Genomic DNA, 47640 nt, shown 5'->3' with positions numbered 1-47640 from the left:
CCGACGGACGGTCGTCGCGACGGAAGCCGCCACGGTCACCGCCACGGTCGTCACGGTCGCGGAAGGACGGACGGTCGTTGTCCCGGCGGAAGCCGCCCGACGGACGGTCGTCGCGACGGAAGCCGCCACGGTCGCCACCACGGTCGTCACGGTCGCGGAAGGACGGACGGTCGTTGTCCCGGCGGAAGCCGCCCGACGGACGGTCGTCGCGACGGAAGCCGCCACGGTCACCGCCACGGTCGTCACGGTCGCGGAAGGACGGACGGTCGTTGTCCCGGCGGAAGCCGCCACGGTCGCCGCCACGGTCACGGCGCTCGTAGTTGCCGCGCTCGTCGCGGGCCGGGCGCTCCTCGCGGCGCTGCTCCTCGCGGGCGACGCGCTCGGCCTCGACGGCAGCGGCGGCCACCTCGGCCTCGGCGGCCTCGGCGACGGCGGCGACGGCGGTCTCCGGGTCCTCGCCGCGCTCGCGGGCGGCCTGCGCGACGAGGCGGTCGGCCTCCTCGCGGAGCTCGACGGCGCGGCGCTGGAGGCGCTCCAGCTGGCGGGTCAGGTCGACGACCTCGCGCTCGGCCTGCTTGGCCGAGTTGTTCGCGGAGTCGGCCTGGACCTCGGTCAGCGAACGGGCGCCGGTGATCTCGGCGACCTCGGGGTCGAAGGCGCCGGCGCCGCCGACGATGTGGCGCGAGGCGTCGACGCCCGCGTCCTCCATCAGGCGGAAGATCTGGCGGCGCTGGTGCGGCAGGGCCAGGGAGACCACGACGCCGGAGCGGCCGGCGCGGGCGGTACGGCCCGAGCGGTGCAGGTAGTCCTTGTGGTCGCCGGCCGGGTCCACGTTGAGGACCAGGTCGATGCCGTCGACGTGGATGCCGCGGGCGGCGACGTCGGTGGCGACGAGGACGTTGACGTAACCGTCCTTGAAGTCGGCGAGCGTACGGGTACGGGCGCCCTGGGTCATGCCGCCGTGCAGCGCGTCGGCCTTCACACCGGACTCGCGCAGCTGCTCGGCGACGCGGTCGGCACCGAGCTGGGTGCGGACGAAGATGATGGTGCGGCCCTTGCGGGCGGCGATCGCGGCGGTGACCGGGGCCTTGTCCTTCGGCTTCACGACGAGGACGTGGTGGGTCATGGTCGTGACGGCGCCGGCGGACGGGTCGACCTCGTGGGTGACCGGGTCCACCAGGTAGCGCTTGACCAGGCTGTCGATCTCGTTCTCCAGCGTGGCGGAGAAGAGGAGGCGCTGGCCGCCGACCGGGACCTGGTCGAGGAGCTCGGTGACCTCGGGCAGGAAGCCCAGGTCGGCCATCTGGTCGGCCTCGTCGAGGACGGCGACCTGGACCTGCTCCAGGGAGCAGGCGCCGCGGTTGATGATGTCGCGCAGGCGGCCCGGGGTGGCGACGAGGATGTCGACGCCGCGCTCCAGGGCGTAGATCTGGTTGCCCATCGACGTACCGCCGCAGACGACCTTCATGCGGAGGCCGAGCACGTCGCCGTACGGCTGGAGGGCGTCCGCGACCTGCATCGCGAGCTCACGGGTCGGGGTGAGGATGACGCCGCGGGGCTTCTTCTTCTCGGTCTCGCCGCCGGACAGGGTGGCGAGCAGCGGGAGGCCGAAGGAGAGGGTCTTGCCGGAGCCGGTGCGGCCGCGGCCCAGGATGTCCTTGCCGGCCAGGGCGTCCGGGATGGTCGCGGCCTGGATCGGGAAGGGGGTGGTCACGCCGTTCTGCGCGAGCTTGCGGACGACGCCCTCGGGCAGGCCCAGGTCACCGAAGGTGATCTCGGGGGCCGCGTCGGCGTCGGCGTCGTCGGCCAGGTCGGAGTCGTCGAGGGCCTCGGTGGCCTCGTCGGTGATCTCCGCGTCGTCGGCCAGCTCGACGATCTCGGTGATCTCCGCGATCTCGGCGATCTCGGTGATCTCGTCGTTCTCGGGCATGACGGTGTGGTCAGAACTGGAAATGGACATGCGAAATGCGAAACCTTCCGGAGTCTCGGCACGCGCCCGTCAACTCCGTGTTTCGCCTTAAGACCGCCTCAATGCGGTCAGCCACGGCAAGGGGAGAGGTACGCGCCAGTCACGGCGCTCTTCGATGGTGGCGCCGGGCAAATGGGATCAAACGATCTACCACCATACGCACCCTCCCCCACCGCTGGCAAGCCGATCGGAGTGACCTCCGTCTCACGCCGGGCTGACCTGCGGCGATGCCGCCGGTTCGGTGGCCGCCCCGGCCGCACGCATCCCGCCCAGCTGCGTCGAGGGTCCCTCGGTCGGCGGATCGCTCGGGTTCGACGTCGGCTCGGGAGTGGGCTCGGGCGTCGGCTCCGGGGTCGGCTCCGGCGTGGGGGTCGGCTCCGGCGTGGGCTCCGGCGTGGGGGTGCCCCCGCTCCCGCCCGGAGCGCCTCCGGCCTCGCCGCCGGTCCCGCCCGTGCCCCCGCCGTCCGTGCCGCCCCCGCCGGGGCCTCCGCTCCCGCCGGGACCGCCCGCCTCCCCGCCGCCCGCGCCCCCGGCCGCGCCGCCCGTCCCGTCCTGCCCGCCGGCGGCCGTGCCGCCCGCGGGAGGCGTCCTGGACGGCGGCGAACCGCCGGGCTCGCCCGGCGCCGGGTGCTTCACGTCCCCGGAGGGCGAGGCGGAGACGGAGGGCGAACCGCTCGGCACCGGGGACTTCCCGCCCCCGCCCGCCGCGTCGGGGCCGCCCGCGTGCCCGCCGCGGCCGCCGCCGTACGCCCCGCCGCCCCCGTCCGGCTCACCGGTACCGCCCCCGTCCGGCTCGGCCGAGGCCCCCGGCTTGCCCCCGCTCGTTCCGGGCGCCGGCCGGGCGCTCTCGTCGCCGACACTCATACAGCCGCTCAGACCGGCGCACGCGGCGACCGCGAGGGCGGCGGCGGCCCATCGAACGCGGGTGGGGAAAGGGCGCACGGAGGCACCTCCAGGACACAGAAGGCGGGGAAAGGAACGCGTCCCCCTGCCCAACTCCCCAGCCGTCACAAGGGACACGGCACGGCGACACCCTTGTTCGACCCCATCGACCGGCCGCGCCCCTCCCCGGCCGGCTCCGACCGGACCGGACCGGACCGGCCCCGACCGGAGCAGCCGAACAGGCGGACCCCGCCCGAACCCCTACCGGCCCCCGGGCGGCCGGATCCGGCTCAGCCGTAGCCCAGCGCGTGCAGCCGCTCGTCGTCGATGCCGAAGTGGTGGGCGATCTCGTGGACCACGGTGATCTCGGTCTCGGCCACGACGTCCTCGCGGGACTCGCACATCCGCAGCGTCGGCCCCCGGTAGATCGTGATCCGGTCGGGCAGCACGCCGGCGTACCACTCCCCCCGCTCGGTCAGCGGCGTCCCCTCGTAGAGCCCGAGCAGCTCCGGGTCGTCCGGAGAGGGCTCGTCCTCCACGAACACCGCCACGTTGTCCATCAGCCGCGTCAGCTCCGGCGGGATCCGGTCCAGGGCCTCGGCGACAAGCTCCTCGAACTCCTCGCGCGTCATCTCCAGCACGGGCCCATTCTCCCCTCCCCGGAAACCGTTTTGGCGATACCGCCCGCCATCCCATATGCTTCTCACGTCCCCGAGGCGCTGAGAAGCGCCCAGGTGGGGCCGTTAGCCCTCATCGTCTAGTGGCCCAGGACGCCGCCCTTTCAAGGCGGTAGCACGGGTTCGAATCCCGTTGGGGGCACGCACAACCGTGTGCGAGACTAGTGCTCGCACACAAGCAAGGCTCTGTGGAGCAGTTGGTTAGCTCGCCACCCTGTCAAGGTGGAGGTCGCGGGTTCAAGTCCCGTCAGAGTCGCCGAAGCTGGAAACAGCTTCGTGGCTGGGTAGCTCAGTTGGTACGAGCGATCGCCTGAAAAGCGATAGGTCGCCGGTTCGACCCCGGCCCCAGCCACAGCGAGAAGGGCCCCGTTCGTGAGAACGGGGCCCTTCCTCTATTCCGGCTGCTCCGCCCGCCGCGTACGGCTCCGGCCCCGCAGCGCGAGCACCAGACCCACCACCGCCACGACGCCGGTGAGCAGCGCCCAGTCCGGCACCGCCCGGCCCCAGTCGGCGACCCGCCGCTCCACGGCGAAGGAGTCGTCCACCGAGAGCAGCCCCGGCAGCGCCGTCGTCCCGTCGAAGACCAGGAACAGCGTGCCCAGGGCCACGAAGAAGAGGCCCGACGCCAGCGAGGTCGAGTGGACCTCGAAACGGCCGATACGGAGCGGCCGGCCGCGCAGCCAGCGCCGCCGCCCCAGGTCGTACCGCTCCCACAGCAGCGCCAGCGCGAACAGCGGCACCGCCATCCCGAGCGCGTACACCGCGAGCAGCAGGCCGCCGTACGCCGGGCTGCCGCTCAGCGCCGCCACCGTCAGGACGCTGCCGAGGATCGGGCCCGCGCAGAAGCCCGCCAGGCCGTACACGAGGCCCAGGGCGTAGACCGAGACCGCCGAGGTCGGGCGGATCCGGCCGCTCGCCTCCGACATCCGGCGCGAGGCGAAGCCCAGGCCCAGGATCTGGAGGACGCCGAGCCCGATGATCAGCCAGCCGCCGGCGGCCACCAGGAGGTCCCGGTGGCCGTAGAAGAAGCGGCCCGCGAGCGAGCCCGCCGCGCCCAGCGGTACGAGGGTGGTGGCGAGGCCCGCGTAGAGGATCGCGGTCCGCGCCACCAGCTTCGCCCGGTTCTCGATCGAGTACGCGAAGAAGGCCGGCAGCAGCAGGGCGCTGCAGGGGCTGAGGAGGGCGAGGAGGCCGCCGAGGAAGGCCGCGAAGTAGCCGATCCCGGAGGTCACTGCCCGGCCGCCTTCGCCGCCTTCGCCGCCTTCGCCGCCTTCGCCGCCTCGATGGCCTCCGTGAAGGTCTCCAGGGGCTGGGCGCCCGCGATCGGCCGCCCGTTGACCAGGAAGGAGGGGGTGGAGGAGGCGCCGAGCTCGTACCCCTGCTCCTGGTCCTTCCTTACGGCCTCCCGGGCCGCCTCGCTGCCGGTGTCCTTCGCGAACCTGGCCGGGTCCGGGACGCCGGCCTCCTTCGCGAGCGCCGCCAGCCGCTCCGTGCCGAAGCCCTTCTCCTTGGCCCCTTCCGCGTACGCCGCCTTGTGGAACTGCCAGAAGCGGTCCTGCTGCCCGGCGGCCCAGGAGGCGCGGGCCACCGCCTCGGACTCCTCGCCGAAGATCGGGAAGTTGCGCCACTCGATGCGCAGGGTGCCGTTCTCGACGTACTTCTCGATCAGGGCCGGCTCGGTGTCCCGGGCGAACTTCCCGCAGTAGCCGCACTTGAAGTCGGCGTACTCGATCAGCACGACCGGCGCGTCGGCGCGGCCCAGGGCGAGCTTGTCGGACGCGTCCCGGCGGGCGTACTTCTCCAGCTCCGCGTACACCCCGGCCTGCGGGTCGGCGGACACCTCGGCGACGGCCGAGGAGCCGGAGGTGCCGGGGGACGAGGGCTTGGTGGCGGTGAACGAGACGACGCCGAGCAGCGCGGCGGCGACCGCCACCCCGGCGACGATCAGGACCGGCTTGGTCTTGGAGGCGGCCTTGGAGGAGGACGTGGAAACGGGCTTGGACATGCGGAAGCGCTCCTGAAGGAGGAAGGGGAAGCGGAACAGACGGCGGAGGCGGCCGTCTCCTACACCCTCAGGACGGACAGCTCCACCGGCGTCGGCACCCGCGCGGGCGGCTCCCGGCCCGACGGCGCGGCTGGCGCGCGCGGGTCGGGCTGCCGGACCGCGCACGGCCCCCGGTCGGCGCCCAGGGCCGGCAGCAGCTCGGCGAAGCCGGACGCCCTCGGCGGTACGACGGGACCGGCGTCGCCCAGGTCGGCCGGATGCCCCGGGTCGCACCCCGGCACGGCCGCGCCCACGACGGCCGGCGCCGCGCTCGGAGCCGTACCGCCGCCCCCGGCCGAGGCCCCGCGGACCAGCAGGCCGAGCACCACGGCCGCCAGCACCATCAGCGCCGCCGACGCGCGGGTGGTGCGGAACATGCGAAACCTCTCCGGTCCGGGTCAGATGCCCGGAATACTACGCACCGCCGGCCGCCCCCCTTCGTAAATCGGTTCGCCGCTTCTCGGCCGCAGGTGCGATCCTGGATTCCGTATGTCTACTTCCTTCGCCGCCCTCCAGTCCGTCCTGGCCGAGGTCTCGCTGCGGGACTCCCACCGGCTCGGCCGCCGTCTCGAAGGCGCCCGCCGCATCCGCAAGCCCGAGGCCCGCGAGGCCGTCCTGGACGAGATCGCCGCAGAGGCGGCCAAGGCCAAGGAGCGCGTCGACGGGCGCGCCTCGCGCGTGCCCGCCGTCACCTACCCCGAACAGCTCCCGGTCTCGCAGAAGAAGGACGAGATCCTGGAGGCGATACGCGACCACCAGGTCGTGATCGTCGCCGGTGAGACCGGCTCCGGAAAGACCACCCAGATCCCGAAGATCTGTCTGGAGCTGGGCCGGGGCGTCCGGGGCATGATCGGGCACACCCAGCCCCGCCGTCTCGCCGCCCGCACGGTCGCCGAGCGCGTCGCCGAGGAGCTGAGGACCCCGCTCGGCGAGGCCGTCGGCTGGAAGGTCCGGTTCACCGACCAGGTGAACCCCGACGCGACCTTCGTGAAGCTGATGACCGACGGCATCCTGCTCGCCGAGATCCAGACGGACCGCGAGCTGCGCGCCTACGACACGATCATCATCGACGAGGCCCACGAGCGGTCCCTCAACATCGACTTCCTGCTCGGCTACCTGGCCCAGCTGCTGCCCAAGCGCCCCGACCTCAAGGTCGTGATCACCTCCGCGACCATCGACCCGGAGCGCTTCTCCCGCCACTTCGGCGACGCGCCGATCGTCGAGGTCTCCGGCCGGACGTATCCGGTCGAGGTCCGCTACCGGCCGCTCCTGGAGGAGGACTCCGACGAGTCCGACCGGGACCAGATCACCGCGATCTGCGACGCCGTCGACGAGCTCCGGAAGGAGGGGCCGGGCGACATCCTGGTCTTCCTCTCCGGCGAGCGGGAGATCCGCGACACGGCGGACGCCCTCACCAGGAAGAAGCTCTTCGACACCGAGATCCTGCCCCTGTACGCCCGGCTCTCCCACGCCGAGCAGCACCGCGTCTTCCAGGCGCACGCCGGCCGCCGGATCGTCCTCGCCACGAACGTCGCCGAGACCTCGCTGACCGTCCCCGGCATCAAGTACGTGATCGACCCGGGCACCGCCCGCATCTCGCGCTACTCCCACCGCACCAAGGTCCAGCGCCTCCCGATCGAGGCGGTCTCGCAGGCCAGCGCCAACCAGCGCAAGGGCCGCTGCGGCCGTACGAGCGACGGCATCTGCATCCGGCTGTACTCCGAGGACGACTTCCTCACCCGGCCGGAGTTCACGGACGCCGAGATCCTCCGCACCAACCTGGCCTCCGTCATCCTCCAGATGACCGCCGCCGGGCTCGGCGAGATCGAGAAGTTCCCCTTCATCGACCCGCCGGACCACCGCAACATCCGGGACGGCGTCCAGCTCCTCCAGGAGCTCGGCGCTTTCGAGGCGGACGAGAAGTCCCCCCGGGAGGGGAAGAAGGGGCAGCGGCTCACCCAGCTCGGCCGGAAGCTCTCCCAGCTCCCCGTCGACCCCCGGCTCGCCCGCATGGTCCTGGAGGCCGACAAGAACGGCTGCGCCCGCGAGGTCATGGTGATCGCCGCCGCGCTCTCCATCCAGGACCCGCGCGAGCGGCCCTCGGAGAAGCAGGCCCAGGCCGACCAGCAGCACGCCCGCTTCAAGGACGAGACCAGCGACTTCCTCGCCTTCCTCAACCTGTGGCGGTACGTCCGCGAGCAGCAGAAGGAGCGCGGATCGTCGTCCTTCCGCCGGATGTGCAAGCAGGAGTACCTGAACTTCCTGCGCATCCGCGAGTGGCAGGACATCTACGCCCAGCTGCGCACGGTCGCCAAGCAGATGGGGATACACCTCACCGAGCCGCAGGACGACGAGACCTTCCCCGAGCAGGCCATCCACGTCTCCCTCCTCTCCGGCCTCCTCTCCCACATCGGTCTCAAGGACGTGAAGGAGTCCAAGGAGGGCCGGGACCAGAAGCGGGAGGGCACCCGGAACGAGTACCTGGGCGCCCGCAACGCCAAGTTCGCGATCTTCCCCGGCTCCGCGCTCTTCAAGAAGCCCCCGCGGCTGGTCATGTCCGCCGAGCTGGTGGAGACCTCGCGGCTCTGGGCGCGGGTGAACGCCCGGATCGAGCCCGAGTGGATCGAGCCGCTCGCCCAGCACCTGGTGAAGAAGACGTACAGCGAGCCGCACTGGGAGAAGGACCAGGCGGCCGTGATGGCGTACGAGAAGGTGACGCTGTACGGCGTCCCGATCGTCGCCGACCGCAAGGTCAACTACGGCCGGATCGACCCCGAGGTCTCCCGCGAACTGTTCATCCGCAACGCCCTGGTGGAGGGCGACTGGCGCACCCACCACAAGTTCTTCGCCGACAACCGCAAGCTGCTCACCGAGGTCGAGGAGCTCGAACACCGGGCGCGGCGCCGGGACATCCTCGTCGACGACGAGACGCTCTTCGACTTCTACGACAAGCGGGTCCCCGAACACGTCGTGTCCGGCGCCCACTTCGACTCGTGGTGGAAGCACAAGCGCCACGAGGAGCCGGAGTTCCTCGACTTCGAGCGCGAGATGCTCATCAACGAGAAGGCCGGGGCCGTCACCAAGGACGACTATCCGGACTCGTGGCGGCAGGGCGCGCTGAAGTTCCGGGTGACGTACCAGTTCGAGCCGGGCGCGGACGCGGACGGCGTGACCGTCCACGTGCCGCTCCAGGTCCTCAACCAGGTGACGGACGAGGGCTTCGACTGGCAGATCCCGGGTCTGCGGGAAGAGGTCGTGACGGAGCTGATCCGTTCCCTCCCCAAGCCGATCCGCCGCCACTACGTGCCCGCGCCGAACTTCGCCGGCCGCTTCCTGGACGCGGTCGTGCCCGTGCAGGAGCCGCTGACGACGGCGCTCGCGCGCGAGCTCCAGCGGATGGTCGGCGTCCCCCTCGCCCCCGAGGACTTCGACTGGGGCAAGGTCCCCGAGCACCTCAAGATCACTTTCCGGATCGTCGACGAGCGGCGCCGGAAGCTCGCCGAGGACAAGGACCTGGAGACGCTGCGCCTGAAGCTGCGCCCCAAGGCCCGTCAGGCGCTCTCCAAGGCCGCCCAGGCGGCCACGGCGGGCCCGGACGGCTCCGGGCCGTCCCTGGAGCGCACGGGCCTGAAGGACTGGACGATCGGCGGCCTCGTGCGGGTCTTCGAGACCAAGCGGGGCGGGCAGCCGGTCAAGGCGTACCCGGCGCTGGTCGACGAGGGCGACAGCGTCGCCGTGCGGCTCTTCGACTCGGAGGCCGAGCAGGACCGGGCGATGTGGCGGGGCACCCGGAAGCTGATCATGCTGAACATCCCGGTGAACCCGGCGAAGTTCGCCTCCGACAAGCTCACCAACCAGCAGAAGCTGGCCCTGTCGGCGAACCCGCACGGCTCGATCCAGGCGCTGTTCGACGACTGCGCCACCGCCGCGGCCGACAAGCTGATCGCGGACCACGGCGGCCCAGCGTGGGACGAGGAGTCCTTCCGGAAGCTGTACGACAAGGTCCGCGCCGACCTGGTGGAGCTGACGGTCCGCACGGTGGGCCAGGTCCAGCAGGTCCTGGCGGCCTGGCAGGCGTGCGAGCGGCGCCTGAAGGCCACCACGAGCCCCGCGCTGCTGCCGAACCTCCAGGACGTGCGCGGGCAGCTGGACTGGCTCATGCCGGCCGGTTTCGTCACGCGCACGGGCCTGAAGCGGCTGCCGGACCTGATGCGTTACCTGGTGGCCGTGGACCGGCGGCTGCAGCAGATGCCGACCGGGGTCCAGCGGGACACCACCCGGATGGAGAAGGTCCACGAGATGCTCGACGAGTACGCGTGGCTCCTGGAGCAGCTGCCGAAGGGCCGGCCGGTGCCGGCCGAGGTCACGGACATCCGCTGGATGATCGAGGAGCTGCGGGTGAGCTACTTCGCGCACGCCCTCGGCACGGCCCACCCGGTGTCGGACAAGCGGATCGTGAAGGCCATCGACGCGGCGGTGCCGGGCCCGGCCCGGTAGCGGGGCGCCCACCGCCACCGAGTTCGACCGGACCGCTGACCTGCTGTACAGTTCTTCTCGCAGCCAAGAAAGACCGGCTGCGAGGGCTCTGTGGAGCAGTTGGTTAGCTCGCCACCCTGTCAAGGTGGAGGTCGCGGGTTCAAGTCCCGTCAGAGTCGCTTTGGAAGAAGGCCCGCATCGTCTCGATGCGGGCCTTCTTCGTCATGCTTGAACTCCACTCGAACGGGGGACGAAAGTCCCACCGGCCGGTGACCAACGGCGGGTTGGGGGCGCTTCCCGAGGTGGGAGGCTGTTCTATGGCAAGCCTTCGAGGGTGTGACGGGAGTCACTGAAAGTCGTTCAGAAACCCCCTCTTTTACGCGCTCCCTACAATGACTCAATTTAATATGTGCAATTGCACCCATGTTCGACGAGTGGGCCGGCGTGCACGGCGGAGGAGTCCGGGCGCAAAAAGACGATCGCGCCGGACCCGGCGGAGTCCAGCGCGATCGATGACAGTGGCCTGTTGGGGCAGGAACCGTCGGCAGAGCTGTGGGATGGGCGACCGGATTGGGGGACCCGGACCTGCCCGGTGTTACGGGGTGCTGCGTGTGCTGCGGCTGTCGCCGAGGCCTCAGGCCTCGCTGCGCTGCTGCGGAATGCCCGCCAGCAGAGCGCGGACCTCGGCCTCGCGGTAACGACGGTGCCCACCCAGGGTGCGGATGGACGTGAGCTTGCCGGCCTTGGCCCAGCGAGTCACCGTCTTCGGGTCCACGCGGAACATCGTGGCGACCTCGGCAGGGGTCAGCAGCGGCTCGGCATCAGGGGTGCGAGCGGTCATGAGCGGCCTCCTCGGGAGAACCGAACCTTCTCGGTTCTTTCCTCTAAATTCTGCACCTTGACCCGCCTTGCCCGAAATGGCAGAAGCGGGTCGAGTCGGTTATAGGACGAACGGCTTGTCCTCGGCACTACAACTACACCATCCGTCCAGCCACGTCGGCCAAACCGATGGAATTGCCCTCGCAGGTGTTCATCAGCGGCGGAAGTCGACTGACCATGCCATAACGGACAGTCACGCCACTGTGACGATCAGTCACAGAGCGATCAGGAGTCCTCAGACCCCCCATAGAGTGCAATGCTGAGCGTTCCGCCCAAAGTTGGGCGGAAGGAACCCTCCCCGGACTCCTTGTCCTATTTTGGCACGAGGGTAGGTGATCGACGCAAGGGTGCGTTTAGTGCTGTCCGTCACGCTTGAGCCAAAGGCCCGGTTCAGGACCAACGTCCCGTGGGATTCGGACAGATCGATCCAGCCAGGTGCCTGAAGATCATTTACCCCCCTGGGACATGTCTTGTCCATGCACACCTGACGAAGATGCCCGACCTATGTCAATTCGTGTCCCGCCGGGCCTTCAGTTCGCGTGACGCAGGTCCCTGACGGCCCGCCAGCGCTCCGCGAGGCGCGCGTACACCTCGCCCGCCACGTCGTCGTCCCCCGCCCGCAGCGCCGCGAGGCCCTCGGCCACGTCCGCCGCCGAGCGGTCCGCCGCCAGCCGCTCCTCCGCCACCGCGTGCACGAGCCCGCCGTAGTCCAGCTCCACCAGCGCACGCGGATGGAACTCCTCCAGCCAGCGGCCCACGTCGACCAGGCCCTGCGCCAGCGTCCCCTCGTCCACCGAGTCCCGCAGCGCGCGCAGCGCCCGCGCGAGCCGCCGCCGCGCCTGCGCCATCGTCGTCCGGTAGCGCAGCACCGGCGCCCGCCCCGCCGCCCGGTCCCCCGGCTCGTAACACCGCTCCTCGTCCCCGAAGAGCGCGAACCAGCGCAGCGGCACCTGCCACACCGCCGTCCTGATCCACGGCCGCGCGTCCGGGTTCCGCTCCAGCCACCGCTCGTGGTCGGCCTCCACCTGGGCCCGCACCACCGGCGGCAGCATCGCGTCCAGGACCGACGCCGGGATCCCGCCCTGCGCCACCAGGTCCCGCAGCGCCAGCCAGCCCCGCAGCCGGGTCCGCCACGGGCAGACCACCACCACCCCGTCCAGGTGCGCCACGAAGGCCTCGCCGCTCTCGTGCACCGGGACCGGCACCGGCGGCACCGGCACCAGGTCCGCCAGCGAGCGCCGCAGCTCGTCCTGGGCCCCCGGGGTGCGCGGCCGGCGGGCGTACCGCGACCAGTGGGTCCGCTCCGGCTCGGGGAACGCGGCCAGCGGCTCGTACACCCTCAGATACGAGGCGTACGGGACGAGCAACGTGGAGTCGACCGACATGTCCCGATCCTTCCACGCGGGTACTCCGCGAGGGGGTGATCCGGCCCACTCCGCCCTTCCTACGCCCAGGTAGGACTTAATCTCGTGGCGCAATGTGTCCTCCCCCACCCGCAGGGGGGACCTTCCGCCGCTTCGTACTTGGGAGTCACCACCGTGACCGCTGTATCCGACGGCGTCCTGCACACCCTGTTCCACTCGGAGCAGGGCGGACACGAGCAAGTCGTGCTCTGCCAGGACCGCGCCACCGGCCTGAAGGCCGTCATCGCCCTGCACAACACCGCGCTGGGCCCCGCCCTCGGCGGCACCCGCTTCTACCCGTACGCGACCGAGGCCGAGGCCGTCGCCGACGCCCTCAACCTCGCGCGCGGCATGTCGTACAAGAACGCCATGGCCGGGCTCGACCACGGCGGCGGCAAGGCCGTGATCATCGGCGACCCCGAGCAGATCAAGACCGAGGAGCTGCTCCTCGCCTACGGCCGCTTCGTCGCCTCCCTCGGCGGGCGCTACGTCACGGCCTGCGACGTCGGCACCTACGTCGCCGACATGGACGTCGTGGCCCGGACCAACCAGTGGACCACCGGCCGCTCCCCCGAGAACGGCGGCGCCGGCGACTCCTCGGTCCTGACCGCCTTCGGCGTCTTCCAGGGCATGCGCGCCTCCGCCCAGCACCTGTGGGGCGACCCGACCCTGCGCGGCCGGAAGGTCGGCGTCGCCGGCGTCGGCAAGGTCGGCCACTACCTCGTCGAGCACCTGCTCTCCGACGGGGCCGAGGTCGTCATCACCGACGTCCGCGAGGAGTCGGTGCGCCGGATCACCGACAAGTTCCCGCAGGTCCAGGTCGTCGCCGACACCGACGCCCTGATCCGCGTCGAGGGGCTGGACGTCTACGCGCCGTGCGCCCTGGGCGGCGCGCTCAGCGAGGAGACGGTGCCCTTCCTCACCGCGAGCGTGGTCTGCGGCGCGGCCAACAACCAGCTCGCCCACCCGGGCATCGAGAAGGACCTCGTGGAGCGCGGGATCCTCTACGCACCCGACTACGTGGTGAACGCCGGCGGAGTGATCCAGGTCGCCGACGAGCTGCACGGCTTCGACTTCGACCGCTGCAAGGCGAAGGCCACGAAGATCTTCGACACCACCCTGGAGATCTTCACACGTGCGAAGGCGGACGGTATTCCGCCGGCCGCGGCCGCCGACCGCATCGCCGAGCAGCGGATGGCCGAGGCCCGGCGCGGCTGAGCCGTCCGGTGTACGGGGAGTGATCGGCCCGCCGTCCGGGAGACTTCGCTCACGCCGGTCGGCGGGTCGGCCCCCCAGAAGAGGTTAAAATCGCGATTGACCAGCGAGGTAAGGGCACCTCGATGGTTCTGTACCGGGGTATGTGATGCGCGCGGCGTACCGTAGACCCGAGGAAACAGGTACCGTTGAAGCCCTACGGACCGGTCTCTCCATCGAGAGCCCGTTTCGCATCATGAACGCGTGTCAAGACTCTGGGGCCAGCGAGCCCCGTCACCGAGGGGGTCGAGCCATGGGGCGCGGCCGGGCAAAGGCCAAGCAGACCAAGGTCGCCCGCCAGCTGAAGTACAGCAGCGGCGGGACTGACCTGTCGCGTCTGGCCAATGAGCTGGGCGCTTCGACTTCGAGCCAGCCGCCGAATGGCGAGCCGTTCGAGGACGACGACGAGGAAGACGACCCGTACGCGCAGTACGCGGATCTCTACAACACGGACGACGAGGACGAGGACGACGAGTCCGGTCCGCAGTCGCCGCACCGTCGCGCTTGACCTTCTGAACGCCGAAAAACTCGGTCCAGGGCACCCCGGACCGAGTTTTCGTGCTGCTCGGGCACGGTGAGCGGCCCGGAGGCGTCAGGACACGAGAAGGGGCACCCCGCCCGGCGGGGTGCCCCTTCTCGTGTCTCTCCGGAGACCGTGTCGCGATTACTTCGCGTAGTCGCCGACCAGCTCCGCGCCGGAGTCCTTGGCGCCGCGCTCGGTGATCTCGCCGGCGACCCAGGCGTCGAGCCCGCGGTCGGCCAGCGTGGTGAGGGCGGCGTCGACCGACTCGGCGGGGACGACGGCCATCATGCCGACGCCCATGTTGAGGGTCTTCTCCAGCTCCAGGCGCTCGACCTGCCCGGCGGTGCCGACGAGGTCGAAGATCGCGCCCGGGGTCCAGGTGGAGCGGTCCACGGTGGCGTGCAGCCCGTCCGGGATGACCCGGGCGAGGTTGGCCGCGAGGCCGCCGCCGGTGATGTGGCTGAAGGCGTGCACCTCGGTGGTCCGGGTGAGCGCCAGGCAGTCGAGCGAGTAGATCCGCGTGGGCTCCAGGAGCTCCTCGCCGAGGGTGCGGCCGAGCTCGTCGACCCGCTGGTCGAGGGACATGCCGGCGCGGTCGAAGACCACGTGGCGGACGAGCGAGTACCCGTTGGAGTGAAGACCGGAGGAGGCCATGGCGATGACCGCGTCCCCCGTACGGATGCGATCGGCGCCGAGCAGGCGGTCGTGCTCGACGACACCGGTGCCCGCGCCCGCGACGTCGAAGTCGTCCGGGCCGAGGAGGCCCGGGTGCTCCGCCGTCTCGCCGCCGACCAGGGCGCAGCCGGCGAGGACGCAGCCCTCGGCGATGCCCTTGACGATGGCGGCGACCCGCTCCGGGTGGACCTTGCCCACGCAGATGTAGTCGGTCATGAAGAGCGGCTCGGCGCCGCAGACGACGATGTCGTCCATGACCATGGCGACCAGGTCGTGGCCGATGGTGTCGTACACGCCCATCTGGCGGGCGATGTCGACCTTCGTGCCGACGCCGTCCGTCGCCGAGGCGAGCAGCGGGCGCTCGTAGCGCTTGAGGGCGGAGGCGTCGAAGAGGCCGGCGAAGCCGCCGAGGCCGCCGAGGACCTCGGGGCGCTGCGTCTTCTTCACCCACTCCTTCATGAGCTCGACGGCGCGGTCGCCGGCCTCGATGTCGACGCCCGCAGAGGCGTAGCTGGCACCAGTGGTCTGAGACATGGGTTCAGAGCTTTCGTGTCGTGTACTGCGTCACTGCGGGGGTGCAGCGGGGTCTTACGGGCGGCGCAGGGCGTCGGCGGCCGCGGTGGCGGCGGGGCCGGCGGCCAGCTCCGTCTCCAGGAGCTGCTTGCCGAGCAGCTCGGGGTCGGGCAGCTCCATCGGGTACTCGCCGTCGAAGCAGGCCCGGCAGAGGTTCGGCTTGGCGATGGTGGTCGCCTCGACCATCCCCTCCAGGGAGATGTACGAGAGCGAGTCCGCGCCCAGCGACTTGCCGATCTCCTCGATCGACATGCCGTTGGCGATCAGCTCCGCGCGGGTGGCGAAGTCGATGCCGAAGAAGCAGGGCCACTTCACCGGCGGCGAGGAGATCCGGATGTGGATCTCGGCGGCGCCGGCCTCGCGGAGCATCCGGACCAGGGCGCGCTGGGTGTTGCCGCGGACGATCGAGTCGTCGACGACGACCAGCCGCTTCCCCTTGATGACTTCCTTGAGGGGGTTGAGCTTCAGCCGGATGCCGAGCTGGCGGATGGTCTGCGAGGGCTGGATGAAGGTGCGCCCGACGTAGGCGTTCTTGACCAGGCCGGCGCCGAAGGGGATGCCGGAGGCCTCCGCGTAGCCGATGGCGGCGGGGGTGCCGGATTCGGGCGTCGCTATGACCAGGTCGGCCTCGACGGGGGCCTCCTTGGCGAGGCGGCGGCCCATCTCGACGCGGGAGAGGTACACGTTCCGGCCGGCGATGTCCGTGTCGGGACGGGCCAGGTACACGTACTCGAAGACGCAGCCCTTCGGCTTCGCTTCTGCGAAGCGGGAGGTGCGGATGCCGTTCTCGTCGATCGCGATCAGCTCGCCCGGCTCGACCTCGCGGACGAAGCTGGCGCCGCAGATGTCGAGGGCGGCGGACTCCGAGGCGACGACCCAGCCGCGCTCCAGACGGCCGAGGACCAGCGGGCGGATGCCCTGCGGGTCACGGGCCGCGTAGAGCGTGTGCTCGTCCATGAAGACGAGGGAGAAGGCGCCCCGGACCTCGGGGAGGACCTTCGCGGCGGCCTGCTCGATGGTGAGCGGCGTGCCGTCCTCGTCCGCCTGGCCCGCGAGGAGCGCGGTCACCAGGTCGGTGTCGTTGGTGGCGGCGACCTGGGTGGCGCGGCCGTCCTTCTTGGGAAGGTCGGCGACCATCTCGGCCAGCTGCGCCGTGTTCACCAGGTTGCCGTTGTGGCCGAGCGCCAGCGAGCCGTGGGCGGTGGCCCGGAAGGTCGGCTGGGCGTTCTCCCACACGGAGGCCCCGGTGGTCGAGTAGCGGGCGTGACCGACCGCGATATGACCCTGGAGGGAACCGAGAGAGGTCTCGTCGAAGACCTGGGAGACAAGTCCCATGTCCTTGAAGACGAGGATCTGGGAGCCGTTGCTGACCGCGATTCCCGCGGATTCCTGACCCCGATGCTGGAGGGCGTAGAGCCCGAAGTACGTGAGCTTTGCGACCTCTTCACCCGGAGCCCAGACACCGAAGACGCCACAAGCGTCCTGGGGGCCTTTCTCACCGGGGAGCAGATCGTGATTGAGTCGACCGTCTCCGCGTGGCACATCTTCGAGTCTAGGGGACCTCGACCACTGGTCCGAATTGGGGAACGGAGCGTGAGCGGCGCTCGTACGATCGCACCAAAAGATCGTCGCGTACTTGGAGGGGCCTACAAGGCAGACGCCGGAAGGCCTCCGGGCTTCCGGGCCCCGGCCGGACGCCCGCCCGCACCGCCTCCCGAAGGGTCTCCCGGTGTGACGCAGAACGCAGTCTCCAGGGGTTTCACCAGCGTTTCGATCACGCGAACTACGCGCGTCGACCACCCCGTCCGCCGTTGACGCCCCCCGCCGCCTGGGCGAGGCTCCTGGACCATGCACCCCCGCAGTGACCGAGCGGTCACCCTCGTCCGGCGCCGGCACGTGGACCTCGTCCGTGTCGCGAGCGCGGGCTGTCGCGGCGTCTGAACGTCCTCCGCATCTGTGCCCCGCACCGTAGGCGTCCCCCACGGTGCCGGCGCGGCACGTCCGTACGCCCTCCTGGAGACTCGCCATGCCCACGCCCCTGTCCCGCCGCGCCTTCGGGGGTGCCGCCGCCGGTGCCGCCACGGCGGCCGCCCTCGGAACCGCCCCCGCGCACGCCGCCCCCGCACATGACCCCGCCCACGCCCCCGAGCGTCCCTTCCGGGCCGCCCGGCCGCGCCGCCACTCCCGGCGGCCGAACGTCCTCTTCATCCTGGGCGACGACCTCGGCTGGGCCGACCTCTCCTCGTACGGCTCCCCGCACATCCGCACCCCGCACCTCGACCGGCTCGCCCGCGGCGGCGTCCGCTTCACCGACGCGTACTCCGGCTCCGCGACCTGCTCCCCCACCCGCTTCAGCCTCTACACCGGCCGCTACCCGGGGCGTACGAAGGGAGGGCTCGCCGAGCCGATCGCCGACAGGTCCGTCGGCCTCGACCCCACCCACCCCACGCTCGCCTCGCTGCTCCGCGACTCCGGCTACGCCACCGCCCTCATCGGCAAGTGGCACTGCGGATACCTCCCCGACTACTCCCCCACCAAGTCCGGCTGGGACGAGTTCTTCGGCAACTTCGGCGGCGCCCTGGAGTACTACTCCAAGCTCGGGCTCGGCGGCGAGTACGACCTCTACGAGGGCGACGCGGAATACAAGGACCTGCGCTACTACACCCGGATCCTCACCGAGCGGGCGAGCGAGTACGTGAGCCGCGACCACGACCGCCCGTGGCTGCTCAACCTCAACTTCACCACCCCGCACTGGCCGTGGATCGCCGACGGCGACGAGGAGGCGAGCGCCGAGATCGTCCGCCGCATCGAGGCCGGCGACCGCTCCGCCCTCTGGCACCAGGACGGCGGCTCGATCGAGAAGTACAAGGAGATGGTCGAGGACCTCGACCGCTCGATCGGACAGGTCCTGGCCGCGCTCCGGCGGTCCGGGCAGGAGCGGGACACCCTCGTCTTCTTCGCCAGCGACAACGGCGGCGAGCGCTTCTCCTACAACTGGCCGCACGCCGGCAACAAGGGCTCCCTCCAGGAGGGCGGCATCCGCGTCCCCGCGATCCTGCGCTGGCCCGCCCGGATCGACGGCGGGCAGGTCAGCGGCCTGCCGGTCTTCACGCCCGACTGGACGGCGACCCTGCTCGAATTCGCCGGCGCCCGCCCCCACCCCGCGTACCCGCTCGACGGCACCAGCCTCGCCGGGCACCTGCTGCGCGGCGAGGAGGTGCCGGAGCGGGACCTGTTCTGGCGGGTCAGGGGCGAGCGGGCGCTGCGGCGCGGCGACTGGAAGTACTACCGCGGCAAGTCCGGCCGCGACCAGCTCTTCCACCTCGCCGAGGACGCCCGCGAGCAGGCCGACCGGGCGGCCTCCGAGCAGACCCGGCTCGCGGGGCTGCGGGCCGCCTGGGAGGGGATCGACGCGGGGCTGCTGCGCTACTGAGCGGGCTCGGCCCGTGCGGTCAGGCCCTCGCCGGCGCCGTCGACGAGGGTCAGGGTGCGGTGGTCGAGGCGGTAGGAGAGGGGGCCGTCGAGGAGCTCGTACAGCTTCGTCTCCAGCTGCATCTGGGGGCCGGAGCACATCATGCGGGTGGTGGCGGCCGGGCCCTCGACGGTGAGGGTGCGGGCCTTCTCGTCGATCCGGGCGGCCGCGGAGAAGTTGTTGCACCCGAGGTTGCCGGTGATCCGGCCGTCGGCGCCGATGACGAAACGGGCCTTCTCCCCGCCGCCGGCCGGGAGGGAGGCGGCGGTGTCGCCGGAGACCAGGCCGTCGATCTTCCAGGGGGTGCCGCGCAGCGGGAGGGACGGCTCGGCGGCCAGCTCCACCTTCCGGGCGCCGTCGGCGGAGACGAGGGTCAGCGCACCGTCCGTGAGCGTGCCCTTCAGCGGTCCGGTGAAGGCGGCGAGGAAGGCGGTCTCGAAACGGCGCCGGTCCTCGGGGCAGCCCATCTCGGTGACCTCGTCCGGGGAGACCGTGACCGTGGTGCCCGCCACGGTCACGGCCGCGCCGAAGTGGTTGCAGCCGGTACTGCCCTGGGCGCGGCCCTCCCCGGTGAAGCCGACGCGCGCGTCCTCGGGGGCCTGCGCGCGGTCGCCGTCGACGGTGACCGCGCCGACGGTCCACTGGCTGCCGGCGAGGGGCAGGTCGGGGTCACCGGCGTTCCCGCCCGCGCCCCCGCCCTGTCCACAGGCGGAGAGCGACACGGAGAGCGACGCGGCGAGGAGGACGGCGGCGAGGGTGGTGCTGCGCGGCTTCGGCATGCCGGTGGGACGCGGCGGACCCCCGACGGGTTCCCGGGCGCGTCCGCCCGGGTGGTGGCGGGCTCAGCCCATGACGGGGAGCAGCCCCGCCAGGTCCGCGCGCTCGCCGCTGGCGGCGATCCGGGCCGCGTCGCGCTCGGCGGCCCAGTCGGTGCGTCCGGTGGCGAGGCGGATCCAGGTCAGCGGGTCCGTCTCGACGACGTTCGGCGGGGTGCCCCGGGTGTGCCGGGGGCCCTCCACGCACTGCACCACCGCGTACGGCGGGATCCTGACCTCCACCGCGCCGCCGGGGGCCTTCGCGGCGAGGGCGTCGGCGAGGAGCCGGGTGCAGGCGGCGAGGGCCTGCCGGTCGTAGGGGATCTCCGTGCCGGTCGCGGCGGCGAGGTCGTCGGTGTGGACGACGAGTTCGACGGTGCGGGTGACGAGGTAGTCGTCGAGCGTCATGGCGCCGAAGCGGGTCGGCAGGAGCCGCTCCCCGTCCGCGCCGGCCAGCGCCTGCGCGAAATCGCCGGCCACGCGCGCGTAGAGCCCGGGCAGGTCGGCGGCGTCGAGCGCCCGGACGTCCTCGTCGATCCCGGCGGCGCCGGTCGCGGTGGCCAGGGGCCAGTCCAGGAGGGCGAGTTCCCGCACGGCCGGCTCGGGCGCCGCGAGCCCCCGCACGACCGCGTCGAGCGCCATCGTGAGGTGTGCGGCCAGCTCCCGTACCGTCCAGGTCCCGAGCCGCGTGGGCCCGTCGAGCGCCTCCCGCGGCAGGGCGAGCACCGCGTCCCGTACGTGCCCGAACTGGGCGGAGACGGCGGCGCGGGTCTTGGCGGGGTCGTAATTGCGGGTGCGTTTCCTGGCGGGTGGCATGGCCCGAGGCTAACGCCGAGACTTGAGAGGAGGGGGGAAACCCCTGAGGAAAGGCAGTGGGGGACCATGACCCATCACGAGCACCCTGACGCGGCCGTCGTGCGCCGGGGATACGAGGCGTTCGGCACCGGTGACATGGAGACGGTCGCCTCCCTCATGACCAGCGACTGCACGCACCACTCGCCCGGCGAGAGCCAGATGTCCGGGCACTTCAAAGGCCGGGACAACGTCCTGGCCCACCTCGCGAGGCTCGCCGAGCTGACCGGTGGCACCTTCCGGGTCGAGCTGAAGGGCGTCTACCCGGACGGCAGGGGCCACGTGATGGCCGTCCACCGGTGGCACGGCGACCGGAACGACCGGGGCATCGAGATGGACGGCGGCCTCTTCTTCACCCTCGTCGGCGGCAAGATCTCCGACGTCGACGAGTGCGTCGCGGACATCCCCGAGTCCGACGCCTTCTGGGGCGCCGGCTAGGGACGCGAAAACCCCCGCCCGAGCGGAGCGGGGGTTTCCGGTGGACCGGCTCAGGCCAGCAGGGCCGGGATGGTCGCCTCGTGGGCCGCGCGCAGCTCCTCCAGGGAGAGGCTGAACTCGCCCTGGACGTCGACCGCGTCGCCGTCGACGACACCGATGCGGGTCGCCGGCAGGCCGCGGGCGCCGCACATGTCCGTGAAGCGGAGTTCCTCGCTGCGCGGGACGGCGACGACCGCGCGGCCCGCCGACTCCGAGAAGAGGAACGTGAAGGCGTCCAGGCCCTCGGGGACGACCAGGCGCGCGCCGTTCCCGCCGCGCAGGCAGGACTCGACGACCGCCTGGACGAGACCGCCGTCGGAGAGGTCGTGCGCCGCGTCGATCATGCCGTCGCGGGAGCCCGAGATCAGGATCTCGCCGAGCAGCTTCTCCCGGTCGAGGTCCACGGCCGGCGGCATGCCGCCGAGGTGCTGGTGGATCACCTCGGACCAGGCCGACCCGCCGAACTCCTCCTTGGTGTCGCCCAGCAGGTAGAGGAGCTGGCCCTCTTCCGCGAAGGCGATGGGGGTGCGGCGGTTGACGTCGTCGATCACACCGAGGACGGCCACGACGGGCGTCGGGTGGATGGCGACCTCACCGGTCTGGTTGTACAGCGAGACGTTGCCGCCGGTGACCGGGGTGCCCAGCTGGAAGCAGCCGTCCGCGAGGCCGCGGGTGGCCTCGGCGAACTGCCACATGACGGCCGGGTCCTCGGGCGAGCCGAAGTTCAGGCAGTCCGAGATGGCGAGCGGCTTGGCGCCGGAGGCGGCGACGTTGCGGTACGCCTCCGCCAGCGCGAGCTGCGCGCCGGTGTACGGGTCGAGCTTGGCGTACCGGCCGTTGCCGTCGGTCGCCATGGCCACGCCGAGGTTGGTCTCCTCGTCGATGCGGACCATGCCCGCGTCCTCGGGCTGCGCCAGGACCGTGTTGCCCTGCACGAAGCGGTCGTACTGGTCCGTGATCCAGGACTTCGAGGCCTGGTTCGGGGACGAGACGAGCTTCAGGACCTGGTCCTTGAGCTCCGCGCCGTCCTGCGGACGGGGCAGCTTGCCGGCGTCGTCGGCCTGGAGCGCGTCCTGCCACTCCGGGCGGGCGAACGGCCGGTGGTAGGTCGGGCCCTCGTGGGCGACGGAGCGCGGCGGCACGTCGACGATCTGCTCGCCGTGCCAGAAGATCTCCAGCCGCTCGCCCTCGGTGACCTCACCGATGACGACCGCGATGACGTCCCACTTCTCGCAGATCTCCAGGAAGCGGTCGACGTGCTGCGGCTCGACGATCGCGCACATGCGCTCCTGCGACTCGCTCATGAGGATCTCCTCAGGAGAGAGCGTGGCGTCGCGCAGGTGGACCTTCTCCAGGTCGACCCGCATGCCGCCGGAGCCGGCCGAGGCCAGCTCGGAGGTGGCGCAGGAGAGCCCGGCGCCGCCCAGGTCCTGGATGCCCGCGACGAGCTTCTCCTGGAAGATCTCCAGGGTGCACTCGATGAGGAGCTTCTCCTGGAACGGGTCGCCGACCTGGACCGCGGGGCGCTTGGTGGGCTTGGTGTCGTCGAAGGTCTCGGACGCGAGGACCGAGACGCCGCCGATGCCGTCGCCGCCCGTGCGGGCGCCGTAGAGGATGACCTTGTTGCCGGGGCCGGAGGCCTTGGCGAGGTGGATGTCCTCGTGCTTCATCACGCCGATGCAGCCGGCGTTGACCAGCGGGTTGCCCTGGTAGCAGGAGTCGAAGACGACCTCGCCGCCGATGTTCGGCAGGCCCAGGCAGTTGCCGTAGCCGCCGATGCCGGCGACGACACCGGGCAGCACGCGCTTGGTGTCGGGGTGGTCGGCCGCGCCGAAGCGGAGCGGGTCGACGACCGCGACCGGGCGGGCACCCATGGCGAGGATGTCGCGGACGATGCCGCCGACGCCGGTGGCCGCGCCCTGGTAGGGCTCGATGTACGAGGGGTGGTTGTGCGACTCGACCTTGAAGGTGACCGCGTACCCCTGGCCGACGTCGACGACGCCCGCGTTCTCGCCGATGCCGACGAGCATGGCGTCGTTCTCGGGGGTCTTCTCGCCGAACTGCTTCAGGTGGACCTTGCTGCTCTTGTAGGAGCAGTGCTCGGACCACATGACCGAGTACATGGCGAGCTCGGCGCCGGTGGGACGGCGGCCGAGGATCTCGCGGATGCGCGCGTACTCGTCCTCCTTGAGGCCGAGCTCCTTCCAGGGCTGCTCGCTGTCCGGCGTCTCGCTCGCGTGCTTGACGGTGTCGAGGCTCATCAGGCGTTGACCAGCTTCTTGAGGATCGAGGTGAAGAAACCGAGACCGTCCGTCTTGCCGGTGCCGATCAGCGGTTCGACGGCGTGCTCGGGGTGCGGCATGAGGCCGACCACGTTGCCCGCGGCGTTGGTGATGCCCGCGATGTCGCGGAGCGAGCCGTTGGGGTTCACGTCCAGGTAGCGGAAGGCCACCCGCCCCTCGGCCTCCAGCTCGTCGAGCGTGCGCTCGTCGGCGACGTAGCGGCCGTCCATGTTCTTGAGCGGGACCTCGATCTCCTGGCCCTGGACGTAGTCCGAGGTCCAGGCGGTCTCCGCGTTCTCCACCCGCAGCTTCTGGTCGCGGCAGATGAAGTGGAGGTGGTTGTTGCGCAGCATCGCGCCCGGCAGCAGGTGGGCCTCGGTGAGGATCTGGAAGCCGTTGCAGATGCCGAGGACCGGCATGCCGGCCTTCGCCTGCTCGATGATGGTCTCCATCACCGGCGAGAAGCGCGAGATGGCGCCCGCCCGCAGGTAGTCGCCGTAGGAGAAGCCGCCGGCGAGGACGACCGCGTCGACCTGCTTGAGGTCCTTGTCGCGGTGCCAGAGCGAGACCGGCTCGGCGCCCGCGAGACGGGCGGCGCGCAGCGCGTCCTGGTCGTCGAGCGTGCCGGGGAAGGTGACGACGCCGATGCGAGCGCTCACGACTCGACCTTCACGACGAAGTCTTCGATCACGGTGTTGGCGAGGAAGGTTTCGGCCATCTCATGGATGCGGGCGAGGGCGGCGTCGTCGACCGGTCCCTCCACCTCCAGCTCGAAGCGCTTCCCCTGACGGACGTCGGCGATTCCGGCGAACCCGAGGCGGGGCAGTGCACGCTGCACCGCCTGTCCCTGCGGGTCGAGGATCTCCGGCTTGAGCATGACGTCGACTACGACGCGTGCCACTGGCACTCCCGGTGGTGTGTTGCGTGGGCGGTTCCCTCAGCGTACCTGCCTCCAAATTCTACGCGGGTAGAGATCTGAAGGATCCTACAAATGCCCAGGCCGGAAGGGGCTGCGGCGAGTGATCCACTCCAAACGCCCCCTACACCCCTCCGCACATGAAATGCGCGTGAAATATCGTGCCGTGCATTGCCCGGGACACGCTGAGACAATTGACAGGGCTTCACAATGCGACGCCCATCGCTGTACAAAGGAATCCAGAGGAAAGCAACATTGCCCCTGGGCAGCCAGAGGCCTGGTGTCACCGCACGTCAGAGGCGTACCCAAAGCCCTTGACAGGTGGCGGGCCACAGGAAAGGACCGATATCCGTGGCGCAGCGAGTGGTGGTCACCCTCTCCGACGACATCGACGGCGGAGAAGCGGCGGAAACGGTCGCGTTCGGTCTCGACGGGAAGATGTACGAGATCGACCTGAATGCTGCCAATGCAAAGAAACTCCGCAAGGCACTCGCGCCCTACCTGGCGGCCGGGCGGAAGCAGACGGGCAGGACGGCCGCCGGTGTGACCGGAACCACCACCGCCTACAAGCACACCGCCCTCGCCCCCGACCCGGCGGCGGTCCGCGCCTGGGCCCAGTCCAACAAGATGGACGTGCCGGCCCGGGGCCGCATCCCCAAGCGGGTCTACGAGGCCTTCCGCGAGGCGAGCTGACACCCGCCCCCAGGGGCCGGCGGAACGGATTTGCGTTCCACCCCCCTTGATCGGCTAGAGTCTGGATCACGCCGAGGGGCGAGGCCGAAAAAGCCGAGTCCCACGCAGCGTGCGGGTGTAGTTCAGTAGCAGAACATCCCCCTTCCAGGGGGAAGGCGCAGTGTGCGATCCCTGTCACCCGCTCTGCATCACGGTTGCCGACCACTCCGGTGGATCAGGTAGAGTGGTGCTCGCACCGCCCGGTGAGAGCCGGTCGGGAGCAATGCGGACGTGGCTCAGTTGGTAGAGCATCACCTTGCCAAGGTGAGGGTCGCGAGTTCGAATCTCGTCGTCCGCTCAGGGTGAAGGACCCGGTTCTCAGGAACCGGGTCCTTCTGCTTTTCCGGACTTCCCACGCCCCCATGACATTTGTCAGTACGGGTGATGACACCACGCACTGCCCACCGCCCCGGACGGGCGGGAGGCTGGGGCCATGACAGCTGAAGCCCTGACACCGGCCATCGAGGCGACCGACCTGAGCCGCACCTACGACGGCGGGTTCGAGGCGGTGCGCGGCATCTCGCTCTCCGTGCCCCGGGGCGAGGTCTTCGCGCTCCTCGGCACCAACGGCGCCGGAAAGACCTCCACCGTCGAGCTCCTGGAGGGCCTCGCCGCCCCGACCGGCGGCACCGCCCGCGTCCTCGGCCACGACCCGTACCGCGAGCGCTCCGCCGTCCGCCCGCGCATCGGCGTGATGCTCCAGGAGGGCGGCTTCCCCTCGGACCTCACCGTGGCCGAGACCGTACGGATGTGGGCCGGCGTCACCAGCGGCGCCCGGCCCGCCGGGGAGGCCCTCGCCGCCGTCGGCCTCACCGGCCGCGAGAAGGTGCGGATCAAGCAGCTGTCCGGCGGCGAGCGCCGCCGCCTCGACCTCGCCTGCGCCCTCCTCGGCCGCCCCGAGGTCCTCTTCCTCGACGAGCCCACCACCGGCCTCGACGCCGAGGGCCGCCGCGACACCTGGGACCTCGTCCGCTCCCTGCGCGACCAGGGCACCACCGTCCTCCTCACCACGCACTACCTGGAGGAGGCCGAATCGCTCGCCGACCGGCTCGCGATCATGCACGCCGGCCGGATCGTGCTCTCCGGCACGCCCGCCGAGGTGACCGCCGCCCAGCCCGCCCGGATCCGCTTCGCGCTCCCGGCCGGAGTGCCCGCCGCCCGGCTGCCGCTGGGGCTGAAGGCCGCCGAGGACGGCGGCCGGATCGAGATCCGCACCCACGCCCTCCAGGACGACCTCACCACCCTCCTCGGCTGGGCCCGCGAGCACGGCGTCCGGCTCGACGGGCTCGACGCCCGCTCCGCCTCCCTCGAAGAGGCCTTCCTCGACATCGCCTCCCGCACGGAGTCCACTTCCGGCGGCCAGAAGGAGACCGTGAGCCGATGAGCACGACCACCGCGACCGGCGCCGGCCGGCCCTCCACCACCCTCACCCGGCTCGCCGCCCTCGGCCGGGCCGAGCTGACCCTCCTCGGCCGCAACCGCAACAACCTCTTCGTCGCGGCCGCCATGCCGCTGCTGATGATCTTCCTGCTGCGGTCCTCGCTCAAGGGCCTCGACGAGGCCACCCTCGGCAGCTCCTTCGCCTCCGCCACCCTCATCGGCGGCACCGGCATGGTCCTGCTCCTCGTCGTCTACATGAGCCTCACCTCCAGCCTCGTCGCCCGCCGCGAGGAGCTGGTCCTCAAGCGGCTGCGCACCGGCGAGGCCACCGACACCGAGATCCTCGCCGGCGCCGCGCTGCCCGCGACCGCCATCGCCCTCGCCCAGTGCGCGATCCTCACCGTCGGCGGCTTCACGCTGCTCGGCGCCGACGCCCCCGCCCGCCCCGACCTGCTGGTCCTCGGCCTGGTCGCCGCGATCGCGCTGCTCGCCGGGCTCGCCGCCGTCACCACCGCCATCACCCGCACCGTCGAGAGCGCCGGCCTCACCACCCTGCCGCTCTTCCTCGTCTCCTCCTTCGGCTCCGGTCTCTTCGTCCCCCGCGACGCCCTGCCCGGGCTCGCCGCCGACCTCGCCCAGCTCCTCCCGCTCAGCGGCGTCATGGAGTTCGTCCGGGCCGGCTGGCTCGGCACCGCCCACGTGGACAGCCTGCTCGGCGCCGCGCTCAATACAGTGGCCTGGGGCGTCCTGACGGGGTGGGCGGTCCGCCGCTGGTTCCTGTGGGAGCCGCGGCGCTAGGGGCGGGGCCGGAAGGGAGACGGGACGGATGTCCTCGATGACGGGATGGTGGTCACGGCGCAGCGTGGCCGGGAAGGTCGAGCTGTACACCCGGTGGACCTTCCACCTCATGGCCCCGGTCGAGCTCCTGGCACTGGGCGGCGTCCCGCTCAACCGCGAGCAGCGCGGCGATCTCGGCGCGGGCGCCACGCTCGGTCTCCTCGCCTGGGTGGTGGCCCACGCCGCGCTCTGCGCGGTGGTCGCCTCCCGCGGCCTCGACCACACGTCGGGCACCCGGGTCCGGCCCGTCCGGCTCGCCGTCGCCCTCGCCGCGACCACCGCCCTCGCCGACGTCGCCGTCACCGGCCTGTGGGCGGCCGGGGCCCTGTCCGACGGGTCCCTCGTCGCCGCGTTCACCGTCGTCACCTCGGTCTTCACCACCGGCGCGCTCGTCCTCTGCGTGGACCGCGTGCGGCACATGCTGGGCGTGGTCGCCGGCGTCGCGGTGGCGGCCGGCCTGCCCCTCGTCCTCTTCGGCCGGGTCCCGGAAGGACTCGTCACCCTGGCCGGCGTCCTCCTCGCGGGCGGAGGGTACGCCGCGGCCTGCGGCTTCTCCTCCTGGCTGCTGCGGGTCGTCCAGGAGCTGGAGCGGTCCCGCGACCTGAAGGCCCGGCTGGCCGTCGCCGAGGAGCGGCTCCGCTTCGGCCGCGACCTCCACGACGTCATGGGCCGCAACCTCTCGGTGATCGCGCTCAAGAGCGAGCTGGCCGTGCAGCTCGCCCGGCGCGGCCGCCCGGAGAGCGTGGACCAGATGGTCGAGGTCCAGCGGATCGCCCAGGAGTCCCAGCGGGAGGTACGCGAAGTGGTCCGCGGCTACCGGGAGGCCGATCTGCGGACCGAGCTGGAGGGCGCCCGCGGGGTCCTCGACGCCGCCGGCATCGACTGCGCCGTCGACGCCCCCGCCCTCGACCTGCCCGACGGGGTGCAGTCCGCGCTCGGCTGGGTCGTCCGCGAGACGACCACCAACGTGCTGCGGCACGGTGACGCCCGGCGCTGCGTGATCACCCTGCGGCGGACGGCGGCCGAGGTGCTGCTGACCGTCGAGAACGACGGGGCCGCCGGGGTACGGGACGGGGCCGGCGCCCCCGGGCGCACCGGCTCCGGCCTCGCCGGGCTGCGCGAACGGCTCGGGGCGGTGGGCGGCACCCTGGAGGCCGGGTTCGCGGACCCGCACTCCTTCCGCGTCACCGTCCGGGTGCCGCCGGCCGTGCCGGAACGGACCGGTACCCGACAGGAGAAGGAGACGGTCGCATGAGCGATCCCGTACGCGTCCTGCTCGCCGACGACGAGCATCTGATCCGGGGCGCGCTGGCCGCCCTGCTCGCCCTGGAGGACGACCTGATCGTCGTCGCGGAGGCCGCGACCGGGCCCGAGGCGCTCGCGATGGCGCGCGCCCACCGGCCCGACGTCGCCGTCCTCGACCTTCAGATGCCAGGGGCGGACGGTGTGACGGTGGCCACATCGATCCGGGACGAACTCCCGGACTGCCGCACGATGATCGTGACCAGCCACGGCCGCCCCGGCCACCTCAAGCGGGCCCTCGTGGCGGGCGTCCGCGGCTTCGCGCCGAAGACCGTCAGCGCCCAGCGGCTGGCCGAGCTGATCCGTACCGTGCACGCCGGAAACCGTTATGTGGACCCGGAGTTGGCGGCCGACGCGATCGCCGCCGGGGACTCCCCACTGACCGCCCGGGAGGCCGAGGTGCTCGAACTCGCCGCCGACGGCGCCCCCGTCACGGAGATCGCCCGGCGGGCCGCGCTCTCCCCCGGGACCGTCCGGAACTACCTCTCCTCCGCCGCCGCGAAACTCGGTGCGGAGAACCGTCACGCGGCAGTGCGTCTCGCGCGCTCCAAAGGTTGGGTATAGTTAGCAGCGCGCTACGGCGCATGCGGACGTGGCTCAGTTGGTAGAGCATCACCTTGCCAAGGTGAGGGTCGCGAGTTCGAATCTCGTCGTCCGCTCAGTGTGAAGGCCCCGGTTCATCGAACCGGGGCCTTCTTCGTGTGCGTGCGCAGCCGGACGCCCGCGTACGCCGGAGCCGTACGAACCCCGGGAAGGGATCCGTACGGCTCGGCTCTGCTCTGCTCGGCTCGGCTCGGCTAGAAGGCGGTGGACCAGGGCTTGCCGGTCAGCAGCTCGTACGCCTCCAGGTACTTGGCCCGGGTGGCGTCCACGATCTCCTGCGGGAGGGCCGGCGGCGGCTGCTCGCTCTTGCGGTCCCAGCCCGAGGCCGGGGAGGTCAGCCAGTTCCGCACGAACTGCTTGTCGTACGAGGGCTGGGCGCGGCCCGGCTGCCACTGGTCGGCCGGCCAGAAGCGGGAGGAGTCCGGGGTCAGCACCTCGTCGGCGAGGACCAGGGTCCCGCCGTCGAAGCCGAACTCGAACTTGGTGTCGGCGAGGATGATGCCCCGCTCGCGGGCGATGTCCCGGGCCCGGCCGTAGACGGCGAGGGTGGTCTGGCGCAGCAGGGCGGCGGTCTCGGCGCCGACCTGACGGGCCACCTCCTCGTAGGAGACGTTCTCGTCGTGGTCGCCGACGGCGGCCTTGGTCGCCGGGGTGAAGATCGGCGCGGGCAGCTCGGAGCCGTCGGTCAGCCCCTCGGGGAGCGCGAGGCCGCAGACCGTGCGGGACTCGTCGTACTCGACCAGGCCGGAGCCGGTCAGGTAGCCGCGGGCGACGCACTCGACGGGGACCATGTCCAGCGACTTGCAGACCAGGGTGCGGCCCGCCCAGTCGGCGGGGGCCCCGGCCGGCAGCTCGGTGGAGAGGACGTGGTGCGGGACCAGGTCGGAGAGCTGGTCGAACCACCACAGGGAGAGCTGGGTGAGGACGCGGCCCTTGTCCGGGATCTCGGTGGGCAGCACCCAGTCGTACGCGGACATGCGGTCGCTCGCCACCATCACGAGCTCGCCGGCCTCGTTCCGGTACAGGTCACGCACCTTGCCCGTGTGCAGGTGGGTGAGACCCGGAACCTCGACGGGCTCGGGCTTTTCTACGAATCCGGACACGGTTCCTCCGCGTAGGTTGATCCAGGAACGGTCCGATTCTCTCGTACACGCGACCGTGCCCGCCGACCGGGGCGGCCCGCCCCGGTCAGTCCCTCTTACAGATGCGGTCGAGGAGGTTGGCGGTGGCGCGCTGGACACGGGCGTCGACATGGCCCGGCCGGTCCAGCGCGGGCGACCAGGCGAAGGTGCCGGAGGCGAAGACCCAGGCGCCCGAGGGCGCCCGGTAGAGGCTGGTCTCCTGGTGGCGCAGCGCCCCGTCGCCGTCCCGGTAGGGCGAGTGGGCGAGCAGGATGCGGTTCTCGTGCTCGGGGAGCGGGGTGCGCGGGAAGTAGCGGTCGGCCTCGCCGGCGACGAGGCCGGGCAGCTCGTCGCCGTCGCCGGCGCCGGTGGCCTCCCAGAGCCAGTGCTCGGCGTTCCGCACGACGAGCGGGTGCGGTTCGGGCACCCGGCCGGCGTACTGGATGCCGAGGAGCTGCTGCTCGGGCCGGTCGACCTCGCGCCACAGGGCAGAACGGCCGGGACCCCGGCGCTTGCGGCAGGTCAGCAGCCGGTCCGGCACGCCGGACGGCGAGGGGCCCAGCTCCACCTGCCAGTACATGGTGTTGGCGGAGAGGAAGACGAGCGAGGTGCCCTGGTCGCGGGCGCGCTCGGCGGCCTTCCGCATCGGCGCCGACCAGTACTCGTCGTGGCCGGGGAAGACCAGGCCCCGGTAGCGGGTGGGGTCGATCCGGCCGGCGTGCAGGTCGCGGGTCTCGGCGTAGGCGAGGTCGTAGCCGTACCGCTCCGCCCAGCGGATGAAGTCGTAGGCGTGGCCGACGTGCAGGGGCAGGCCCGCGCCCGCGTACGGCCGGTCGAAGGAGACGGTGACGGCCGCCTCCTCCTCGCCGAGCAGCCGGCCCTCCTCGTCCCAGGCGTGGTAGAGGCTGGCGCCGGTGTGGCCGTCCTCCGGGTAGAGGTTGTACGCCTGCCAGGTGATGTCCGGCAGGACGAGGAGGAGGTCCGCGGGGTGGGAGTCCCGCACCGTGAAGGGGATGTGGGAGCGGTAGCCGTCGGCGGTCGTGAGGACGGCGACGTACGCGCCGATCGTCCAGTAGCTCGGGACCTGGAGCCGCCAGGACTGCCACCAGTGGTGGCAGGAGACCGTGCGGTCGGCGGTGAGCGGGGGCGGCTGGACGATCCCGGAGAGCCGCGGACTCGTGGTGATCTTCGCGGCGCCGTCGCCGCCGTAGTGCCCGATCCGGTAGACGTCGACCGAGAACGGCTGCGGCGGGTCCACGGTGACGTGGAAGTCGATGGACTCGCCGGGCGCGACGGCGCCTCCCGAGGCGAAGCCCTTGATCTGCCGGCGCACGTCGTCGGCGGTCCGCGGGCCCCCGGCGCCGCCCCGGGCCAGGGTCTCGTCCGCGTACCAGGGCACCAGCTGCCCGGTGTCGTCGAAGTAGTTGTCCGACCCGCGCAGCCAGGGCAGCGGGCCCTGCCCGAAGGGATCGGAGACGGCGTGCGCGAGCGCACCCGACTCCCAGCGCCTGATCTGCTCCGCCCCCATGCCGCGCCCTCCCTCGACTCCCCCGGCCGGTACCAGCGGCTCCTGCCCACGGGTGATGCCCCTGTCAGTGCCGCTCCCCAGCACATCACATAACGCACGCGGACCGTCACCGTTCGTCGTGAATCGACAAAGGTGGAACACGACCGTCCGGTAGTCCGGGCCGTCGGATCGGCCCGGTCAGAGGAGACGGACCGGCTTCTCGGGGCGGACGCCCCTCGTGGCCAGCCAGGCCCGCAGGGGGGCCGGGTCGCCTTCCTCCACCAGGGCCAGGACGTGCGGGGTGAGGTCCGTGGCCCGTACGCCGTCCACCAGCAGGGCCGGGCCGTCGAGCCAGTCCAGGCCCGGCGCGGCGCCGGTGGTGTCGACGGCGGCGCAGCAGACCAGCGCGGTCACGTGGTCGGCGAGGAGGTCGCGGCCGGTGCGGGGCGGGACCAGCGGGCAGAGCGGCCAGGGGCCGTCCGGGCCGGAGAAGCCGGCGGCGTCGGCGGTGATCCGGGCCTCCCGCTCGGCGTCCTCACGCGCCACCCGGGCGCCGAGCGCGGCGGCGAGCGTGTCGGCGGCGGGGTTGCGGAGCTCGTCCTCCGCCGGTGCGGCGTCCTCGTCCTCCGGCTCGCCGCCCGCCCGCGCGGGGTGCTCGTCCGGGGCGGCCGTCAGGTGGGTGAGGACGCGGGTGAGCGTCGGGGCCCCGGCGGCGTCGGCCGCCCCGGGTCCCTCGGCGGCCGCCAGGCGGTCGAGGACCTCGTGGAGCCGGCCCGCGTCCGCCCGCCACTTCCGGTCGACGACCTCTTCCGGGTAGCGGCTCCACTCGACCGGCGCCCAGTCCGGGCCCGCCTCGGCGGGGCCGCCGTGGAAGAGCCGGGCGGCGAGCAGCGAGGCGGCCTCGTCCACGGCCCCGGGCTCCTCCAGGAGGTCACAGGCGGGGCGCTCGCCGAGCCGGGAGGAGTAGCCCTCCGCGAGCCGGTCGCGGCGGGAGAGTTCGGTGAGGGCGGAGACCACGCCCGCGTCGAGCCCGGACGGCCAGCGGCCCATCTGCCAGGCGGGCAGCGCGACCCGGGTGAGGAGCCGGTCCCAGCCCGCGTAGGCGAGGCCGACCTGCTCCTGGGCGACGATCCGGGTCCCCTGGTCCACGGCCTGGGCGCGCTCGGATCCGGCGGCGGCGACGCCGCGCTCCATCTCGGCGGCGTGGTTGCCGCAGGCCCGCAGCAGCAGCCGGGCCACCCGCCCGACGCCCCGGGCGCCGAGCCGGCGCAGCGCGCCGAGGCCGGGCTCGTCCGGGACGGCGACGGCGGCGTCGAGCCCGCGCACGAAACGGCGGGCGGAGGCTATGTCGGGGTCGGCGGCCGGGCCGGTGCCGGCGACGACCGGCGCGAGGACCGCGCGCAGCTCGCCGACGCGCATCCACCACAGGAACGGGGAGCCTATGACGAGGACCGGTGAGCCGCTCGCGCCGGCCTCTCGGTGCGAGCGGTGCGAGCGGTCCTCCAGCCAGCTGTCGCAGTCCGGCGTCAGGGCTATCGCGGCGGGCGCGGGCACGTCGAGCCGGTCGGCGAGGTCCCGCACGAGGCGGTGGAGGTCGGGGGCGGCGGTCTCGGTGAGCTCCACCGTCGGCGTCACGGCCGGGCGGGCGCGGGCGACGGAGAGGGCGACGGCCGCGGCGGCGAGCAGGACGAGCACCGCGAGGACGGTGACGATCCAGCGGGCGGTGGTCCACCCCGTACCCGTGAAGTGGCCGGTGACCTCGCCCGCGTACAGCACGACGGCGACGGCGGCGGGGAGGATGGCGGCGCCGAGCGCCCGTCCGCGGACGCGCAGGACGGCGAGGGCGCGGGAGCGCGCGGCCCGCACGCCCCACTCCTCGCCGAGGCCGCTGTCGCTGCCGCCGTTTCCGAAGCCGCTGCCGGACACGCCGTACCTCACCCCCTCTCCCCGTCCTGGACGGGACTACCCGTGGCGGTGTTGCTCACTCCCCCACTGTGGCACCCGTCACCGACATCGCAATGCCGGTGGGCCAAGTGCCGGAACGCCTGCGCCGCACCCTAGTTGGGGCTTCGCCGGGCGTCATCCAGATGGCCGAGCCGTCACTCGATCGAATGGCTTTGGGTAAAGGTGGTGCCGGTGGCGCGGCCGGTCGCTTGACTTCCCGGCCGCGCCCTCGCTCCCGTACGACTCAGGCCTGGGCGGCCTTGAGCGCGATGTCCGTACGGTGCTGCGAACCGTCAAGGCGGATGCGGCCGACTGCCGCGTAGGCGCGCTCGCGGGCCTCGGCCAGGTCCGAACCGGTGGCGGTGACGGACAGCACCCGGCCGCCCGCGCTGACGACCGCGTCGCCGTCCCGCTTGGTGCCCGCGTGGAGCACGTACGCGTGCGGGGCGTCCTGCTCCGCGACCTCGGCGAGGCCCTCGATGGGGTCGCCGGTGCGGGGGGTGCCCGGGTAGTTGTGCGAGGCGACGACCACGGTGACGGCGGCGTCGTCGCGCCAGGCCAGCGGAGCCTGGTCGGCGAGGGTGCCGTTGGCCGAGTGCAGCAGGACGCCCGCGAGCGGGGTCCTCAGGCGGGCCAGGACGACCTGCGTCTCGGGGTCGCCGAAGCGGGCGTTGAACTCGATGACCCGCACGCCGCGGCCGGTGATCGCCAGACCGGCGTACAGCAGGCCGGAGAAGGGGGTGCCGCGGCGGCGCAGCTCGTCGACGGTCGGCTGGAGGACGGTCTCCATGACCTCCTCGACCAGCTTCGGGTCGGCCCACGGCAGCGGCGAGTAGGCGCCCATGCCGCCGGTGTTGGGGCCCTCGTCGCCGTCGAGCGCGCGCTTGAAGTCCTGCGCGGGCTGGAGCGGGAGGACGGTGGTGCCGTCGGTGATCGCGAAGAGGGAGACCTCGGGGCCGTCGAGGTACTCCTCGATGACCACGCGGTCGCAGGCGAGCGCGTGGGCGCGGGCCACCTCGACGTCGCCGGTCACGACGACGCCCTTGCCGGCCGCGAGACCGTCGTCCTTGACGACGTACGGCGCGCCGAAGGCGTCGAGGGCCTCGTCGATCTCGGCGGGGGTGGTGCAGACGTAGCTGCGGGCGGTCGGCACGCCGGCGCCGGCCATGACGTCCTTGGCGAACGCCTTGGAGCCCTCCAGCCGCGCCGCCTCGCCGGAGGGGCCGAAGACCGGGATGCCGACGGCGCGGACGGCGTCGGCGACACCCGCGACGAGCGGGGCCTCCGGGCCGACGACGACCAGGTCGGCGCCGAGCTCGGTGGCGAGCGCGGCGACCGCGCCGCCGTCCAGTTGGTCGACGGGGTGCAGCTCGGCGACCTCCGCGATTCCGGCGTTGCCGGGCGCGCAGTGCAGAGCGGTGACGTCGGGATCGAGGGAGAGAGAGCGGCACAGGGCGTGTTCGCGGGCGCCGCCGCCGATGACGAGGACCTTCACGCCAGCCAGAGTAGCCCGATGGCCGGGAAGGTCCTTGTGCGGGCCACCGAGCGAGACGGCCCTAGTCGTTCGTGTATTCCTCCACAACGGTGGCGCCGAGCTCGCGCACGATCAGTTCGTGCCCGGAGAGCGCCGACTCCACGAGGTCCGGATCGTCCTCCTCCGGCACGTCGTCCTCGGGCGCCACGGGCGGCGGCTGCGGTGACCGCTGCTGTACGGGGGCGGGCGCCGGGGCCTGCGCGGGAGCGGCCGGGGCCTGCTGGGCGTACGCCGAAGCCTGCGCCTGTGCCTGTACGGGGGCGGGCGCGGCGGCCGGGGCGGGCGCGGGCGGGCCGGAGGGCCGACCGCCGCCGCCTCCGCCGAAGCCGCCACCGCCACCGCCACCACCGCCGAAGCCGCCGCCTCCGAAGCCGCCGCCTCCGCCGCCGGAGAAGTTCCCCCCGGGGCTGCCGGCGCCGGGCGGGGGCGCGGAGCCGCCGGACGGGTCGACGATCGCCTCGATCTTCCACTGCACGTTGAACTGCTCGGCGAGCGCGGCCTTGAGGACGTCCTCGCTGCCGCTGCTCGCGAAGTTGTCCCGCGCGCCGGCGTTGAGGAAGCCGATCTGGAGCGTGGTGCCGTCGAACCCGGCCACCTGCGCGTTCTGACTCAGCAGGATCCAGGTGAAACGGCGCCGGTTCTTGACCGCTTCGAGGATGGACGGCCACATGTTCCGCACCTGACCGGCACCGGCGGCCATGTCGCCGGCGGGAGCGGCGGCCGCGGCGGCCGGGGTCGGGGCGGGCGCGGCCGCCGGCGCGGGCGCGGCGGGGGCCGGGGCGCCGGCGGTCGGCCACCCGCCGGGCCGCGCGGCGCCGGGCCAGGCACCGGGCTGCGGCGACTGCTGCTGCACCGGGGCGGCGGGGGCCGGAGCCGGGGCCGGTGCCGGTGCCGGTGCCGGGCTCGGGGCCGGGCTCGGGGGCAGGGGCGGCGGGGCGATCGGCGTATGGGCCTCGGGCCCGGGGACGTACCCCATCGGAGGCCCGGCGGGCGGGGCCGGCGTGAAGACGGCGGCGGCCGGCGGCGCGTTCTTGGCGCCGCGCTCCAGCCGGTCGAGACGGGCGAGGAGCGAGCGCTCGTCGTCGAAGGCGGCGGGCAGCAGCACGCGCGCGCAGATCAGCTCCAGCTGCAGGCGCGGCGAGGTGGCGCCGCGCATCTCGGTCAGCCCCTCGTTGACGAGGTCGGCGGCGCGGCTCAGCTCGGCGGCGCCGAACACGGACGCCTGCGCCTGCATCCGCTCCACGACGTCGGCGGGCGCGTCGATGAGCCCCTTCTCCCCGGCGTCGGGCACGGCGGCGAGAATCACGAGATCGCGCAGCCGCTCCAGCAGGTCGGCGACGAACCGGCGGGGGTCGTTGCCGCCCTCGATGACCCGGTCGACGACCTCGAAGGCGGCGGCGCCGTCGCCCGAGGCGAAGGCGTCGACGACGGAGTCGAGCAGCGAGCCGTCCGTATAACCGAGGAGCGAGGTGGCCATGGCATACGTCACACCGTCCTCGCCGGCACCGGCGAGGAGCTGGTCCATCACGGACATGGAGTCACGCACGGACCCGGCGCCGGCGCGCACGACGAGCGGCAGCACGCCCTCGTCGACGGGGATCCCCTCCCGCCCGCACACGTCACCGAGGTACTCGCGCAGGGTCCCAGGGGGCACGAGCCGGAACGGATAGTGGTGGGTCCGGGACCGGATGGTCCCGATGACCTTCTCGGGCTCGGTCGTGGCGAAGATGAACTTGAGGTGCTCCGGCGGCTCCTCGACCACCTTGAGCAGGGCGTTGAACCCCGCCGAGGTGACCATGTGGGCCTCGTCGATGATGTAGATCTTGTACCGGCTGGAGGCGGGCCCGAAGAAGGCCTTCTCCCGCAGGTCACGGGCGTCGTCGACACCACCGTGCGAGGCGGCGTCGATCTCGATGACGTCGATGGACCCCGGTCCGTTGCGCGCGAGGTCCCGGCAGGACTGGCACTCGCCGCACGGCGTCGGCGTCGGCCCCTGCTCGCAGTTCAGGCACCGCGCGAGGATCCGTGCGCTGGTCGTCTTGCCGCAGCCGCGGGGCCCGCTGAACAGGTACGCGTGATTGACCCGGTTGTTCCGCAGGGCCTGCTGCAACGGGTCGGTGACATGCTCCTGCCCGATGACCTCGGCGAAGGACTCGGGGCGGTAGCGGCGGTACAGCGCGAGAGACGACACGTATACGAGGGTATCGGCGCCCACCGACAACCCGGGAAAAACCACCGGCCCGCCGAGAACGCAAGCGCCCCCCACGCACCCGCCAGAGCCGACCTACCCTTGCTGCCTTCCGGCCCTGGGGGAGTTCAGTCAGATAGCGCCGCGTGAGGGGCTCCGCCCAGCCTACCCGATCCGAACCCCCACACCAGCCCCCCTCCTCCCGCTCCCCTCCCCCGCCCTCCCCCTCGTGGATCACGTTCGCGAGCACCCTCCGCGGTCATGTAATGTTCTCCACGGAGGATTCGCCTAGAGGCCTAGGGCGCACGCTTGGAAAGCGTGTTGGGGGCAACCCCTCACGAGTTCGAATCTCGTATCCTCCGCCACGGCTGACCAGCCGAAACGAAGGTCCCGACCGCCCAGCGGCCGGGACCTTCGTCGTTCCGTGGTTGCAGTTTTGGTTGCAGTTCCCGGCTAGCGCCCGTTGAGGACGGACCGGCACACGTTGCAGTACATGGCGGCGTTCCGCCCGTAGCGCCGCATCAGCTGGCCGCAGCCGGCGCACAGCCCGAGCTCCCACGGCGGGCATCCCAGGGCGGCGGAGGCGGCGGCACGTTCCACGGTGGTGATGCGCATCGGGTCGCGGGAGCGCTGGACCGGCATGCGGGGAAGCGTGAAGCCGCCGGTCGGCTGGTCGAGATCGCGAACGGGCCGGCCGTCGCTAACGAACCAGCCCTCCTCCCCTGCTCGGCAGGTGCGGTCGATCTCCTGCTCGGCGAAGGTGATCACGTCGTCCTCCTCTTCGACCGGGGCCGCAGGGAGAGGCGTCTTCTCGCCGATGAGCTCCTGCCACAGCGCGCGGTCCTCGGCCGCCACCCACATGTGACGGCCGGCGCGGCCGCTTCCTCGGTTGGGCACGTAGACCGGGACGCTCTCGCCCGTCGCGCTCTGCAGGACCAGGTCCTCGATGAAGACCGGCTTCTTCTCCGGGAGGCACAGTGCGGGCACGAACCAGTCCGCGTGAATCGCGCCACAGTGGCCGGCGCCCTCGCTGATGAGGCAGTGGCGTTCGCTGCTCGGTACGCACTTCCAGACTTCGAGGTGCCGGTAGCCGCCGCGGATCACCATCTCCTTGCCGTCGGCGATGTCCTTCCACGGCATGTCGTCGACCCGCGCCCACGGAGCGCGGTCGATCAGGGAGGCCGTCCGGTCCTTCGCCACCCATAGAGGAGTGATGCCGTGCTCCACGGCGTTGACCGAGCGCCGGTGGACGCTGCTGGGACTGAGGTGGTGGTACTGGATCTCCCAGCCGATCCGTATGCCGCCGGGCCCGACGACGACGGCGTCCGAGACGCTGCGCCGGTTGCCGATGGGAACCTCGGCCTCGGCGTCCAGGCCGTACCGCCCGGCGGTCTCGACGATCCGTTCCTTGGTGGCCTTGTGCTGGGCGCTCTCCGCCGGCGTCGCCTTGTGCGTGATCGGCAGGTGCGAGGCGACGAGCGGTCGCCGGCCGCCGACGCGCCCCCGGCGGATGAACATCCAGGGCGACTTCCCGCCCGACTCCGACAGGCACTCGCGCTTCTCGTGGTGCGCCAGGCATTCGAGCAGTTGCGGATCACGCTCGGAGACGCTGGCGGTGATCTCCTGGAGCAGATCCGGACGGTCCGGGTGACCGAGGTCGGGCAGGGACAGATTGATCTCTATGCCATATTCGGTGTGCCACACCCCATTTGCCATCTCTCAACGCTAATGACAGCGGCCGACGTTGAACAGGGCGCCATCGAGTCCAGCAGGCGAGGCGACCATGGATCAAACCGCTGGCCTGCGAATCCAGCCAGGCATGGGGTGCTGATTCCGCATCTACCCGGGCATGTGGGCTTCCTCGGCCGGGTCCGCCCCAGGAGTCATCGCTTTTGGCAGAAACCCGCCCTGTCGACTCCGGAGGTACGCCACCATCCACACATGGACCAGGGACAGACACGTGGGTAAGCGCGAACGCCGCCGCAAGCGGGAACGGGCCACCAAGCACCAGACGCAACAACGAGCAGCTACTCCGCAGCCGATCATCTGGGAATTTCCGGAAGACGCTCCCCGCATCCGCGTCGTGATCAAGCACGACGCTCCCGACGATGCCCAGAGGATCAGCGTCCTCTACTGGGAGGTCAAGGGCGACGGCACCTGGGCGCGGACCGTGAGCAGCATCGGCGTAACCAGCAACATCGGTGCGGTGGCCACGGCGCACTCTCACGCCATCCTGCTCAACTGCCCTTGCGTGAACTGCTCCGAGCCGATCAGCGTCACCAACCGGTCCTGGGCCAACAAGGTGGGCGGCAAGTACCTGGATGCCGAGGCTCCCTCGTATCTCTGCGGGGATTGCACGGCGATCCAGAGACGCGAGGAGATCGAACGGCAACAACGCGCTGCTGAACAGAGGCGTGTCGAGCAGGAGCGTGTGCAGGAGGAGAGCCAACGTATCAAGCGTCTGATCGCCGATGTGATCAGGGATGAGGATGGAAAGAGCGAACCAACCGATCCCCTCGCGGTGGATAATCCTCTGGCCCTGGCCCTCTATGTGGCGTTGATCAGCTACGCCGCGAGCAACCCGGGCAAGGCACTCCCGAGCCTCGCGAATATCGGTCCCACGGGGTGGACCGGCGACAGCGAGCAGGACAGGGAACTTCTCCTGGCCCTCTACTACGCCGGTTTGCTCGCCATCGCCCCGGAGAGTCCAACGCAGGCGTTCGCTCGTTCTCAGGATGACGACGGTATTGCCTTCGTTTCCACAGAGGTCGCATGGCGGATCATTGGCGGCCTGGCCGACGCACAGGAACGCGTCAAGGAGATCAAGTACGTCCTGCAGACCCAGCCGGGTCCCCAGGGCGCTGCGGCACGTGACGCCTTCGGCACTCTGATGGACCGGATGGAAGTCGCGGACATCGCGGCTTACCTCAACAACCTGCTCACCAAGAAGTACGGCTATCCCGAGGTACCCGAAGCACGGCGTGAAGAGCTCACAGACGTCATCCGAAAGGGCTTCAAGCACGGCTACACCCCTGGTCAGATGATCTGCTTCGCATGGCGCGCTGCCGACTCCGCTGCGGCCTGGAAGGAGCGCAACCCTCGTATGGGGCCACCGGAGGCAGCCTCTGCCTCGGTGACAAGCCTCAACGGAAAGATCGACAAGGCCATCGAGCTCCACCACTCCATCCCCGAGTACGAGACGCCCCGCTGGCACAAAGCGCCTCTCGCCCTCGGCAGCTTCCGGCGCCTGCACAGCGACATCCGTTGGGTGTACACCCGCGAGGTCATCGATGCGTGTCCCCAGTGCGACCACCAGGGCCTCAAGGAAACCGTTCGAACCGAAGCGGGGACGAGGGCCTTGTGGCGCTGCACCCATCCCGTCGAGATTCCGGCCCAGCACCAGGAGCCGGAGGAGTCGAGCTCTCAGGATGAGGCGCCCGACCCAGCCGACGCCTGATCTCGACGCCGTCTGCCTACAGGACTCCACTGCTTCCAACTCGGAAACGCCGCTTGCGGGGCCCAGCCTTGATCGGCTGGACCCCGCTACACGGATCGCCTGAAACGACGGCTACCACTCGTCGGTGTCGCCGTACTTCCCTGGGTTCTGAGCGCGGTCCACAGCCTGTGCACACGCCTCGGCGAAGGCCGCCTCGACGGCCCCCTTGTCCCTGCCTCGCACCTGGGCCTCGACCTCCTGGCCCGTGCCGGGTCGTCGGGCCGTGCGCCAGGCCGAGGCGCGGTCGGTGTACCGGTCGGTCTCGAAGTCCCAGGCCGGCACCGACCACTGCTCCGGGAGGTCGGTCGCCGCACGTTCCCCGCCGGGGAGGAACAGGGCCCGGGCGTGGAAGATCAAAGCCCGCTCCGGTACGCGGTCGCGGATGGCGCTTGCGCCGCCGGGGCCCTGCTGTTCCCAGCGCCAGCGGTCCCATTCCTCGACCCCGGCGGTGTGGTCAGGCCAGTCCTCGCTCCACCGGGCGACGACCTCGTCGGCGTGCTCCCGGTGGAGGAAAGGCACGCGCCGCTCGCCGAGGCGGGCAACATGGACCACCAGCTCGGCGGGGACGGGACTCTGACCGGCCTCCGACGAAGCGCTGCCCGCGGTCTGGTCCGCGCCCCACAGGAGGCCGCCGACCTTGGCGGCGGTGTCCTTGAGGACGCGGCTGGTCAGGTGCTGATAGCGGCGGCGCATCCGGGCGGACTTGCCGGGCTCCCAGCCCATGATGGCGTCGACGACCGCGTCGGGGACCCCAAGGATCAGCAGGACCGTCGCCGCTGTGTGGCGAGCGTCGTGAAGGCGCGCATCGCGGACACCGGCGGCCTTCAGGAGCGCCTTCCACTTGTGATAGTCCGTGTTCGGGTTCAGGGGCTCGCCCGTGGGCGAGGTGAACACGTACCCCTTCTCCGTCCACAGGTCACGGGCACGGGCACGCTCGCGGGCCTGCACCTCCTTGTGCTGACGCAGGAGCTGAAGGAGTTCGTCGGGAGCACCGATGGGGCGCTGGCCGGCGCGGGACTTGGCGTTCTTCGTCTCGCGGCGGGTGTTGATCTTCTGGGGGCAGAAGCCGGGCTTGCGTCCACAGCGGTCACCGCAGCCGTGCTTGTAGCGAGGCCGCAGCCGGCCACGCCGTACGCGGATGACGCCGAGCTCGAAGTCGACGTCGTCCCACTGCATGCCGAGGACCTCGCCCTGGCGCAGGCCCAAGGCAAGCGCGATGACCCAACGGGCGGTGTTGCGGTGCTTGCCCGCCTCGGCGAGGAGGCGCTGGACCTCCTCGACCGTGTACGGCTCGACCTCCTCCTCTTCGACCTTGGGAGCCTTGGCGATGGAGGCCGGGTTCATGGTGAGGTGCTTGCGGCGTACGGCTTCGTTGAGGGCCGTACGGACCGTGCGGTGCGCCTGGTGCGCGGTGCCGGCGGCGCTGCCGTTGTCCTGCATCTTCTTGTAGAGGCGCTCCAGGTGCTCGGGGTCGAGCTTCTCTAGGCGGTGGGCGCCGAGGCCAGGGATGAGGTGGTGGTAGACGGCGACGCGGTAGCCGTCGATCGTGTTCTCCGAGACGTGTGCGGCGGCGATGTTCTCGACCCAGTGGGTGAGCCATGTCTTCACGGTCCACGACTGGCCGGTCTTGCGGACGGCCCCCTTGTCGCGCTGGCGCTCCAGGTCGCGGACAACCTTGGTGACCTCGGGGCGAGTCTTGCGGCTGACGTGGCGTCGGTCCGGGGTGCCGTCGTCTTTTACGCCGACGGTGACGTAGCCGTGCCAGCGGCCGTCCTTGCCCTGGAAGATCGAGGAGGCGCCGTTGGGCTGGCGGGTCCTGGTGTTACGGGAGTCAATCACGCGGCAGTCCCGAAGTCCGACGCGCCGAGCTGGCGGGTCAGGAAGTCGTTCACCGCCTCTGCTGGGATGCGCCGGAGACTGCCGATCTTGACGGAGGCGATCTCTCCAGCGGAGACGTATTCGTACAGCTTGGTGCGGCCGATGCCCAGGCGGCGGGCGGCCTCCTCGACGGTGAGCGCGACGAGCGTGGCGTCGCCGGTGGGCCGGCGCTGGGCCACGAGGGTGCGCAGGGCGTCCTCGGGGACGTCCAGGAGGCGGGCTATCTGGGCAAGCGGAAGACCGTTTTCGGGCAAGGGGAACTCTTTTCTGGCCTGGCGTGGGACGGCGAATCCCGTGCTGGCCGCGATCGTTCAGGGATGGGCGGTGTGCGGTGGGACGTACGCGGCGAGGGCCAGCCCCCCTGCTGTTCGTAGCAGCAGGGGACGGCGGGCCGTTCAGTCCTTCGGGGTGATGTCGTTGACGTGTTCGCCGAGGTAGCTGATCAGCTTCGACGGCGGGAAGTGGCGGTGGAACTCGCCGTTGGAGGCGACTGCGAGCTCGTGCGTCAGGAATCCCTTGACCAGGTCTTCCTGGTTGGGGTTGGCGTCGGTGTACTCCTGCAGCTGCCCCTGGATCCGGCGCATCTCCTTGCGGGCCGCGAGGTGCTGCTTGTAGTTGCCCACGTACTCGGAGATGAGCCTGCGGACGTGGGCATTGGCGATCTGCCCAGGCGGGCTGGTCAGCTCGTCCATGTCGAGGTCGAAGACCTTGCAGAAGCCGATGGCCTCGTCGAGGTTGACGCGGCGTCTTGGCTTGCCGCTCTCGATGCGCCAGATGGCGGCCTGGTTGACGGGGTGGCCGGCTTCCGCCATCCGCTCGGAGAGTGTGACCGTGCTCCAGCCGCGGGCTTCGCGTTCGAGCTTGATCCGTTGGGCGACGTAGTCCTCAGGCAAGGGCCGGTCCGGGCCGGCGCGGGCCGCCCCTTCCTCGCTGCTCATCTCTCCACCTCCTCGGTCAGGCCCAGGGGACACCCGGGGCGATGATCCAAGGAAACACTATTGCGGAGCCGAATGCAACCATTGCGCTGCCGAAAACGTCAGGTAGTGTGGGTCGTCCGCCCCCGCACGGGGGTGAACGCAAAAAGCCCCCGGTGCTACGAACACCGGGGGCCAAGCTCGAACCCTCGTAACCGCCCATCCCTGAACGATCGACCTGCGTGACCTGGGATTCGCCGTCCCATATGGCCCGCAAGTGAGGAGCTCAGTGCCCAGTATGGACGAATCCCGTCCTACCGCGCCACACCACGACGACCACAGCCGCCCGCGCCCCTTCGACGACTTCACCGCCGTGCCGCCGCACGACGCGGACGCCGAAGCCGCCGTGCTGGGCGCGTGCATGCACGACTCCGCAGTGGTCGACGCCGTACGGAACCTGCTCGACGGGCCAGACTTCTACCGGCCGGCGCACGAGACCGTCTGGCGGACGGTCCTCGCCCTGCGAGGCGAGGACAAGCCCACCGACCCGATCATGCTCTGCGACCGACTGCGCGAGCAGGACGACCTGGAGCGGGTCGGCGGCGCCGCCTACGTACACCGGCTCGCTTCCGCCACCCCCTCGGTCAGCAGCGCCACCCACTACGCGGGGATCGTGCGCCGGATGTCCGACCTGCGGCGCCTGCGCGCCTCGGGCCTGCGCACGATGCAGCGGGCCATGGAGCCCGGAGCGGACCCCGACGTCATCCGCAGCGAGGTCGAGACCGAGGTCCGGGCCGAGCGCGAGCGTGCCCTGGCCTCGGGGCAGGGACGACTCTCGCGTTTCATCACCGACGGATGGTCGTTCGTCAAGGAGACCGGCGCGGACACCGAGCCCCTGTGGGGCACCCGAGAGAAGACCGTCTGGGCATCCGGCGAGAGCCTGATGATCGTCGGCGCTCCGGGCGTCGGCAAGACCACCCTGGCCCACCAGGTGATCTTCGCCCGCATCGGCCTCCAGGAGACCGTCCTGGAGATGCCCGTCGCCCCCAGCAGGCGCGTGCTCTACCTCGCGATGGACCGGCCCAAGCAGATCGCCAAGGCCATGGCCCGCCGCGTCTTCCCCACCGACGAGAAGATCCTGCGCGAACGGCTCGTGGTCTGGGAGGGCCCGCTGCCCGCCACCCTCGACAAGGAGCCCGACCTCCTCGCCGACCTCGCCGCCGCCCACCAGGCCGACACCATCGTGATCGACAGCCTCAAGGACGCGGTCAGCACGATGGTCGACGACAGCCTCGCCGTCGCCTTCCACAACGCCCGCATGCGCGCCATTCGCAACGGCGTGGAGATCATGGAGCTGCACCACCAGCGCAAGGCCACCGCCGACGCACCGCGCGGCCAGCGCCCCAGCCTCGACCAGGTCTACGGCTCCACCTGGTACACCTCCGGCGCGGGCAGCGTCCTGTTCGTGAGCGGCCGGGCAGGCGACCCCGCGGTCACCCTGCACCACCTCAAGACCTCGACCGGCGAGGTCGGCCCCCTGGACGTCACGCACGACCACGTGCGCGGCACCACCACCGTCGACCCCACCAAGGACCCCGCCGCCCTGCTGCGCAACGCCCCCAACGGGCTGACCGCACGCGACCTGGCGATCATCCTCATCGGCGGCGGTGACCCCGAACGAGCCGACATCGAGAAGGCGCGACGCCACCTCAGCCGCCTCGTCGAGAGCGGCCTGGCAACCAAGGCCGACGGCATCGCCGGAGGGGCCGGAGGCGGCCAGCAGGCCCGCTACTACCCCTCCGCCCGCCACCTCACCGCCGTCGGCTGAGCCCCGCCCCGACACCCGAAAGCGTTCACGCGACCGTCCACGCGGCCCTCGCGCCCGTAGACCGCCGTGAACCGCTCACAGCGCACACGCTCACCGCAAAACCGCAGGTAGAGCGATCACGCGACCGTCCACGCCGTACACGCGCCCAAGCGATCACGCGCAGGGCCCCCTTTAGAAGGGGGCCCGCGTGTACGCCCCCACCCGTGAACGCCGTGATCGCCTCCCCACTCTCCCCGGAGTAGCCCCGTACATGCCCCCTGCCATAACCGACATGCTCGCCACCGCTTCGCTCCCGTTCACCGATGATCCGCTCGTGCCCGTGGCTGTCCTGGCCGTCGCCACCGGCGCACTGCTCGGGGGCCTGAAGGCCGGACGTAGCCAACACCGCATCCGCGATCGGAAGCGGCGCCCCTCGGCCGCCGTCGTCACAGCGACCGTGGCGGCACTCGTGTGCACCGCCTACAGCGCGGACACCAGCTGGCGCTTCGCCACCCACTACCTCGACATGCGCAACACCGCCGAGCGCACCGCAATGTTCGCCGCCGCCGAGCTCGCCCTGTTCTCGATGGCGCTGATGGCCCGCCAGAACCTGCACGGGCCGAGGCAGGCGGCCGGCCTGCCCGGAGTCCTGGTCTGGGTGATCACCGCCATGCAGACCATCCCCGCCTACGCCGAGGCCGGCCCGGTCGGCGGCACCGTGCGCGCCTTCACCGGCCCGGTGATGGCCGCCGTGCTGTGGCACCTGGCCATGGGCATCGAACTCCGCCAGCGGACCCCCGACGCCGCCTCCCGCGGACTCGCCGCCGTCCTCACACGGCAGGCACGCGAGCGGCTGCTCGCCCGCCTGGGAATCGTCGAGCAGGACCAGGGCGCCGCGCAGATCATCCGCGACCGGGCCACACGCCGAGCCGTCGCCCTGGCCGCCCGCCTCGCCGAGATGACGCCCGAGCAGCGGACCGGACGGGCGGGCCGGCGCACCGTGCGCCGCCTGTCCAAGGCCCTCGCCCGCTCCGGCATCGACGCCGACCCGCGCCGCAACGAGCAACTGCTGCGCCAGCTCGCCACCCGCCGCCAAGCAGCCGCCCTGGCCACCATCGACCTGCCCGAACGCTGGACCCCGCCCGCCGGGCAGCCCGTCAGCCCGCCCGCAGCACAGCCCGACCAGTCCAGGGCAGACATCGACAGGCGGGCGGACGGCGTCGGGCGGGCAGAAGACCGCGCCCGCCCGCACCCATCAGATCCGGGCGACGAAGACTCTCCCCCGGGCGCCCGCCCGCGATCCGCCCGCCCGAATCCCACCGCCCGCTCCGGCCCGGAACTGGCAGCCCGCCCGCAAGAGGCAGCTCTGCCGCCCACGGGCAGCGGCTCGCGAACCCCGCCGGGCAAGCGTGCTACGCCGAAGCCGAAGCGGCCGGGCCGCAAGCCCCGAGCCACGGACGAAATCCTTCGCGACTACGCCCACCGTCTCCACGACGAGCACGGCCGCCTGTCCCGCGACTACCTGGAAGAGGTCGTACGCGGCGACGGATACACCGTCGCCAGCGACGCCGCCGGCGTCATCGCCCGCGAAGTCAAGGCCGAACTGAACGCCTCCCGCCACGGCTGACGGCCACTTCGCCCAGCCACTCACCTCACAACCCGACACGGAGACCCATGCACGACCCGCACCACGAACTCGCCATGTCCCAGCAGCAGCCGCCCACAACCCCAGACCACAGCGGAGCAAGTTGTCCCGGGAGCAATGCTCCCGGAGTTCCCGCCCCGGGGGTGGCGGGAGAGTCCCGGCGCCAGGGGGCACCGGGACGGCAGGCAGCGGCCGAGGGCGGACCGCAGCCGGGAGGGGGACGGCAGGCCGAGTCCCTTTCACGGCGGCGTCAGCGTGCCCGTCAGCCGAAGCCCCGCAAGCGCCTGCGTCAGCCCAGCTGCCGTATGAACGACGCCGAGTTCAAGCGTTTCACCGACGCAGCCGCCCAGTGCCAGATGAGCAACGCCGCCTTCCTCGCCTACGCCGTCGACAAGGCCGCCCGCGACCTGACCCGCACCGCCGCCGAGATCGCCACCGAACGGGAGGTCGTCGACGAGCTGTTCGCCGCGCGCCGGCACCTGGGACGTATCCATGGCCTGTTCAACCAGGTCGCCAAGGCCCTCAACTCCGGTGCCGACGTACCCCACCTCGACGTCACCGCTCACGCAGTCCTGGGCGCGGC

39 protein-coding genes, 8 tRNA genes and 1 other RNA gene (1 of these 48 only partly in view) are annotated in these 47640 nt (G+C 71.7%); 23 read left to right on the top strand and 25 right to left on the bottom strand.

From position 1 onward, the window contains the following. The 3 genes from ABZ621_RS15665 to ABZ621_RS15655 all read right to left on the bottom strand — a co-directional run. A partial coding sequence (locus tag ABZ621_RS15665) for a DEAD/DEAH box helicase (protein ID WP_360604609.1) occupies positions 1-1960 on the bottom strand: 1960 nt, incomplete at its 3' end. 213 nt (positions 1961-2173) lie between these two features. Then, complete coding sequence (locus ABZ621_RS15660) at positions 2174-2911, bottom strand: hypothetical protein (protein WP_360604607.1); 738 nt, start codon at positions 2909-2911, stop codon at positions 2174-2176. A 230-nt stretch (positions 2912-3141) separates the two neighbouring features. After that, positions 3142-3492 carry a metallopeptidase family protein gene (locus tag ABZ621_RS15655; protein ID WP_030496497.1) on the bottom strand — a complete coding sequence of 117 codons (351 nt, stop codon included), beginning with the start codon at positions 3490-3492 and terminating at the stop codon, positions 3142-3144. 105 nt (positions 3493-3597) lie between these two features. Between ABZ621_RS15655 and ABZ621_RS15650 the strand changes: the two genes are divergently transcribed. The 3 genes from ABZ621_RS15650 to ABZ621_RS15640 all read left to right on the top strand — a co-directional run bounded on the left by ABZ621_RS15650 (position 3598) and on the right by ABZ621_RS15640 (position 3880). Beyond that, positions 3598-3670: transfer RNA gene (locus tag ABZ621_RS15650), tRNA-Glu, on the top strand. A gap of 40 nt (positions 3671-3710) precedes the next feature. Next, a tRNA-Asp gene (locus ABZ621_RS15645) sits at positions 3711-3784 on the top strand. 22 nt (positions 3785-3806) lie between these two features. Continuing rightward, positions 3807-3880: transfer RNA gene (locus ABZ621_RS15640), tRNA-Phe, on the top strand. 40 nt (positions 3881-3920) lie between these two features. Here the strand turns inward: ABZ621_RS15640 and ABZ621_RS15635 are convergent. Genes ABZ621_RS15635 through ABZ621_RS15625 form a run of 3 tightly spaced genes read right to left on the bottom strand, consistent with a single transcriptional unit; the run spans position 3921 to position 5949 of the window. Further along, positions 3921-4760: a cytochrome c biogenesis CcdA family protein gene (locus ABZ621_RS15635; RefSeq protein WP_360604605.1), complete on the bottom strand. Its 840-nt coding sequence runs from the start codon at positions 4758-4760 to the stop codon at positions 3921-3923. Then, positions 4757-5533 carry a thioredoxin domain-containing protein gene (locus ABZ621_RS15630; protein ID WP_360604603.1) on the bottom strand — a complete coding sequence of 259 codons (777 nt, stop codon included), beginning with the start codon at positions 5531-5533 and terminating at the stop codon, positions 4757-4759. The genes ABZ621_RS15635 and ABZ621_RS15630 overlap by 4 nt, the downstream gene beginning before the upstream one ends. A gap of 59 nt (positions 5534-5592) precedes the next feature. Continuing rightward, positions 5593-5949 carry a hypothetical protein gene (locus ABZ621_RS15625; RefSeq protein WP_360604601.1) on the bottom strand — a complete coding sequence of 119 codons (357 nt, stop codon included), beginning with the start codon at positions 5947-5949 and terminating at the stop codon, positions 5593-5595. 112 nt (positions 5950-6061) lie between these two features. Between ABZ621_RS15625 and hrpA the strand changes: the two genes are divergently transcribed. Together hrpA and ABZ621_RS15615 are read left to right on the top strand one after the other, a co-directional pair. Beyond that, entirely contained in the window at positions 6062-10069 is a 4008-nt protein-coding gene (gene hrpA / locus ABZ621_RS15620) for an ATP-dependent RNA helicase HrpA (protein WP_360604599.1), read from the top strand. Positions 10070-10153: 84 nt separating this feature from the next. Beyond that, positions 10154-10227 (top strand) — tRNA-Asp (locus ABZ621_RS15615). A gap of 455 nt (positions 10228-10682) precedes the next feature. On the opposite strand, the gene bldC is transcribed toward ABZ621_RS15615, so the two are convergent. Beyond that, positions 10683-10889, bottom strand: coding sequence for a developmental transcriptional regulator BldC (bldC, locus tag ABZ621_RS15610; RefSeq protein WP_003949541.1), 207 nt, complete (start codon positions 10887-10889; stop codon positions 10683-10685). Positions 10890-11457: 568 nt separating this feature from the next. Beyond that, positions 11458-12312 (bottom strand): hypothetical protein, encoded by an 855-nt coding sequence (locus ABZ621_RS15605; protein ID WP_360604597.1) that lies wholly within the window; start codon positions 12310-12312, stop codon positions 11458-11460. Positions 12313-12465: 153 nt separating this feature from the next. On the opposite strand from ABZ621_RS15605, the gene ABZ621_RS15600 reads away from it, so the two are divergent. Continuing rightward, a complete protein-coding gene (locus ABZ621_RS15600) occupies positions 12466-13548 on the top strand; it encodes a Glu/Leu/Phe/Val dehydrogenase dimerization domain-containing protein (RefSeq protein WP_360604595.1) in 1083 nt (360 codons plus the stop codon). Positions 13549-13837: 289 nt separating this feature from the next. After that, the gene (locus ABZ621_RS15595; RefSeq protein ID WP_360604593.1) at positions 13838-14092 is read left to right on the top strand and encodes a DUF3073 domain-containing protein; all 255 of its coding nucleotides are present in this window, start codon (positions 13838-13840) and stop codon (positions 14090-14092) included. Positions 14093-14248: 156 nt separating this feature from the next. Here the strand turns inward: ABZ621_RS15595 and purM are convergent, their stop codons facing one another. Both purM and purF read right to left on the bottom strand, forming a co-directional pair. Next, on the bottom strand, positions 14249-15316 hold the full coding sequence (gene purM / locus ABZ621_RS15590; protein WP_360604591.1) for a phosphoribosylformylglycinamidine cyclo-ligase: 1068 nt from the start codon (positions 15314-15316) through the stop codon (positions 14249-14251). 54 nt (positions 15317-15370) lie between these two features. Then, the gene (gene purF / locus ABZ621_RS15585) at positions 15371-16897 is read right to left on the bottom strand and encodes an amidophosphoribosyltransferase (protein WP_360604589.1); all 1527 of its coding nucleotides are present in this window, start codon (positions 16895-16897) and stop codon (positions 15371-15373) included. A gap of 306 nt (positions 16898-17203) precedes the next feature. Between purF and ABZ621_RS15580 the strand changes: the two genes are divergently transcribed. Both ABZ621_RS15580 and ABZ621_RS15575 read left to right on the top strand, forming a co-directional pair. Then, complete coding sequence (locus ABZ621_RS15580; protein ID WP_360604587.1) at positions 17204-17296, top strand: putative leader peptide; 93 nt, start codon at positions 17204-17206, stop codon at positions 17294-17296. Positions 17297-17381: 85 nt separating this feature from the next. Beyond that, positions 17382-18788, top strand: a complete 1407-nt coding sequence (locus tag ABZ621_RS15575; protein ID WP_360604585.1) for a sulfatase-like hydrolase/transferase — start codon at positions 17382-17384, stop codon at positions 18786-18788. Here the strand turns inward: ABZ621_RS15575 and ABZ621_RS15570 are convergent. Continuing rightward, positions 18782-19606: an META domain-containing protein gene (locus ABZ621_RS15570; RefSeq protein WP_360604583.1), complete on the bottom strand. Its 825-nt coding sequence runs from the start codon at positions 19604-19606 to the stop codon at positions 18782-18784. The two genes, ABZ621_RS15575 and ABZ621_RS15570, sit on opposite strands and share 7 nt — an antisense overlap. 63 nt (positions 19607-19669) lie before the next feature. Next, the gene (locus ABZ621_RS15565; protein ID WP_360604581.1) at positions 19670-20458 is read right to left on the bottom strand and encodes a sterol carrier family protein; all 789 of its coding nucleotides are present in this window, start codon (positions 20456-20458) and stop codon (positions 19670-19672) included. A gap of 66 nt (positions 20459-20524) precedes the next feature. Between ABZ621_RS15565 and ABZ621_RS15560 the strand changes: the two genes are divergently transcribed. Next, positions 20525-20932: a nuclear transport factor 2 family protein gene (locus tag ABZ621_RS15560; RefSeq protein ID WP_360604579.1), complete on the top strand. Its 408-nt coding sequence runs from the start codon at positions 20525-20527 to the stop codon at positions 20930-20932. Between the two features lie 50 nt (positions 20933-20982). Here the strand turns inward: ABZ621_RS15560 and purL are convergent, their stop codons facing one another. From purL to purS, 3 genes are read right to left on the bottom strand one after another with little or no spacing between them, the layout of a single operon-like run. Further along, positions 20983-23232 (bottom strand): phosphoribosylformylglycinamidine synthase subunit PurL, encoded by a 2250-nt coding sequence (gene purL, locus ABZ621_RS15555; RefSeq protein WP_360604577.1) that lies wholly within the window; start codon positions 23230-23232, stop codon positions 20983-20985. Next, complete coding sequence (gene purQ / locus ABZ621_RS15550; protein ID WP_360604575.1) at positions 23232-23912, bottom strand: phosphoribosylformylglycinamidine synthase subunit PurQ; 681 nt, start codon at positions 23910-23912, stop codon at positions 23232-23234. The genes purL and purQ overlap by 1 nt, the downstream gene beginning before the upstream one ends. Next, complete coding sequence (purS, locus tag ABZ621_RS15545) at positions 23909-24154, bottom strand: phosphoribosylformylglycinamidine synthase subunit PurS (protein ID WP_015035032.1); 246 nt, start codon at positions 24152-24154, stop codon at positions 23909-23911. The genes purQ and purS overlap by 4 nt, the downstream gene beginning before the upstream one ends. Before the next feature lie 366 nt (positions 24155-24520). Between purS and ABZ621_RS15540 the strand changes: the two genes are divergently transcribed. From ABZ621_RS15540 to ABZ621_RS15505, 8 genes are all read left to right on the top strand, one after another. After that, a complete protein-coding gene (locus ABZ621_RS15540) occupies positions 24521-24862 on the top strand; it encodes an Lsr2 family protein (protein WP_360604573.1) in 342 nt (113 codons plus the stop codon). A gap of 111 nt (positions 24863-24973) precedes the next feature. Further along, positions 24974-25045, top strand: a tRNA-Gly gene (locus tag ABZ621_RS15535). 81 nt (positions 25046-25126) lie between these two features. Beyond that, positions 25127-25199 (top strand) — tRNA-Gly (locus tag ABZ621_RS15530). A gap of 135 nt (positions 25200-25334) precedes the next feature. Beyond that, positions 25335-26285 carry an ABC transporter ATP-binding protein gene (locus tag ABZ621_RS15525; protein ID WP_360604571.1) on the top strand — a complete coding sequence of 317 codons (951 nt, stop codon included), beginning with the start codon at positions 25335-25337 and terminating at the stop codon, positions 26283-26285. After that, entirely contained in the window at positions 26282-27079 is a 798-nt protein-coding gene (locus ABZ621_RS15520; RefSeq protein ID WP_360604569.1) for an ABC transporter permease, read from the top strand. Before ABZ621_RS15525 ends, ABZ621_RS15520 begins: the two co-directional genes overlap by 4 nt. Before the next feature lie 37 nt (positions 27080-27116). Further along, positions 27117-28373 carry a histidine kinase gene (locus tag ABZ621_RS15515; protein WP_360604567.1) on the top strand — a complete coding sequence of 419 codons (1257 nt, stop codon included), beginning with the start codon at positions 27117-27119 and terminating at the stop codon, positions 28371-28373. Further along, positions 28370-28984, top strand: a complete 615-nt coding sequence (locus tag ABZ621_RS15510; protein ID WP_360604565.1) for a response regulator transcription factor — start codon at positions 28370-28372, stop codon at positions 28982-28984. The genes ABZ621_RS15515 and ABZ621_RS15510 overlap by 4 nt, the downstream gene beginning before the upstream one ends. A gap of 22 nt (positions 28985-29006) precedes the next feature. Beyond that, positions 29007-29079, top strand: a tRNA-Gly gene (locus ABZ621_RS15505). Between the two features lie 138 nt (positions 29080-29217). On the opposite strand, the gene ABZ621_RS15500 is transcribed toward ABZ621_RS15505, so the two are convergent. The 6 genes from ABZ621_RS15500 to ffs form a co-directional block, all read right to left on the bottom strand. Further along, positions 29218-30126, bottom strand: a complete 909-nt coding sequence (locus ABZ621_RS15500; RefSeq protein ID WP_360604563.1) for a phosphoribosylaminoimidazolesuccinocarboxamide synthase — start codon at positions 30124-30126, stop codon at positions 29218-29220. Between the two features lie 85 nt (positions 30127-30211). After that, positions 30212-31672 carry a N,N-dimethylformamidase beta subunit family domain-containing protein gene (locus ABZ621_RS15495; protein WP_360604561.1) on the bottom strand — a complete coding sequence of 487 codons (1461 nt, stop codon included), beginning with the start codon at positions 31670-31672 and terminating at the stop codon, positions 30212-30214. Positions 31673-31849: 177 nt separating this feature from the next. Next, positions 31850-33589 (bottom strand): hypothetical protein, encoded by a 1740-nt coding sequence (locus ABZ621_RS15490; protein ID WP_360604559.1) that lies wholly within the window; start codon positions 33587-33589, stop codon positions 31850-31852. A gap of 250 nt (positions 33590-33839) precedes the next feature. Further along, positions 33840-35090 carry a phosphoribosylamine--glycine ligase gene (gene purD, locus ABZ621_RS15485; protein WP_360604557.1) on the bottom strand — a complete coding sequence of 417 codons (1251 nt, stop codon included), beginning with the start codon at positions 35088-35090 and terminating at the stop codon, positions 33840-33842. 61 nt (positions 35091-35151) lie between these two features. After that, entirely contained in the window at positions 35152-37320 is a 2169-nt protein-coding gene (locus ABZ621_RS15480) for a DNA polymerase III subunit gamma and tau (protein ID WP_360604555.1), read from the bottom strand. 57 nt (positions 37321-37377) lie between these two features. Then, positions 37378-37476, bottom strand: an RNA gene (ffs, locus tag ABZ621_RS15475) — signal recognition particle sRNA small type. 118 nt (positions 37477-37594) lie between these two features. On the opposite strand from ffs, the gene ABZ621_RS15470 reads away from it, so the two are divergent. Further along, a tRNA-Ser gene (locus tag ABZ621_RS15470) sits at positions 37595-37682 on the top strand. Between the two features lie 88 nt (positions 37683-37770). Here the strand turns inward: ABZ621_RS15470 and ABZ621_RS15465 are convergent. Further along, complete coding sequence (locus ABZ621_RS15465; RefSeq protein ID WP_360604553.1) at positions 37771-39033, bottom strand: hypothetical protein; 1263 nt, start codon at positions 39031-39033, stop codon at positions 37771-37773. A 244-nt stretch (positions 39034-39277) separates the two neighbouring features. Between ABZ621_RS15465 and ABZ621_RS15460 the strand changes: the two genes are divergently transcribed. After that, positions 39278-40774: a hypothetical protein gene (locus tag ABZ621_RS15460; RefSeq protein ID WP_360604551.1), complete on the top strand. Its 1497-nt coding sequence runs from the start codon at positions 39278-39280 to the stop codon at positions 40772-40774. Positions 40775-40885: 111 nt separating this feature from the next. Here ABZ621_RS15460 and ABZ621_RS15455 read toward each other — a convergent pair whose 3' ends face one another. The 3 genes from ABZ621_RS15455 to ABZ621_RS15445 all read right to left on the bottom strand — a co-directional run bounded on the left by ABZ621_RS15455 (position 40886) and on the right by ABZ621_RS15445 (position 43629). Beyond that, positions 40886-42652, bottom strand: a complete 1767-nt coding sequence (locus ABZ621_RS15455) for a tyrosine-type recombinase/integrase (RefSeq protein WP_360604549.1) — start codon at positions 42650-42652, stop codon at positions 40886-40888. Continuing rightward, positions 42649-42945, bottom strand: coding sequence for a helix-turn-helix domain-containing protein (locus ABZ621_RS15450; RefSeq protein WP_360604547.1), 297 nt, complete (start codon positions 42943-42945; stop codon positions 42649-42651). Before ABZ621_RS15450 ends, ABZ621_RS15455 begins: the two co-directional genes overlap by 4 nt. Positions 42946-43086: 141 nt before the next feature. After that, positions 43087-43629: a helix-turn-helix transcriptional regulator gene (locus ABZ621_RS15445; protein WP_360604545.1), complete on the bottom strand. Its 543-nt coding sequence runs from the start codon at positions 43627-43629 to the stop codon at positions 43087-43089. A gap of 274 nt (positions 43630-43903) precedes the next feature. Here ABZ621_RS15445 and ABZ621_RS15440 point away from each other — a divergent pair, with 274 nt between their 5' ends. From ABZ621_RS15440 to ABZ621_RS15430, 3 genes are all read left to right on the top strand, one after another. Further along, positions 43904-45433, top strand: a complete 1530-nt coding sequence (locus ABZ621_RS15440; RefSeq protein WP_360604544.1) for a DnaB-like helicase N-terminal domain-containing protein — start codon at positions 43904-43906, stop codon at positions 45431-45433. Between the two features lie 250 nt (positions 45434-45683). Beyond that, the gene (locus ABZ621_RS15435; RefSeq protein ID WP_360604542.1) at positions 45684-47039 is read left to right on the top strand and encodes a hypothetical protein; all 1356 of its coding nucleotides are present in this window, start codon (positions 45684-45686) and stop codon (positions 47037-47039) included. A 323-nt stretch (positions 47040-47362) separates the two neighbouring features. Continuing rightward, a protein-coding gene (locus ABZ621_RS15430; protein ID WP_360604540.1) for a plasmid mobilization relaxosome protein MobC crosses the window boundary here: on the top strand, positions 47363-47640 show its 5' portion. Its footprint extends 64 nt past the window's final position; only the first 278 of its 342 coding nucleotides appear in the window; its start codon is at positions 47363-47365; its stop codon lies beyond the right edge, outside the window.

This window comes from Streptomyces sp. NPDC007863 (genome assembly GCF_040633895.1).
Taxonomy (GTDB): domain Bacteria; phylum Actinomycetota; class Actinomycetes; order Streptomycetales; family Streptomycetaceae; genus Streptomyces.
This window is presented reverse-complemented; position numbering and strand designations above follow the sequence as displayed.

Coding starts and splice junctions, on each gene's coding strand:
- ABZ621_RS15575 (WP_360604585.1), top strand. CDS start 17,382: ATGCCCACGCCCCTGTCCCGCCGCGCCTTCGGGGGTGCCGCCGCCGGT.
- purM (WP_360604591.1), bottom strand. CDS start 15,316: ATGTCTCAGACCACTGGTGCCAGCTACGCCTCTGCGGGCGTCGACATC.
- ABZ621_RS15440 (WP_360604544.1), top strand. CDS start 43,904: ATGGACGAATCCCGTCCTACCGCGCCACACCACGACGACCACAGCCGC.
- ABZ621_RS15570 (WP_360604583.1), bottom strand. CDS start 19,606: ATGCCGAAGCCGCGCAGCACCACCCTCGCCGCCGTCCTCCTCGCCGCG.
- ABZ621_RS15595 (WP_360604593.1), top strand. CDS start 13,838: ATGGGGCGCGGCCGGGCAAAGGCCAAGCAGACCAAGGTCGCCCGCCAG.
- ABZ621_RS15495 (WP_360604561.1), bottom strand. CDS start 31,672: ATGGGGGCGGAGCAGATCAGGCGCTGGGAGTCGGGTGCGCTCGCGCAC.
- ABZ621_RS15565 (WP_360604581.1), bottom strand. CDS start 20,458: ATGCCACCCGCCAGGAAACGCACCCGCAATTACGACCCCGCCAAGACC.
- ABZ621_RS15580 (WP_360604587.1), top strand. CDS start 17,204: ATGCACCCCCGCAGTGACCGAGCGGTCACCCTCGTCCGGCGCCGGCAC.
- ABZ621_RS15560 (WP_360604579.1), top strand. CDS start 20,525: ATGACCCATCACGAGCACCCTGACGCGGCCGTCGTGCGCCGGGGATAC.
- ABZ621_RS15630 (WP_360604603.1), bottom strand. CDS start 5,533: ATGTCCAAGCCCGTTTCCACGTCCTCCTCCAAGGCCGCCTCCAAGACC.
- ABZ621_RS15605 (WP_360604597.1), bottom strand. CDS start 12,312: ATGTCGGTCGACTCCACGTTGCTCGTCCCGTACGCCTCGTATCTGAGG.
- ABZ621_RS15515 (WP_360604567.1), top strand. CDS start 27,117: ATGACGGGATGGTGGTCACGGCGCAGCGTGGCCGGGAAGGTCGAGCTG.
- hrpA (WP_360604599.1), top strand. CDS start 6,062: ATGTCTACTTCCTTCGCCGCCCTCCAGTCCGTCCTGGCCGAGGTCTCG.
- ABZ621_RS15625 (WP_360604601.1), bottom strand. CDS start 5,949: ATGTTCCGCACCACCCGCGCGTCGGCGGCGCTGATGGTGCTGGCGGCC.
- ABZ621_RS15435 (WP_360604542.1), top strand. CDS start 45,684: ATGCCCCCTGCCATAACCGACATGCTCGCCACCGCTTCGCTCCCGTTC.
- ABZ621_RS15465 (WP_360604553.1), bottom strand. CDS start 39,033: ATGGCAAATGGGGTGTGGCACACCGAATATGGCATAGAGATCAATCTG.
- ABZ621_RS15445 (WP_360604545.1), bottom strand. CDS start 43,629: ATGAGCAGCGAGGAAGGGGCGGCCCGCGCCGGCCCGGACCGGCCCTTG.
- ABZ621_RS15510 (WP_360604565.1), top strand. CDS start 28,370: ATGAGCGATCCCGTACGCGTCCTGCTCGCCGACGACGAGCATCTGATC.
- bldC (WP_003949541.1), bottom strand. CDS start 10,889: ATGACCGCTCGCACCCCTGATGCCGAGCCGCTGCTGACCCCTGCCGAG.
- ABZ621_RS15520 (WP_360604569.1), top strand. CDS start 26,282: ATGAGCACGACCACCGCGACCGGCGCCGGCCGGCCCTCCACCACCCTC.
- ABZ621_RS15525 (WP_360604571.1), top strand. CDS start 25,335: ATGACAGCTGAAGCCCTGACACCGGCCATCGAGGCGACCGACCTGAGC.
- purL (WP_360604577.1), bottom strand. CDS start 23,232: ATGAGCCTCGACACCGTCAAGCACGCGAGCGAGACGCCGGACAGCGAG.